At 43.6% G+C, this 57,671-nt stretch carries 53 protein-coding genes and 2 pseudogenes (1 of these 55 running past the window's edge); 6 read left to right on the top strand and 49 right to left on the bottom strand.

Annotated elements, in window-relative coordinates; all coding sequences use genetic code 11:
- Positions 1-520 (top strand): IS66 family transposase (locus EV212_RS10630; RefSeq protein ID WP_132092998.1); only part of this gene is annotated, 520 nt, incomplete at its 5' end.
- 68 nt (positions 521-588) lie between these two features.
- Entirely contained in the window at positions 589-819 is a 231-nt protein-coding gene (locus EV212_RS10635; RefSeq protein WP_132093001.1) for a helix-turn-helix transcriptional regulator, read from the top strand.
- A 53-nt stretch (positions 820-872) separates the two neighbouring features.
- Here EV212_RS10635 and EV212_RS10640 read toward each other — a convergent pair whose 3' ends face one another.
- The 9 genes and pseudogenes from EV212_RS10640 to EV212_RS10675 form a co-directional block, all read right to left on the bottom strand.
- Complete coding sequence (locus tag EV212_RS10640; RefSeq protein WP_132093004.1) at positions 873-1,223, bottom strand: helix-turn-helix domain-containing protein; 351 nt, start codon at positions 1,221-1,223, stop codon at positions 873-875.
- 604 nt (positions 1,224-1,827) lie between these two features.
- Positions 1,828-2,181, bottom strand: a pseudogene (locus EV212_RS13960) (ACT domain-containing protein).
- 126 nt (positions 2,182-2,307) lie between these two features.
- Complete coding sequence (locus EV212_RS10650; RefSeq protein ID WP_132093007.1) at positions 2,308-3,660, bottom strand: MATE family efflux transporter; 1,353 nt, start codon at positions 3,658-3,660, stop codon at positions 2,308-2,310.
- Complete coding sequence (locus EV212_RS10655) at positions 3,653-4,072, bottom strand: GNAT family N-acetyltransferase (protein ID WP_132093010.1); 420 nt, start codon at positions 4,070-4,072, stop codon at positions 3,653-3,655. Before EV212_RS10655 ends, EV212_RS10650 begins: the two co-directional genes overlap by 8 nt.
- A gap of 22 nt (positions 4,073-4,094) precedes the next feature.
- Positions 4,095-5,456: an MATE family efflux transporter gene (locus tag EV212_RS10660; RefSeq protein ID WP_132093013.1), complete on the bottom strand. Its 1,362-nt coding sequence runs from the start codon at positions 5,454-5,456 to the stop codon at positions 4,095-4,097.
- A gap of 57 nt (positions 5,457-5,513) precedes the next feature.
- Positions 5,514-5,831 carry a nitroreductase family protein gene (locus tag EV212_RS13815; RefSeq protein WP_279221994.1) on the bottom strand — a complete coding sequence of 106 codons (318 nt, stop codon included), beginning with the start codon at positions 5,829-5,831 and terminating at the stop codon, positions 5,514-5,516.
- A gap of 31 nt (positions 5,832-5,862) precedes the next feature.
- A complete protein-coding gene (locus EV212_RS13965) occupies positions 5,863-6,054 on the bottom strand; it encodes a nitroreductase family protein (RefSeq protein ID WP_306812263.1) in 192 nt (63 codons plus the stop codon).
- Between the two features lie 555 nt (positions 6,055-6,609).
- On the bottom strand, positions 6,610-7,233 hold the full coding sequence (locus EV212_RS10670) for an alpha/beta fold hydrolase (RefSeq protein ID WP_132093016.1): 624 nt from the start codon (positions 7,231-7,233) through the stop codon (positions 6,610-6,612).
- 68 nt (positions 7,234-7,301) lie between these two features.
- On the bottom strand, positions 7,302-7,631 hold the full coding sequence (locus EV212_RS10675; protein WP_119201700.1) for a winged helix-turn-helix transcriptional regulator: 330 nt from the start codon (positions 7,629-7,631) through the stop codon (positions 7,302-7,304).
- Positions 7,632-7,809: 178 nt separating this feature from the next.
- On the opposite strand from EV212_RS10675, the gene EV212_RS10680 reads away from it, so the two are divergent.
- Complete coding sequence (locus tag EV212_RS10680) at positions 7,810-8,745, top strand: radical SAM protein (protein WP_132093019.1); 936 nt, start codon at positions 7,810-7,812, stop codon at positions 8,743-8,745.
- A gap of 91 nt (positions 8,746-8,836) precedes the next feature.
- Here the strand turns inward: EV212_RS10680 and EV212_RS10685 are convergent, their stop codons facing one another.
- The 3 genes from EV212_RS10685 to EV212_RS10695 form a co-directional block, all read right to left on the bottom strand.
- Positions 8,837-9,682: a helix-turn-helix domain-containing protein gene (locus EV212_RS10685; RefSeq protein WP_165873360.1), complete on the bottom strand. Its 846-nt coding sequence runs from the start codon at positions 9,680-9,682 to the stop codon at positions 8,837-8,839.
- Between the two features lie 197 nt (positions 9,683-9,879).
- Positions 9,880-10,302 (bottom strand): N-acetyltransferase, encoded by a 423-nt coding sequence (locus tag EV212_RS10690; protein ID WP_132093025.1) that lies wholly within the window; start codon positions 10,300-10,302, stop codon positions 9,880-9,882.
- The gene (locus EV212_RS10695) at positions 10,299-10,661 is read right to left on the bottom strand and encodes an MmcQ/YjbR family DNA-binding protein (RefSeq protein WP_132093028.1); all 363 of its coding nucleotides are present in this window, start codon (positions 10,659-10,661) and stop codon (positions 10,299-10,301) included. Before EV212_RS10695 ends, EV212_RS10690 begins: the two co-directional genes overlap by 4 nt.
- A gap of 256 nt (positions 10,662-10,917) precedes the next feature.
- On the opposite strand from EV212_RS10695, the gene EV212_RS10700 reads away from it, so the two are divergent.
- On the top strand, positions 10,918-11,241 hold the full coding sequence (locus tag EV212_RS10700) for a MobC family plasmid mobilization relaxosome protein (protein ID WP_132093031.1): 324 nt from the start codon (positions 10,918-10,920) through the stop codon (positions 11,239-11,241).
- Complete coding sequence (locus tag EV212_RS10705; RefSeq protein ID WP_132093034.1) at positions 11,208-12,566, top strand: relaxase/mobilization nuclease domain-containing protein; 1,359 nt, start codon at positions 11,208-11,210, stop codon at positions 12,564-12,566. Before EV212_RS10700 ends, EV212_RS10705 begins: the two co-directional genes overlap by 34 nt.
- 529 nt (positions 12,567-13,095) lie before the next feature.
- Here the strand turns inward: EV212_RS10705 and EV212_RS10715 are convergent.
- The 11 genes from EV212_RS10715 to EV212_RS10775 all read right to left on the bottom strand — a co-directional run bounded on the left by EV212_RS10715 (position 13,096) and on the right by EV212_RS10775 (position 20,712).
- Complete coding sequence (locus tag EV212_RS10715) at positions 13,096-13,953, bottom strand: DUF4097 family beta strand repeat-containing protein (RefSeq protein ID WP_132093037.1); 858 nt, start codon at positions 13,951-13,953, stop codon at positions 13,096-13,098.
- A 12-nt stretch (positions 13,954-13,965) separates the two neighbouring features.
- Positions 13,966-14,673: an ABC transporter permease gene (locus EV212_RS10720; RefSeq protein ID WP_132093040.1), complete on the bottom strand. Its 708-nt coding sequence runs from the start codon at positions 14,671-14,673 to the stop codon at positions 13,966-13,968.
- Between the two features lie 5 nt (positions 14,674-14,678).
- Positions 14,679-15,590, bottom strand: a complete 912-nt coding sequence (locus tag EV212_RS10725; RefSeq protein ID WP_132093043.1) for an ABC transporter ATP-binding protein — start codon at positions 15,588-15,590, stop codon at positions 14,679-14,681.
- Between the two features lie 86 nt (positions 15,591-15,676).
- Positions 15,677-16,618, bottom strand: coding sequence for a sensor histidine kinase (locus tag EV212_RS10730; protein ID WP_132093046.1), 942 nt, complete (start codon positions 16,616-16,618; stop codon positions 15,677-15,679).
- Positions 16,615-17,307: a response regulator transcription factor gene (locus EV212_RS10735; RefSeq protein ID WP_132093049.1), complete on the bottom strand. Its 693-nt coding sequence runs from the start codon at positions 17,305-17,307 to the stop codon at positions 16,615-16,617. Before EV212_RS10735 ends, EV212_RS10730 begins: the two co-directional genes overlap by 4 nt.
- A complete protein-coding gene (locus tag EV212_RS10740; protein ID WP_132093052.1) occupies positions 17,304-17,498 on the bottom strand; it encodes a DNA-binding protein in 195 nt (64 codons plus the stop codon). Before EV212_RS10740 ends, EV212_RS10735 begins: the two co-directional genes overlap by 4 nt.
- A gap of 194 nt (positions 17,499-17,692) precedes the next feature.
- Entirely contained in the window at positions 17,693-17,938 is a 246-nt protein-coding gene (locus EV212_RS10745) for a winged helix-turn-helix domain-containing protein (protein WP_132093055.1), read from the bottom strand.
- Between the two features lie 521 nt (positions 17,939-18,459).
- Positions 18,460-18,939 (bottom strand): flavodoxin, encoded by a 480-nt coding sequence (locus EV212_RS10755; protein WP_132093058.1) that lies wholly within the window; start codon positions 18,937-18,939, stop codon positions 18,460-18,462.
- A 46-nt stretch (positions 18,940-18,985) separates the two neighbouring features.
- Complete coding sequence (locus tag EV212_RS10760; RefSeq protein ID WP_132093062.1) at positions 18,986-19,363, bottom strand: flavodoxin; 378 nt, start codon at positions 19,361-19,363, stop codon at positions 18,986-18,988.
- 17 nt (positions 19,364-19,380) lie between these two features.
- Complete coding sequence (locus tag EV212_RS13970; protein WP_334295615.1) at positions 19,381-19,758, bottom strand: ACT domain-containing protein; 378 nt, start codon at positions 19,756-19,758, stop codon at positions 19,381-19,383.
- Positions 19,759-20,340: 582 nt separating this feature from the next.
- Positions 20,341-20,712: a MerR family transcriptional regulator gene (locus tag EV212_RS10775; protein ID WP_132093065.1), complete on the bottom strand. Its 372-nt coding sequence runs from the start codon at positions 20,710-20,712 to the stop codon at positions 20,341-20,343.
- Between the two features lie 86 nt (positions 20,713-20,798).
- Between EV212_RS10775 and EV212_RS10780 the strand changes: the two genes are divergently transcribed.
- Positions 20,799-21,179 carry a carboxymuconolactone decarboxylase family protein gene (locus tag EV212_RS10780; protein ID WP_119201484.1) on the top strand — a complete coding sequence of 127 codons (381 nt, stop codon included), beginning with the start codon at positions 20,799-20,801 and terminating at the stop codon, positions 21,177-21,179.
- A gap of 471 nt (positions 21,180-21,650) precedes the next feature.
- On the opposite strand, the gene EV212_RS10790 is transcribed toward EV212_RS10780, so the two are convergent.
- From EV212_RS10790 to EV212_RS10910, 26 genes and pseudogenes are all read right to left on the bottom strand, one after another.
- Positions 21,651-23,912 carry an ABC transporter permease gene (locus EV212_RS10790; protein ID WP_132093071.1) on the bottom strand — a complete coding sequence of 754 codons (2,262 nt, stop codon included), beginning with the start codon at positions 23,910-23,912 and terminating at the stop codon, positions 21,651-21,653.
- A 59-nt stretch (positions 23,913-23,971) separates the two neighbouring features.
- A pseudogene (locus EV212_RS10795) lies at positions 23,972-24,652 on the bottom strand (ABC transporter ATP-binding protein); the annotation flags it as partial.
- Positions 24,653-24,764: 112 nt separating this feature from the next.
- A complete protein-coding gene (locus EV212_RS10800; protein ID WP_132093077.1) occupies positions 24,765-25,802 on the bottom strand; it encodes a sensor histidine kinase in 1,038 nt (345 codons plus the stop codon).
- Between the two features lie 13 nt (positions 25,803-25,815).
- Positions 25,816-26,502, bottom strand: a complete 687-nt coding sequence (locus EV212_RS10805; RefSeq protein ID WP_119201479.1) for a response regulator transcription factor — start codon at positions 26,500-26,502, stop codon at positions 25,816-25,818.
- Between the two features lie 3 nt (positions 26,503-26,505).
- Positions 26,506-26,682 (bottom strand): DNA-binding protein, encoded by a 177-nt coding sequence (locus EV212_RS10810; protein ID WP_119201503.1) that lies wholly within the window; start codon positions 26,680-26,682, stop codon positions 26,506-26,508.
- A 269-nt stretch (positions 26,683-26,951) separates the two neighbouring features.
- On the bottom strand, positions 26,952-30,041 hold the full coding sequence (locus EV212_RS10815) for a YodL domain-containing protein (protein ID WP_132093080.1): 3,090 nt from the start codon (positions 30,039-30,041) through the stop codon (positions 26,952-26,954).
- Between the two features lie 13 nt (positions 30,042-30,054).
- Positions 30,055-30,825: a class B sortase gene (srtB, locus tag EV212_RS10820; RefSeq protein ID WP_132093083.1), complete on the bottom strand. Its 771-nt coding sequence runs from the start codon at positions 30,823-30,825 to the stop codon at positions 30,055-30,057.
- Positions 30,826-30,991: 166 nt separating this feature from the next.
- On the bottom strand, positions 30,992-31,537 hold the full coding sequence (locus EV212_RS10825; protein WP_132093086.1) for a GNAT family N-acetyltransferase: 546 nt from the start codon (positions 31,535-31,537) through the stop codon (positions 30,992-30,994).
- Positions 31,538-31,549: 12 nt separating this feature from the next.
- Positions 31,550-32,026, bottom strand: coding sequence for a TrmO family methyltransferase domain-containing protein (locus EV212_RS10830; RefSeq protein ID WP_132093089.1), 477 nt, complete (start codon positions 32,024-32,026; stop codon positions 31,550-31,552).
- A gap of 124 nt (positions 32,027-32,150) precedes the next feature.
- Positions 32,151-32,897, bottom strand: coding sequence for an N-acetyltransferase (locus tag EV212_RS10835; protein ID WP_132093092.1), 747 nt, complete (start codon positions 32,895-32,897; stop codon positions 32,151-32,153).
- A gap of 126 nt (positions 32,898-33,023) precedes the next feature.
- Complete coding sequence (locus tag EV212_RS10840) at positions 33,024-33,455, bottom strand: hypothetical protein (protein WP_132093095.1); 432 nt, start codon at positions 33,453-33,455, stop codon at positions 33,024-33,026.
- A gap of 15 nt (positions 33,456-33,470) precedes the next feature.
- Positions 33,471-34,103 (bottom strand): GyrI-like domain-containing protein, encoded by a 633-nt coding sequence (locus EV212_RS10845; RefSeq protein ID WP_132093098.1) that lies wholly within the window; start codon positions 34,101-34,103, stop codon positions 33,471-33,473.
- Positions 34,103-34,429 carry a TfoX/Sxy family protein gene (locus EV212_RS10850; protein ID WP_132093101.1) on the bottom strand — a complete coding sequence of 109 codons (327 nt, stop codon included), beginning with the start codon at positions 34,427-34,429 and terminating at the stop codon, positions 34,103-34,105. The genes EV212_RS10845 and EV212_RS10850 overlap by 1 nt, the downstream gene beginning before the upstream one ends.
- A gap of 7 nt (positions 34,430-34,436) precedes the next feature.
- Complete coding sequence (locus EV212_RS10855; RefSeq protein ID WP_132093104.1) at positions 34,437-34,787, bottom strand: TIGR04076 family protein; 351 nt, start codon at positions 34,785-34,787, stop codon at positions 34,437-34,439.
- 3 nt (positions 34,788-34,790) lie between these two features.
- Positions 34,791-35,183: a VOC family protein gene (locus tag EV212_RS10860; RefSeq protein WP_132093107.1), complete on the bottom strand. Its 393-nt coding sequence runs from the start codon at positions 35,181-35,183 to the stop codon at positions 34,791-34,793.
- A gap of 14 nt (positions 35,184-35,197) precedes the next feature.
- Complete coding sequence (locus EV212_RS10865) at positions 35,198-35,824, bottom strand: type 1 glutamine amidotransferase family protein (protein WP_132093110.1); 627 nt, start codon at positions 35,822-35,824, stop codon at positions 35,198-35,200.
- Positions 35,821-36,741: a helix-turn-helix transcriptional regulator gene (locus EV212_RS10870; RefSeq protein ID WP_132093113.1), complete on the bottom strand. Its 921-nt coding sequence runs from the start codon at positions 36,739-36,741 to the stop codon at positions 35,821-35,823. Before EV212_RS10870 ends, EV212_RS10865 begins: the two co-directional genes overlap by 4 nt.
- A 388-nt stretch (positions 36,742-37,129) precedes the next feature.
- Positions 37,130-44,821, bottom strand: a complete 7,692-nt coding sequence (locus EV212_RS14090) for a DEAD/DEAH box helicase family protein (RefSeq protein ID WP_132093116.1) — start codon at positions 44,819-44,821, stop codon at positions 37,130-37,132.
- Positions 44,822-44,838: 17 nt separating this feature from the next.
- Positions 44,839-45,480 (bottom strand): JAB domain-containing protein, encoded by a 642-nt coding sequence (locus tag EV212_RS10880; RefSeq protein WP_132093119.1) that lies wholly within the window; start codon positions 45,478-45,480, stop codon positions 44,839-44,841.
- Positions 45,481-45,600: 120 nt separating this feature from the next.
- Positions 45,601-45,912 carry an HrcA family transcriptional regulator gene (locus EV212_RS10885; protein WP_243115537.1) on the bottom strand — a complete coding sequence of 104 codons (312 nt, stop codon included), beginning with the start codon at positions 45,910-45,912 and terminating at the stop codon, positions 45,601-45,603.
- Positions 45,913-45,978: 66 nt separating this feature from the next.
- Positions 45,979-47,067, bottom strand: coding sequence for a DUF5688 family protein (locus tag EV212_RS10890; RefSeq protein WP_132093125.1), 1,089 nt, complete (start codon positions 47,065-47,067; stop codon positions 45,979-45,981).
- 6 nt (positions 47,068-47,073) lie between these two features.
- Positions 47,074-47,214: a hypothetical protein gene (locus EV212_RS13485; protein WP_002585002.1), complete on the bottom strand. Its 141-nt coding sequence runs from the start codon at positions 47,212-47,214 to the stop codon at positions 47,074-47,076.
- Between the two features lie 79 nt (positions 47,215-47,293).
- A complete protein-coding gene (locus tag EV212_RS10895) occupies positions 47,294-53,650 on the bottom strand; it encodes a SpaA isopeptide-forming pilin-related protein (RefSeq protein WP_132093128.1) in 6,357 nt (2,118 codons plus the stop codon).
- 64 nt (positions 53,651-53,714) lie between these two features.
- Entirely contained in the window at positions 53,715-55,787 is a 2,073-nt protein-coding gene (locus EV212_RS10900; RefSeq protein WP_132093131.1) for a DNA topoisomerase 3, read from the bottom strand.
- A 1-nt stretch (position 55,788) separates the two neighbouring features.
- Positions 55,789-56,349 (bottom strand): MT-A70 family methyltransferase, encoded by a 561-nt coding sequence (locus EV212_RS10905; protein ID WP_132093157.1) that lies wholly within the window; start codon positions 56,347-56,349, stop codon positions 55,789-55,791.
- Between the two features lie 18 nt (positions 56,350-56,367).
- Positions 56,368-57,671, bottom strand: the 3' portion of a protein-coding gene (locus EV212_RS10910; protein ID WP_330570501.1) for a CD1107 family mobile element protein. 76 nt of this gene lie beyond the right edge of the window; 1,304 of the gene's 1,380 nt are visible here — the last part of the coding sequence; its start codon lies beyond the right edge, outside the window; the stop codon is at positions 56,368-56,370.

Genomic DNA, 57,671 nt, shown 5'->3' on the forward strand with positions numbered 1-57,671 from the left:
GCTCATGAAACAGATACAGGCCATATACCGTGAAGAAGGCAAGCTGTCTGATCTTCCCTCACAGGAGCGGCTCGTGCAGCGTCAGCTGGTGGTCAAACCTCTGGTGGATGCTTTCTTCGTGTACCTGAAACAGAATGAGCCCAGGATCCCCAAAAGCGGGAAAATGAAAGAAGCATTTACTTATGCCCTGAATCAGGAACGCTACCTGAAAGTGTTTCTGGAAGATGGCGATGTCCCAATGGATAATAATGCCAGCGAGCGTGCAATCCGTGGATTCTGTATTGGGAAGAAAAACTGGGAGATGATCGATACGGTCAATGGTGCAACCAGCTCAGCAATCATCTACAGCATAGCAGAGACCGCAAAGGCTAATAACCTGAAACCATTTGAGTATTTCGAGTATCTCCTTACAGAGATCCTAAAACATGAAAATGATACAGGTAACGGTTTTCTGAAAGATCTTCTGCCCTGGTCAGAAGCACTGCCTGAGCACATCCGGAAGCCCAAAACTTCAAAATGATAAATAGTATGGCCGCAAAAGCGGTCTAATATTTGTCAAGGCACTTACGTTTTACCGTTTACGATTGGATGGCAATCAGCAACATCCTGAAAGATATTCGTATAGAGCGAAATCTTATTCAAGAAGACCTAGCAGAAGCAACTGGCTCCTGCAGCCGCACCATCGGCAGAATTGAACGAGGGGAACGAAATCCCTCATTGGAGATGGCAATCCGACTAGCCCATTATCTGAATATGGGCGTGGAAGAGATTTTTAAATTGGACGATGACACTTCTTGTCAAGAAAAACCCGAGGAATGAATCCCCGGTTTTTTATATCTACGTTGAAAAATTCAAATCACCAAACCGGAGTTTCACTGTGCTTCTTTCAGTAAATCTTCCGGTGTCATATTAAAAAGTTTTGCCAATGCCATAAGGTTCGTCGTACTTGGATCAGACAGCCCACTCTCCCATTTGGAAACTGCCTGTCTGCTCACACCTAATGTCTCCGCTACAAATTCTTGAGTCATCTTGCATTCCGTTCGATGTCTTTTCAAAACTTCTCCAAGTGATTTTGCGCTTTCTGCCTTTTCCTTTCTTACTGGTTCAGATTTAATATACTTTTTCAATGCTTTTATCAGCAAAAAAACTAAATAGACCAGCATCGCACAGATTGCAAGTAATAAAACTATATTGATGGCTAAATTTATGGTTACTATATTCATTTAAGCACCCTCCTTTCTTGCAATCAGTATAACAATTATGTATTAGTTGCTCTACCAACTATTACGCAACTTTTCGGTTGCTAAGCGTTTTTGATCCGCAATTAGTGATTTTTTAGAACTGAAAAAATGAAATTTTCTGTTAGTTACAAATTTAAACTTACGAATATTTACCTAAAATTCTTTTATAGTTCCGATATACGAGATAAATACCTAGTGTACAGTCGAAGCATATCATGGCAACACCTATATAAGGAGAAACCATAAATCCAATTCCCGAAATTAAAAATGCAATGGCACACCTTTTGTACAATAACGCCATTTTTTTGTTATATTCAACTACATTCTTTACCTTCGATTTTAATGTTGTATCTCCACTCCAAAAATTAATGGGTTCTCTACTATTTTTATTGTAGACAGAAATAATTAGAAATGGAAAAGCACACATTAAACAAGATACAAGTCCAATAATTTTTCCTACCATAATGATTTCCTCAGTAGAATTCAAATTCGTCTCTCAGATAAACACACCGACTTACCGAAATTTTCATGTGCTCAACAAATTGAACTTGCCGCTCTACACGATTCCCCAATAAATGAAAAGCTGTCACTCTATTATTTTGTATCCAGCGTTTTTAAGTGCTTTTATCACTTTTTCGTAATTTTCCTTTTTTGTCAAAAAATAGTCCGTATTGTAAGTAGATACTGCAAAAATTGGAATGCTATGATCTGCTAAAATCGCTGCAATTTTAGACAATATTCCAATCAATGAAAACTCCAAAACACCTTGAATTCAAAGCGCTTTCCAACCATCATCACGCTGAATTACATTTGGCGGGATTTCGCTTGTGATACAAACAAGAGATTTTTCCTCGTCTGTCTTTCCTATAAAGCTATACTCGGAATCTAAATCTACAAATGAATAATCTTCTACCTGACATACTGAAAATTCTTGATGAATTTTTAGATTTCCATAATAGTGCCTCCTCTAAATATAATTTGTCGCTGTCTCCATTATACCATTATATAATAGCCGTTCGCTTTAGGAAAGCTGCAGATTATCCGGCGTAGTGGAGCAGGACGATGTTCATGGCTTTCGGACCGCCATTGTGGGTTTTGCGATTGCCTTGCGGTAAATGAAAAGGGATATGATCGCGGTAATCGCTTCCGTGATCCAAAACGCATTCCAGACGCCAACTGCTCCGAAAAGCCTGCTGAGTAAAAACGCAACCGGAATGATAACCACTACATACCGGCAAAGGGAAATCAGTAATGAAGGAGTGCCTTTTCCAAGTCCCTCCAATGCGCCGGAAGATGTAACGGAAACCGCAGAAACGATAAACCCAGCACCGATGATACGCAGAGCCGTTTCCCCGGCTTGAATCGTCGCTTCTGTGTGGGTAAACAGCCCCATAAGCTGACCGGGGATCAAAAGGCATATCACTGTTCCAAGTACCATAATGATACCGCTCATGCACAAGACAATCTTATAAATCTGACTGACCCTTTTGTTCTCGCCCGCGCCGTAGTTATAGCCGATCAGGGGGCGCATCCCCTGCACAATGCCATTCGCCGGCAGATAGATGAAAGTCTGTAATTTGTAATAGATTCCCAAAACCAAAATATACACTTCGGAATATGCTGCTAAAATAGCATTGAGCGCCGAAATCAAAAGAGACGGAAGCGCAAGATTCAAGGTGGCAGGAATGCCGATTGAATATAGCTTCAATACCATTCCTTTGCCGGGCAGAATGTGCTGCCTGCGAATATGTACGCGGATTGGTCGCCCAAAATAAACGACCAGATAAATCGCCAGCGTCAGAGCTTGCCCGATGCCGGTTGCCAGCGCAGCGCCTTCGATTCCCATTGCCCGGAATGGGCCATAGCCAAAAATCAGAACGGGGTCTAAGACAATGTTTGTGATGCACCCGCACATCAGGCTTATCATGGTTGTTTTCATGTTTCCTACTGCCTGGAATATTTTCTCGAATGTTACACCAACAATAATAATCAATGTAAAAGCGAACGCAACAACAGAATAGCGGATGCCAAGTTCAATCACTGTCTCGGATGAAGTGAACATTCCTAAAAAAGCCGGCATCATTGCGATACAGCAGACTGTCATGACAACGCCATGAATCACGGCAAGCACAAGTCCCTGCGTTGCAGCCTGATCCGCTTTCCTGTTATCTCCAGCGCCCAGATAGAAGGCGATGACTGCGTTGATTCCAACGCCAAATCCAATTCCTACAGCATTGATGAAATTTTGAACCGGATAAACCAGTGATAACGCAGTCATAGCTTCCTCGCTGATCTGCGAGACGAAAAAGCTGTCGATAATGTTGTATAGAGAATTAACCAGCATGGATAAAACCATAGGCAGGGTCATGGATAAAATCAGCGGTAATACCGGTTTTTCTTTCATAAAAGTTTCATTCATTCGTGATTGCCTCCGGTGTTTCTTTTCTTGTCATAAAACAGATCGGATCTTTTCGGAAGCCAAAGGGTTCATAAAACCGTTCAGCCTCTTCCGTGATCAGCATTCCCATCAGGGAACGGTATGTGTCTTCTGCCGTAATCGCCTTTAGGAGAGAGGTGCCCACACCCCTGTGCCGGAAATCTGCATCCACAACAACATCACAAATATAATACTGGGTGGCATAGTCCGTTATCACTCTTGCAAATCCGATTTGTTTTCCGTCGGCGGTATAGGCTCCATAGCAGATAGAGTGTTTCCATGACTCCATAATTGCTTCTTTCTTTCTGTTGCATGCCCATACGGTCTGTGATAGAAGGCGAAGTACGGTTTCTGTTTGCAGGGCCTCCAACCCTTTTTTAATATGTATTTCCATATCGTCTCTCCTTTTCCTTTTCTTACTGTGTTTTTGTACCGCTACAAAGCGTTTCTTTTTTTCTGCCTGCTCGGAAGATCAGAAGTGCCAGAACGAATGTTGCCGTTTCTGTGACAGGGAAGGACAGCCAGAACCCTGTAATCTTCAGGAGTTTTTCCAGGCCCCACATGAATGGAATGAGCAGCAGAAACTGCCGCAGCAGCTGGATCAGCATACTTGGAAAGACCTGTTCTGTTGCCTGAAGATAGGTGGAGATCATGGTAGACCATCCGCAGAACAGGTAGCTGACTGCCATAATCCGCATAGCGGATATTCCAAAGGAGCGCATGGCTTCCGACGCCGTAAATAATCCCAAAAGCTGCGCCGGAAAGAGGATGACGGTCAATGTTCCCAGTATCATCATACCGGAGACCAAAGCGGTTCCGTAGCGGAAAGCGGAGTGCAGCCTATCTCTATTTCCCGCACCGAAGTTAAACCGCATAATAGGCAAACAGCCCTGGATCAAGCCGTTTACCGTCATAACGATCAACTGCTGCACCTTAAAATACGCACCGAAGAAAGCGATTGCCGTATCGGAATAGGCGACCAGAAAAAAGTTTACAAAAGTCACCATAAAAGAACTAAGGGCATTCATAATGAAAGACGGCAGTCCAAGGGCGAAAATACGGCCAATCAGCCACTTTTGCAAATGAAATCCTTTGATCTTTATCCGCACTTTCTGTTTTTTGCCCAGCAGCAAGGCAAATGCCAAAATCATGGATAACAAATAGCCCGCAACAGTAGCCACCGCAGCACCACGGATTCCCATAGCCGGAAAAACACCAATACCAAAAATTAGGAGTGGGTCGAATACAAAATTAACGACCACTCCTGCAATCTGGAAGCACATGGGAGCAACCATGTTCCCGGTAGCCTGTATCATCTTCTGGATTGCGATATGCGCCATGTTGGGAATTTGCATGAACGAACATACGCTCATATAGGCAATACTCAACTGATAAATTTCTTCATTATTGGTGAATGCCCCAAAGTAGGGTTTCATAATCAGTAATGACAGAAGATTGAGCAACGCACCAATTCCAAAGGCCAGTAACAATCCATGTGTGACGGTGGTATTTGCCTCATCCTGCTTTTTCTCCCCAAGATACCCTGCAATCAGTACATTCACGCCGACACCGATCCAGATAGACGCCGCATTCATCAGTGTTGTAATAGGGAATGACAGAGAAACAGCCGTTAGTGCAGTCTCACTCAACCGCGCTATAAACGCACTGTCTATCAGATTATAGGAATATTGCAGGAACATGGAGATTAGCGGCGGTATCGACATTTGCCAAATGAGCCTTCTAACAGGAGCAACCGCCATTTTATTATTGGTCTGCATACTTTCCCTCCTCTCCACAAATTGTCCGATGCAAAAAATGCGCCGGACAGCGGGACATTAAATCCGAACAATATAGTTTTGTTTGCGTGCTGCGGGCTGACCGGCTTTCTGGGCCGGATAACCCAATGCAATCGCCCCGACGCCACGCAAGGTTTCCGGCAGCTTCCACTCCCGCAGGAGAGCCTTGCCGCTTTCACTATCAAAAATCTCACGTTCCCGATGTACCCATACGGTTCCCATGCCAAGGGCATGGGCAGCGAGCATCATATTTTCAAGGACGCAGCTTCCGTCCTCAACAAAGGTGCTTGCGGAGCCATCTGCCAAAACCAGGATCACGACAGGTGCGCCATAATAAGGATCTGTGTTGCTCCCCATCACTTCTGCGTTTAGTTTTGCAATCTCCTGCCTATATTTGGGGGTCTGTAATTGCAATGATGGTTGGAGATTGATGTCCTCCGCCGGTAGGAGCGTAAGTCCCTGCTTCCAGTACAGCGTCCAAAGCCTCGGAAGGGACAGGTTCCGATTTGTAAGCCCGTACACTACGGCGCGTCTTGATAAGAGACAAAAAATTATTTTCCATACAGATATAGTCCCCCATTCTGCTAACACTTCCGAGATACGAGCAACAAAAAAGCCACACAACTATCACAAGATAGCCGTGTGGCAAAAAGATGACCGAATCCGGAAAAGTCCACTAAATTTTTCGCTTATCATTATAGCGAACTTGAAGGAGACTGTCAAGCATCAATCATCACGCAAGGAAAGATAGAAAATATAGAATTACGTTATATTGCTCCATAATTTTGGCTTTTATTGAATTCATCACTTGACATTGTGGCAAAGATTTTCCTGAGCTCAGGAAAATCGTCTTCAACCGAATGTCCACTATTTTCACACACTATCATTACACGTTTAATTACATTTTGAATATTTTCCCATTTTGTATATTCTAATGACGGTGCAAGTTCTCTAGCAGACTAAAACTCAGTTCCGTCTACTCTGATTTGCTTTATATCCTCAAAGCGTTTATATTCTCTTGCTTTCAATTCTTTCACTATGGATACCTCCAATCTTCTTCATATATACTCAAGATTACACATAGTAACTCATGCATAAATTCAAATTTCTTTTTCACACAAAAAATATTAATTTATTAATCTCTTCCAAAGAAAACCCGAAGAGTTTCCACAAGTTTATCTGGTGCTTCTATATTTATTTCATGTCCTGCTCCATTAAACACTTGAAGTTCAGCATCAATCAACATATTTGCAAGTTCTATAGAGGCATTTTTGTTCGCACGGTCTTTTTCACCGTAAATTACTAATGTAGGGCATGAAACCTTATATATCGAATCACTAAAATCCAATTCCATCATTGTATTACATAGCTTGAGAAAATCCGATTTCCCAAACCCCATTTGTTGAAACATAGATTTTGGCATAAACCGAAATATCGTATTTTGGGCTTTTAATAATATCTTAGGCATTTTGTATTGTGTTGCAATCAAGACCAATACCTTTATTTTTCCTGGATGTTCTATAGCATAATTAAGAGCCAATACACCACCCAATGATAAGCCACAAAGGCATAGATCTTCCTCTATTTCATCGCACATAGCCGAAAAAGCAGCATAAAGATTTTGATACGTCGTATCCTGACCTTGAACAAGTTCTGACAAATCAGGGCACATACTATGCTCAGCAGTCTCTAATTGTTCTATTACTTTACTCCAGCTGTCTGGGTTCTGTCCCAGCCCGTGTAAATATATTTGTTTCATGTTGTTACTCCTGCATATTTTGACTCATCTTTCTAATCCAATAATCATGAATTACAATTTCCATCTGATTATGTAGGCAAATTCTCATCACCCCAGGCTTTCATGCAATCAAGAACAGATAAGAAGCTCTCTCCAAGTTCCGTCAAGGTATACTCCACCCGTGGAGGTACTTCACAAAAGTCATGGCGAAGAATGAAACCATCTGTTTCCAGCTCCCGGAGCTGCTTTGTAAGAGAACTTTCAGTAATTTCTCCAATCTGACGGCGAAGTTGCCCAAATCGCCTGATATCACACTTGCCTATATACCAGAGAAGCTCAATCTTATATTTTCCACCCAACAGCTTCTGCACAGTTGAAATCGTTTTGCACCGGCTAACTGCTGATTCTGATTTTCTCATTTACCTCATCCCCTTTTCTTTTTGATCATACTCTATTTTGCATCAAAATAAAAGGTACTTCAATAAAGTACAGTACTTCTATTTTCAGAGTGTTTTGCTATAATGATGCCAACGGGACAGTCATGTACAGGTTTGCCTCGTTACCTGTGCATAATTCATTTAATAAGAGGTGTTTATCATGCATTACACAGGCACAATCTGGCGTCCACCCTATGAAGCAGACTCACTGCTTTTAGAAGTAACTGCAGGCTGCACTCATCACAGGTGTAAATTCTGCACACTGTACAGTGATTTACCATTCAAATTCAGAATGTCGCCCATGGAAGATATCGAAAGTGATCTTCTAGAGGTGCAGGTTTTACGCTATAATCCCACTTCGATGATGACGGCAAAACTTCAAGGCTTGCCACGCCCAAAACCTATCAAACGTGTTTTCTTAACCGGTGCAAATCCATTTGTTCTGACAACAGGGAAACTACTGGAAATTGCGGCACTTATTCGGAAGTATCTGCCTTCTGTCGAAACAATCGGCTGCTTTGCCCGTATTACAGATTCTGTAAATAAGACAGATGAAGATCTGATTTTGCTTCGACAGGCAGGCTATGATGGGTTGACCATCGGGGTTGAAACCGGAGATGACACAGCATTATCTTTTATGCAGAAAGGTTATACTTCGCAGGATATCCTGACTCAATGCAAAAGATTAGAACAGGCAAAAATTGAGTATGGCTTTTTCTATCTGACCAGTATTTCCGGTAAGGGAAAAGGTGAAACAGGTGCAAAAGCATCCGCAGATGTCTTCAATCAGCTGCATCCGTTCCTAATTGGCCCAAATATGCTGACGATTTATCCTGAATCCAAGCTGTATCAGGAAATCCAAAACGGAAACTGGGAAGAAGAAAGTGAGATTGAAAAATACAGGGAACTCCGAACCCTTGTGGAAAATTTAAATATTTCAACATACTTTGCCGCAATGGGAGCCTCCAACGCCTTTCAACTCAGAGGACGCTTGCCAGAGGATAAAGAACAATTACTGGAAACACTTGACAGAATCATATATGAGGTCAGGGAAGAAGATCTTCGTCATTACAGGAAAAACCTCCCGCATTTGTAATAGAACATATTTTCGGACTATATGCACACACCCTGCAGTATCACAAAAATACTGCAGGGTAACTTCAGAATTTATACTGCAAGTCTCATATTTATTGCTCACTTATTTCTATAGCATTCTTTCGCTTTTTATTAAGAACATAAGTCTGATACAGTATCAATATGTAAATACAAATCTTTAATAACAATCCCAGCGTTGTATTCATTGACACATACTGACCTGCATAACGAATCATTTCATAATTTGCTAATATAATCCGAACTATTCCCCATATACATGCAATCGAAATCAATATAGGCAATGACTTATTATTTTTCGCACTGACAAAATACAAAAATGATGCTATAGCACCTAACATATTCGGGATGATTAACATCACAGCAAGTGAAATTAATTGCCAGGTTGCACCTCTTGAAATATTATCGGATCCGGTTATGCACATAGCTATAAAATAGGCTGAAATTACAATTCCCATTCTCTTTGGTGATAATGTTCCTCTTATAGCATGAATTAAACCATAAACAAAAAACGCTATTTGAAGAATAAGTCCCAAAACATTAATTGCAATAACCTGAATATCACTATAATCAATTGCTCCTGATTGCAGTGGAAATCGAATAATAATATCCACTACTGTTACCGTAAAAGAAAATACTATGAATGCATATAAAGCAATCATTATACTATTTGCCAATTTGTTTTCAATAACCGGATTTCTTTCTACTAATTTTGTCATTTCCTTTCCAGATAAAAGGTCATCAAGACTTACTTCTAAGATCTGAGATATTTTCTTTGTGGTAAGCAGATCGGGATATCTGTCTCCACATTCCCATCTGGAAACTGACTGCCTCGTTACATATAATTGTTCTGCAAGAGACTGTTGTGTCATTCCTTTTGCTTCCCTTGCTTTTCTTAGTTGTTCGCCAAATTCGACCATATCAAATCTGCTCCTTTCATTTTTTCTCATCTGCAGATGTGATTTTAGTATCACCTATAGAAGAAACAACATCAAGCACCACCTGTAAATACCTTGTCACCATTATGGTGCATATGGAAAAATCAAGTGTTTATGCATTTTCATCTCAATGATCTTCAAATTATACCTCAGCCACACTAATACTTTTGACTTCCCATCTAACGATGCCATTCCATCATGTATTCTTCCTCTGATGTACTTTCATCTATTTCCTGATTTTTAATTTGAAATCCATAATGCTGGTAAAATGACACTGCTCTCATATTCTTCTTATAAACATTCAAACGCAAATTATCTCGTGACTTCATAACGGTATGAAGCAGTCCCGTCCCGACACCTTTCGATTGTTCCGCTGCTCTTACAAAAATCCCTGCAATATAGGTATCAATCAAACCGATAAATCCTCTGATCTGTCCATTTTCTTCTGACACCAATACTTCAGCTTTTGGAATCATTTCTCTAACCATTTCATAATTATTTTTCCAATAATCTGCCTCTATAAAAGAATGTGACTCCATATTGACCTGAAGCCATATGGACATTACCTGATTCAAATCCTTATTTTCAAATCTTCTTATCATTTCCGCAATCCATCAATCAAATCATAACTCATATCCAGAAAATCCAATATTTTAGATTCTCCTACTGTTCCATCCAGCAAAATCGTAATCCAATGCTGCTTACTCATGTGATAGCCAGGCAGGAAACCATAGGTCTGGATAATCATTCCTGTCATTTCCGGATCACATTTCACATCTATAATTTCCACGGTACCGTCTCCATCCAATCCAAGTTTGGATCTCTCAACATTCATGATCACTGCATACCATTTTCCTTTTTTGTGGCGAAGTACCGCACTGTCCGGTGAACTGCTCCATAAGTATTCTGGAATTGTTCCATACTGCGTCTTCACATATTCAAAGATTTCTTCTCTATCCACTCTTTTTTCACCTCTGGATGTTCTCGTATCTTGACAATAATCATACCACATTTTCATGAGCTGCACTACCTGTTCAGTTTCTCAAATTCTTTTGCAATTCTCTATTTTACCTGAATTTATCTATTAGAGGGTAGAACAGCAAGGACAGGAAGTGTATATACACTTCCGCAAAAATGGCAATTTAGGGAACCCTGCCCTAAATTGAAAACCCCGAAGCACTCCAAAACCGAATTACGTACAGAAGGAGAAAATAGACATGTCAAACAGAAAAAGAAACATCCAAATATTATTTTGTGTTACTCCAGAGGAAAAGAAGCTGATCCGCCAAAAGATGATTCTCTCAAAGACCAGAAACATGGGAGCCTATCTTAGGAAAATGGCTATCGACGGCTATATCATCAACACCGACACAGCCCCAATCAAGCAGGTGTACGAAGAGATGCACAAAATCGGTGTAAACATCAATCAGATTGCAAAAAAGGTAAACACCACTGGTGATTTGTACCCGGAAGAAATGGAAGAATTGAAAAGGATGGTAAGCGAGATATGGCGTATATTAAAATCTTCCCCATTAAAGTAACTGACAAAAAAGCACTGGACTATATTATGAATCCGGACAAAACCGAAGAGAAATTACTGATTTCCAGTTTCGCCTGTTCCCCAGAATCTGCTGATCTGGAATTTGCTTTCACCAGAGAAGAAGGTAAAAAGAATGTGATGGACAAAGGCAGCAATCTGGCATTTCATTTAATTCAATCTTTCAAGCCTGGAGAGGTTGACGCTGAAACTGCACATAAGCTCGGCAAAGAATTTGCTGACGAAGTACTAAAAGGGAAATATGAATATGTCATCAGTACCCACGTTGACCAGGACCATATTCATAACCATATCATTTTTAATGCTACCAGCTTTGTTGACCATCATAAATATGTCTCCAACAAACGCAGCTATCATAAAATCTGCCGGATCAGCAACCGTATTTGTCAGGAAAACGGTCTTGTCACCAGTATGCCAACCGGCGAAAAAGGGAAATCTTATAAAGAAAATATGGAATACCATCGTGGAAACAGCTGGAAAGCAAAGTTAAAAGTCACTGTAGATAAAGCGATCTGGTCTTCCATCAACTATGATGAGTTTCTTCAAAAAATGAAGCTTGCCGGATATGAGATCCGTCAGGGAAAGAACCTGGCTTTCCGGGCACCGGAGCAAAAAAACTTTACAAATATGAAATCTCTGGGTAGCTATTACACAGAAGAAAATGTATTACTCCGCCTTGAGAAAAACCGGCATAAAACAAAATCTCCACGTAACGTCCCCAGAGAAGTACAGCTTTTTATCAATATCTCATCTTATGTAAGTACAGGCAATCGTGCCGGATTTGAACGGTGGGCACAACTCAATAATCTGAAAGAAGCCGCCCGTACCTTTAACTATCTGTCCGAAAACAATTTGCTGAATTACGAAGACTTCCAACAGCATATTTCGGATATAAAAAATTCTCTCGCTATAACAGAACAAAAAATCTCTGACTTAAGCTCCGAGATATCTCGCCAGGAACTCATTCAGAAGCATTGTTCTTCTTACCGTGCCTGCAGAAAAATTGTGGAAGAAGGTAAAACAGCTCCTGACCTCCAGAAATATAAATCCAAACACCATGCAGAATATAAGTTGCACGATACCCTAAAACAGCAATTACAGAATCTGGGGGTAACCAAATTACCGGCTCCTGAACGGATTCAGAATAAAATTGATTCTCTTAAAAAGGAATGCTCCAAAGTTCAGAACGAAAAAAAAGAATTGGAAGAACGTAAATCTACCCTTGACGTCATTACTGCAAATATAGACACTCTTCTTTCGTATAATATGCTCTGTGTAAATAAACCTCATCAACAATACGATTTGTAATTTTCTCTACTATAAATGACTTAGGAAAGTTCTAAGTCATTTTACATACTTATCCCACAAACCGATTTTCGCTCCCAACCACCGTCAGGTTCATATCGGGATTCTTCAACTTTCTCTTGAGTTGGCAGATAATATTATAAAACACATATCCACCGCCCCATCTCTCCTTGCCAGACAGCCTTATAAAATAGTCCAGAAGAAAGCACCCAACCGGGATACTGCGTCAATAGGCATAGAGCATCAAATTCTTTGGGATACAAACTGATTTCTTCTTCGGCTAATGTAATCATACAGCACTGTGGATCAATGACAAGACTTCCACGTTGGATGACGGGCTGCCGTTCTATATTCATTTGTAGAAGCACTTACCTCTACCTCCTTACGCATTGAGTTAAGCAAATTACTCCCGATGATATTTGATAAATCCGAGCAAATCGGTTCGTCAATTCATACCCATATGCTTTATTCTCCTTTAATGCGTTCAGAAGCAGTAGTTCCAGCAACCGCCCATTTACCTTAATTAAATTCATTAGTAAACTACCACAGTGCCGCTGTCACTATTCACGGTCAAACTGTAATCGCCATTACCAATCTTTCCCTGCTTACACGCAGAAGTTTCCGTTGTATAAGAAGCACCGTCCAAGCTTACAGAAACATCATCTGAACCGGATGAGATTTTAAAGGAAAGATTTTGTGGCTGTGTTTTATATGAGATACCTATATCCCCGGAACTCGTAGAAATTCCCGCATTTGTCTGTTCTGCCAAACCGGATATATTCACTTCTCCTGATTTCGTTGCAATCGAAATATTCTCTGACACAGTATTTTTCAATGTTACATAGCCAGATGATGTGTCAATCTGGAAATCCGTAATGTTGCCATTGGACATTTTCACATCCCCGGATGAAGATGAGATTTCAAGTGCCTCCGCTGTCACATTATTCAGCTCAGCATAACCGGAAGAATTATCAATAGTGATCTTTGAAGCAACAAGGCTGTCTATTTCCATATCCCCGGAACCGTTCTTAATCGTAACTGCTCCCTTCAGAGCATCGGGAATATATACAGTTACTTCACCTTCTTTGCCAAGGGAGAACTGACTCACAGCATTTTCTTCACTGTTCGTCTGCACAATATCCAACACGCCATCCTGTACATCAATCATTGGCGCTTTCGCTCCTTTTTCTGTTCCGCCATCCAAGCTGACATGGACATCTTCATCTGAGGAAGTCATGATTTTAAGCTGCCAGGAGTCAATTTGCATGTTGATAGCGGATATGCTTTCAGTATCGTATATTTCTGAAAGACTGACCTTCTCCTTTTGTCCGCATCCGTATAAACAGGATACTGCCAGCAGGCTCATACACAATAATATTTTTATTTTCATAGGAACTTCCCGCTACATCAAATCTTTGGTTTCCGCATTGTATACTGACAGTACTGCAAATACCAAAGATACCAAAGTCAGGATCACCGGGAAAACCAGATTATTCTTCATCGTAAAATCACCTATATTCGCCTGTGTCAAAAAGATTAGCAGGAAAGACGAAATAATCGTTGCTTTTGAAGACTTCATAGCAAGACCAATGAATAGTGCAATAAAACTCATGCTTACGATTACCACTGACTTTAGGATAAGCTGCACATAAAACGACAGACTTGCCATGTTAAAATCAAGCGGGAACGCAGATGTCATAAAATGGGAACCTGCCAGAACGCATCCATAAATCAGCACTTTTGTCAGAACCAATGCAATAAAGTTAAAAATCCATACTGCCAGCATCTGGGAGACCAATATCTTCTGCCGCTTGATCGGATAGGAAAACATCAGGTTCATCGTTTTGTTTTTATATGCCGTGACAATAAAGGATGCCAGCATCACGCTTGTAAAAATCAGAAAGGACATACTGGTAAACAGTTCAATGGAGGATGAAATCATTTCATTCCCCGGCGCCGCATCCGGCACCCCCGTATCCGGATCATTGGCAATTCCGAAATAAGCCAGTGCAAAAATGAAAAGGCAAAGGAGCCCCGCAAGAATCACCGCATTACGGACATATTTTCCGATATTGTTCTTTTTCCATTCGAGTTTGATTAACTTTAACATTGCTACTACACCTCCGCCGTCATTTTCAGGAAATAGTCTTCCAGAGTCTCTGCTTTTTTACCAATGGCAACAATCTCTACATCATTCAGTGCCAGAACCTTTGACAATTCCTGTGTGGATATATGATGGTCATAAATCCGGATCTTTCCATCCTCCACAATTTTAAAATTGTCAAGACCCATCTTATCAGCCAACACATAGGAAGCCTTCTTTGTATTGATAACGCTTAATTCAATGTAGGCAAGGCTCATTTCTGATATTTCTTTCATGGTAACTTCTTTCATAAGCACGCCATGATTGATGACGCCAATTGTATCCGCAATGCTCTCAATCTCCGAAAGAATGTGGCTGGATACAACAATTGTGATACCGTATTCCGTACAAAGCATTTTCAATAAATCCCGGATCTGCTTCATACCCGCCGGATCAAGTCCATTTGTCGGCTCATCCAGAATGAGCAATTCCGGCTTACTAAGTATGGCACGGGCAATCCCTAACCGCTGTTTCATACCTAATGAGTAGCTGCGTATCGGCTTTTTCCCTGCATCTGTCAGATTTAACATCTCCAGAGCATTCTCTATGCTTCCGGGATTGTAGTATCCCATGTACTCACAATGGAGGGCAAGGTTTTCTTTTCCACTTAAATGATCGTAAAAGGTCGGAAACTCAATGATGCTCCCCATCCGCTTCAGTACCCCATAAGAAGTCGGTGTAAGTTTTTGTCCAAACAGTTCAATGCTGCCCTCTGTCGGTTTCCATAGGTTCGTCAGCATCTTCATTACTGTGGTTTTGCCAGCACCGTTGGGACCTAGAAAACCATAAATCTCGCCCCTCTTAACGTGCATGGACACATTGGTTACAAGATTTTTGCCGCCAATGGCTTTTGTAAGCCCATTTGTCTGTAAAATATATGGCATATTGTCTGCCTCCTTTCTGCTACCATTCTAGCGGCTAAGATTTTCAAAACTCTTGACTAATTCTTACGAATTTCTTTCTTGGAAATTTAATAAGCGAATCTCCCCAGTTTCACCGTAAAAGTAGTTTTTACGTTTGGCTCACTGTCAAGGATGATCTCCCCTCCAAGCTGGTGTGCGAGATTTTGTGCGATAGTCAGCCCCAGTCCGTTCCCCTGTATCTCCCGGTTTCTGGAATCCTCCATGGTAAACAACCGCTCAAACACATTCTGTGCAAACGCCTTATCAATCCCTTTTCCCTTATCCACCACATCAATATAGATGTATTTCTTATCTGACCGTAGGAATATTCCCATATACTTTCCATCGGTTCCATACCGTACAACATTGGAAATGAGATTAAACAAAATCCGCTGCAGGGCATCCTTGTTTCCCCGAACAAAGACCGCTTCTTCGGGAATATCAACCTCTACCCGAAATTCCTTCTGGGTCAACAGCTCATAAAAATCCAGCACATTCTCCCGGCAAACCTCACAGACATCAATCTTTGAAATCTCAATATCCGTATCCCCGGCCTCCAGCTTCGCCAGCGTGAAAAACTGGTTAATCAGTTCCATGACTCTCCGGGCTTTCTGCTCCACTTTCAAAAGCATTTCATTTTCCCCTGAACCGTTCAGCCGCATGATCTCCAGATATCCTAATATGACTGTCATAGGCGTTTTTATATCATGGGAAATATTAGACAACATCTTCTTTGAGGCAATCTCGGAACGCCGGAAATCCACCTTGACCTTTCTCTGGTTCTCCAGCAGACGGTTAATCTGCGCCGCTAAATCCATAAGAACCTTATTATCCGTAAAAACCATCACATTCTCATCACTGTCCGTATCCTGAATTTCCTCCAGCTTCTGACCGATTTTCTTTAATTTGCCCTGTGTTCCTGTCCGGAAAGCAAACTGCTGATACAAAACAATACAGATCAGCACTACAATACAAACAGACAGGAAAAAGATAATCGTTGCATCACTCATGATAAATCTCCTAACTTATACCCGATGCCCCATACGGTAATGACATATTTCGGAGTTCTTGGATTATCCTCAATCTTGTTTCTTAACCTGCTGATGTGGACATTGACCGCATTTTCATCTCCCAGATATGCGTCATTCCAGATCAGGGAATACATCTGCTCTTTGGTATATACCTTCTTTGGGTTCTGGAGGAGCAGTTTCAGTATTTCATACTCTTTTGCTGTCAGATCCACTTTCACATTCTTTTTTGTCACGGTATAATCCGTCAGGTTCATAACCAAATCTCCAATCACCAGCACTTCATTCTCCGGTTCTGCTGGTTTCGAGTATTGGGTGCTTCTTCGGATATTTGCCTTAATACGTGCTAACACTTCTGTCACAGAGAATGGTTTCGTAATATAATCGTCTGCCCCAAGTCCCAAACCGAGAGTCTTATCCGCATCCGTATCCTTTGCAGACACAATAATAATCGGAACTGTGCTGCTCTGCCGGATATGCTGCATGACTTCCATACCGCTGATTTTGGGAATCATCAAATCCAGCAAAACAAGGCTGTAAGAACCGTTGTCAAATTTCTCACATGCTTCTTTTCCATCCGCAGCACAGATTACCTCATAGTTTTCCGCCTTCAAGTAGTCTTTCAGCATCTGGCTTATTTCAATATCATCTTCCACTAATAATAATTTCACGGCTGCACCTCCATCGTTGTATTGTCTTTCCTCCGTTTATCTGCGGGTTTCTCTGCATCCTCTGGTAACAGCCATAAAGTTGATACTTTTACCGCACCTTTGATTCTGCCCGATGAACAATAATAATTTACCATTCGGGCCGTGATACCCCATTTTTCACTTGCTTCCTTAAGCGTCATATATCCATCCATGACTGGCCTCCTGATCTTGTACTGCCCTCTATTATATTTCTTATGCTCGAAATATACAAGTCGCATAGTACCATAGATCAGCAAGACTATCAACTCAAAGCGATGACTTGTTATAACAATTATCGCCTGAATTCTATCCAAACTACAAAACGCCCCAGAGCAGCATTTTATAATTGCTACTCCGGGACGTTACCTTATCCCACAAACTTATATCCTCGCCCAATAACCGTCTGAATCATATCCGGGTTCTTCAGCTTCCTCCTAAGCTGGCAAATCACATTATAGACCACATGCTCGCATCCAGTCACACCCTCCTTCCAAACGGCATCGTAAATCTGTTCCGGAGAAAGCACCCAACCGGGATACTGAGTCAATAGACAGAGGACATCGAATTCTTTAGGATACAGATTAATCTCCTCTCCGGCCTCCTTACTTGGCAACTTATATCTCTATACCTGTTACGGCTGGTTTTATTGCCCTGAGTGGTAACAAAAAGAAAGCTGATTGGAGCGCACACCAATAAACTAAATAAGGAAATCTAAAGTTGCCGTTGCAGGAACACCAATTCCCACAACGGCAGTTTTCATTTTTATGACCTGCGCTGAAGGTTTATGCTGGAGTTTTTTATCAGTGGAGTTTCTTGAACGGCTTTTCAAAAGGCTTCTTTCCTCTGTTGAGGGGCGCTTATATTTAAGTTGGAATTCCTTGCAGAATATCTCCGTGAATTGTTCACCCCTGTCCTCCGGCGATTGCATGACCTTTTGTACTTCCCGTATCAGTTCATCTGCGGTTGTTGTATCCGGCGCACTTTCACTATCATATTCGTGCGCCCTGCGTATATTGTGGAAAATGGGGTCACATCAAATGGAGGATAAGGCATCCTGCTGATCGTCCACACTCCGTACCTCCGCCAATTTGATTAGCTACAGCATACCACATGATAAGTTTATCGGTCTTTTCTTTAAATCCCGAACCCTTCTGCCCATATTTTCAGTTCTTCCGCACTTGCATCCGCAGGAAATCTCTTTCCTTCCTTTAATTTTGCTCCCGGACAGGAAACCGCCAGTTCCTTGTTTGTGTTTCCCATACCGCTGCTGCCCGAAGTTGCCAGAGGAATAATCATCTTTCCACTCAAGTCGTACTGCTCCAGAAACGTGTTCACAATAGTCGGGGCAACGTACCACCAGATAGGGAAGGCTGTGAAAATCACGGAATACTGCTCCATGTTCTCTACTTTGTTTGCAACAGCCGGTCGGAATGACTTATCATTCATTTCCACACTGCTGCGGCTCTTTTTATTCATCCAGTTCAGATCAGCATCCGTATATGGAACCTCCGGCTGAATCTCATGTAAATCTGCTCCGATAGCCTCTGCAAGCCGCTTCGCCAGTTTTGCTGTTACGCCGCTGGCACTGAAATACGCTACTAATACCTTGCTCATAATCAATACCTCACCTTTCCTGAAAATCATATTTTATCGCTGTGTTTTACCATAGAATACCATAAATCCGAGGCAAATGCACCCTATCGTTTTTTGAGTATGGGTAATCGTAAAAATGCACCCTCTGACAGCCAAGGGTGCATTGTATCAATTTATGGTACGCAAGCCAAATTGGGAATCCTACAAAAATCATATCATACTCCGACATATTATCTCTTTTATAAGCAATCTCCGGTCGGCAGCTTTCATTCCTCATTTTCACGCTACTTCTGGAACTTTTGTCCATCCAATCCAAGTTTTCTTTTGTGTAACCTGGTGTAGGTATAATAGCAAACAAATCCGCTCCGATGGAATCTGCCAAATTTTCTGCCACTCTCGCAGTTATACCTGTTGCTGAAAAATATGCTACCAGTTTTTTACTCATTTGTACCACTTTCCTTTTCACTCTGCTTCAATAATCCGATATGCTTCTGAAGTTAATGCCTTTACAGCACGTTTGTAATCTTTATCTTTTACCAAAATATAATCCGTATTAAATGTAGAAATTGCAAATAGTCCGACCTCATGTCTGGCCAATGCACCAGATATCTCCGATAAAATACCAATCAGAGAAAAATCCAATACTCCCTGTATGCGAAACGCTCTCCAGCCGTCACTCTGCTGTATCGTATTATCCGGTACATCCCCTGTACGGCATACCAGAGATTTTTCCTCATCGGTTTTCCCTATAAAACAATACTCCGCATCCAGATCGACTTGCGAATAGTCCTCCACCTGGCAGACACTAAATAAACCCGGAAGTACCAGCATTTCCGGCATCTCATCATCCCAGTTAGTTTCTTCCTCTTCTGTAAAAGAATAATTGCCCTCAGCCAGACGCTCAACCTTTTCTTCAAATGGAAGTTCCGGGTCAATTCCTATTTCTTCCCAAGTAGTACCATAAGGCGCTCCTCCAGACGTATACCCGGCAATAAATGCAAAGCGATCATCACAATCCTCATATATAGTTTCATACTTTTCACGGTTTTCTTTTTCTTTCTGTAATCGCTTTTGTTTTAATCGTTCTTCTTCTGCCCGTTTTATATTATCCAATTGTTCCTGCGAATAATTAACACCCAGTTCCTGTAAATCTTTTACTGCTGTCATAGAATCCACATGAAACCTTTCCCTGTAATGTTTTACCATGTGCTTCGGTGTGCCCTGATAGGTAAGCAGCCACTGTTTACCTTTTTGAAGGCGGCGGCGTTTTCGTTCTTCTTTATTCAATTTCCTTTTATTTGCCATCTGATATTCTCCAATCAATATTCTGTTTTTCACTCATTTCATACATATCCAGACGCATTATATCAAACTCCGGACAATATTGCATACATTGCTGTTTTCTTATCAGAAATATAGAAATCAATCGTTGCCTTCTGGCTGTTCATTTATGGCTTGTCTATAAAACTCAATTTTATCATCCAAATTCTGTAAATACTCATTCCATTTTTGCCGTTGTTCTAACACATACTTTCTATGTACTTCCAATATTTTCATCCGCTCCGGCATTGTACTTTTTCCACAGTACCGCAGTTCAGAATATTTCTGAATATCTCTGAGATGCATACCTGTCTCTTTTAGTCGTCGGATAAACTTTATCCATTCAATATCGTTCTCCTCATATTCACGCCTGCCACCACTGTCTCTTGCTATTTTGATTAATCCTTTTTTCTCATAATACCGTAACGTGCTTTCAGGCAGGTTCGTTTTTTCAGAAATCTCGCCAATTAACATTTTTAATATCACCTCAAATTGTTCTTGACTTAAACTATGGTTTAAGTCATATGCTCAAATTATAAAACTTACAGGAGGTAAATGCAATGAGCAACACACGTTTTGAACTGGGGGCTGAGAAGCTTAAAGAAATTGATGGTATCGGAGGTGAAAATGTCATACAATCGTTACAAGATATTGCCCCGGATGTAGGAAAATACATTATAGAATTTGCTTTCGGAGATGTCTATACACGGCCTGAACTTAGTATGCAGGAACGTGAAATGATAACAATTACAAGTTTACTGACTACAGGAGGTTGTGAACCACAGTTAGAAGTACATATCAATGGCTCCCTTAATGTTGGACTTTCTCCCGAAAAAATCATCGAGACATTTATCCAGTGTATTCCTTACACCGGTTTTCCCAAAGTTTTAAATGCCATTTATACCGCAAAGAAAATATTTGCAGAAAGGCATATCTATTAGACAAATTGTATTCTCAACAATACTTGAGGTAATGGCACATTACAGAAGTGCAAAATCCTGAAGCAAACCATATGTCTTACGGCTAGCTTCAGGATTTTTGTGTGATTCATTTTGCTACTGTTTTCCATTTGGATGTAATTATCTATAAGTCCTGGAAAGGCACAAGCGCAGAGTATGGCAACAATAAAGAAGAACACCAAAACACCCATGAACCAGTCATGCTCCACAAGCTGATCTGTATACTGCGATAGTAAAATAAACGCAAACAGTGCAAAGCATACCAGAGTCCAGAATAATGAAAAGCCACTCCACAGCGCCCGAGGATCACGCACCATAATTCCAATAAATGCAAACATCGCTATTAAGAATATTCCAAAAGAAATCCAGCACATCCTTTTATCCCCCACCATGCCTCTCGGAAATATCGCTGCCGGACAAGGTATTTTGCTGTCCGGCAGGATACTTCAAATTTTATAACTCGTTGATTGTTGCAGTAATCGGCATGTTACAGATGCGTTTTGCCGGAGCGAAGGGTGCAAGAAGAGAAGTGAACACAAGCAGCACCAGTATTCCTCCAATAGATGTTAAAGGGATTTGCCATGCCGTTCCCCAATAATTTGTAATCATCTGAGAATAGAGGAAATGATGCAGCGGTAACCCCAGACCACAACCTGCGAGGAGTCCAAGCGTTGTGTATGTGGCGGCTTCCATGATAATCATCTTCTTGATTTGTAAACTATCCATCCCCACTGCACGCATGGCTCCGTATTGCTTTGTTCTTGCAGACACGCTCATAGAAATACTGTTTACCGTATGAATAATAGTAATCAATGTGATCACGGCGAGGAATCCATAAACAAACAGGCAGAACATAAAATAGGTATTTTGTGTGTCTTTGTTTTGTGCCAGTCGATCATAAAAGCGATAATGTCCATCTGCTAATGCGTGAAGCTCATTTACATTCTGCTCTGTTGCTTTTTTGGACAGCTGTACGTCAAGAACAGCATAGGCATCTTTGCCTGTAATCTCCTTGAACCTTTTCTCTGAGCAAATCACAGTTGGCTGATCCGATGTATCAAAGGGACTATCTTTCAAGACTCCAGCCACGTTAAGCTCTGTCTGCTCCAGCTGAATCGTATCGCCAACCTTCAAAGAGTTGCTTTTATCAAAAACCGTCAGTACACCGTTGCCTTCGGAGACAGCCGATATATCACCTGCAATCAAATCTTCTGCTGCCCACTGAAACTGCTGATTCTCATAAGAAATCAAATCAATTTGCCCCAATTCCCCTTCATATTCTGCAGGAAGGCTTTGATACATCCGCCCAAATACCCGCTTTACATACGGCCGGCTTTCCACCTCTTTGGCAAAACTTTGTTTAATTTCGCACAGATTATCAGGACTACTATAAAAGACATCTGGTGCCCATGGCTTTAAGGGATTGAGTGCCATATTCACCCATTGTATAAGAACGGAAAAGCTCAAAATCATAATGATGCTGAGTGCAAAGGAGCCAGTCATGAGAAGTAGATTTTTGGGAGAGGATACGGCATGATGAATCCCCAAGTCCATCTCAATTTTCAAAAAGTTCCTCTTGATTGGCCGAGATGCGTTCCCATTTTCGGAAAGATTTCCGGTAACAGCCGCAACCGGAGAAACACCTGCCGCCCGCCTTGCTGGAGAGATGGAAGATAACAGCACGGTCAAAACACCAACGACAATTCCGCTGATGATACCGACACTACTAATCCCAAATAGCGGAATCTGTACAAACTCAGTGCCCGCACCAAACCGGAGCAGTGCACAAAGCATCCATGTACCCACAATCCCTACTATCACGCCAATCGGAACCGCTGTTTTGCACCAATAGAGCGCTTCCAACTTGACTATGTGCATAACTTGTGCCCGGCTTGCTCCAATACAACGAAGCATTCCAAAAAATTGTGTTCGCTCTGCGGTTCTGCTGTTCAGACTTCCCGCAATCATAAAGACTCCCGCAGCCAAAACCAGAACAAACAAGATTGTAGCTACAAGGTACATTCCCATGATGTAAGAATCACTGCTGAATCCAGTTAATCCCAGCAAAGCCGTGTTTTCGGATAATGTTTCATCGGTAAAGCCATAGGTTTTCCGCAGCTCTGCAATTACCTTACGAATATGGATATTCTCGTCAAAGCGCACAAAACAAACGGGAGCAAGCTTACTTCCTTCTGCTTTTGCAAGACTTTGGAAGGAGTCCCAATTTAGAAAAGCCCCCACAATATCGGCATCTGTGGTAATGGTAACATCTCCTCCAAAACCGGAAATCGTATAGTCAAAATCTCCAGCTGGTGTATGTACGGTAATCGCATCTCCAATCTTCAGAGAAAGCAGTTCTTTTGCACGATTCGAAAGTAAAATTTCATCCTCTTTTGTAGGATATCGGCCCTCCGTCAAATTGTCATAGATCTCCGTTAGAATCGCATTATCACCACCTACGATGACGCAGCTTTTTCCATTGATCGTATAGTCTTCGGATAAATCAAAGTTCAGTCCGTCATAACGGGAGGACGCCATCACATCTGTTTGCTGTGCGATTTGCTCAATCTGCTGCTCAGATGGCTCCTTCAACATGATATGCCAGTTCCCATGTTCTTCGATCACTCGTGTCTTTTCCATGCGGATCGCCATATCTGCCATACTGAAAATCATCGTAACCAACAGCACTGAAATGATGATGCACAGCATCGTCATCCGATTCTGTCTCTTCCGCACCTTTGCAGAAATCGGAATAAGACTAAGATAGCTTCTCTTTCACGGCACCTCCCGAAATCGGTCAGTACACCATCCGATACCTGCAATACCCGATCAGCCGTTTGTGCGATACTGCGGTTGTGGGTAATCATAATAATGGTCTGCTCGTATTTTTGGGATGCCTCTTTCAGCAGGGCAATTACCTCGCTGCTGTTCTGGCTGTCCAGATTGCCTGTCGGCTCGTCAGCTAATATCAGGGCTGGCCGGGTAATGAGCGCACGGCCAATCGCCACTCTCTGCTGCTGGCCACCGGAAAGCTGGTTGGGCAGATGGTTCCGGCGCTCTTTCAGGTTCAACACCGTCAGCAGCTCTTCCAGATACTTCTTATCCGGCTTCTGGTAATCCAACAGCATCGGGAAGATGATATTCTGCTCCACGGTCAGCTCCGGGATCAGGTTGAACGCCTGAAAGATAAAGCCGATGTTCCTGCGCCGGAACACGGTCAGCTTTCGGTCGTTCATAGAAAAAATGTCCTTGCCGTCAATCAGTACCTTACCCGAAGTCGGCGTGTCCAAAGCACCGATCATATTCAGTAGCGTACTTTTACCGGATCCGGATTCCCCGACGATTGCTACATACTCGCCCTTGGGGACAGAAAAGCTGACATCCTTCAACGCCTTTACAGCGGTTTCTCCGCTGCCATAGGTCTTACTAATTCTTTTGACCTCTAATAAGTTCATAGTGCAAACACCTCTTTCTGAATGATTCTGCTATATAGGCAGGCTGTCTTTGTTTGTCCTGCCTATGTTTGAAAGAATAGCACCTGAATATTACTGTAACCCTACAACCAGCCTACAATTTTGTAGGAATCAGAAAATTCATTGTGAAAGTTGTCCCTATGCCTAATTCGCTGTCAACCTCAATGGTGCCGTTATGTGCTTCAACGATTGCTTTTGCCAGAGGTAAACCCAGTCCAATCCCTTGCTTGTCCTTGGAAAAACGGCTACGATAAAACCGCTTGAAAATATGGTGCAAATCCTCCGGGTGAATACCACAGCCGTTATCTTTTACAGCGATTTGAACAGTGCTGGACAAGGCTTTCCATTCAATGCGAACCGTGTCTCCTTTTTCCGTATGGTCGAGAGCATTTTTTACAATATTATCTATGGCTTCGATCAGCCAGTCACGGTCACAAAGAAGTAAAACATTATCTGAGCCAGACAGGATGATTTTTTTCTGTTCCTGTCTGGCTCTATATGCGAAATGCAGTTCGATGTCCCGCATCATATCGGCTACATTCTCTTTTGTTTTTTCAATCACGATAGAACCGGCATCCAGCTTTGTGATTTTCAGCAGATTTTGTACCAGCGTTTCAATACGGTCAAGTTCCTGCTCCGATAATGTGGCAAATTCTTTCACAGTAGATGATGCTTCTGCTTCGTCTTGCAGTAGACCATTATAAATATTCAGCGCCGCCAGCGGTGTTTTCAGTTGGTGGGAAATATCGGAGATTGTATTTTTCAAAAATTCCTTTTCCCGTAATTCATTATCTGCATGAGCATTTAACACCACCGCCAGTGAATTCACAGAATGAAACAGCCGATATAGCTCTCCCTCGTTATCACATTCAATACGGGCATTTACATCGCCAACAAGATAAGCATTGATTTGTGCTACCGCCTGTTCCATGACTCTGTTTTGCCTGCTGAAATAGTTGAAGCAGACCACCCACATAGCACCTGCTGCCAGTAAAGAAAGCAACAGTAGGCACAGGGAAAACTTTTGAAAAAGCAACCACACCAAGCCCTCGGCCAACAGGAGAAACACAGTCCAAATAACAGATATAGCAAGAAAGAAGTTTTTTATATCTTTATTCGCAAATATTTTCATAGGCCACCTCACCTCAATCTATGACATTCCATTTATAGCCCATGCGCCGAACAGTTAGGAGCATTTGCGGCTCACTTGGGTTGTCCTCAATTTTCATCCTAAGACGCCGCATATATACAGTGAGTGTGCTGCTGTCAATATAATTGCCCTCGCAATCCCACAGCTTATCTAATATTTGCTCTTTGGTAAGCACCATATTAGGATTTTTCATAAACAGACACAGAAGTTTATATTCTGCGGCGGTCAAATCCAACAGTTCGCCATTTTTGAACGCTTGTCCTTGCAATAAAAGAACTTTAATTCCATTTGATTGTAGTTCTGTACCCACCGAACCAAAGTCTTTTGTTCGTCTTAGCAGGGCATTGATTCTTGAAACCAGAACCCCCAGCTTAAAAGGCTTTGTGATGTAATCATCACCACCAATATCCAGCCCCATAATGATATTCATTTCCTCGTCAGAAGCAGTCAAAAAGATAATAGGCACCTTGGAAACCTGCCGTACCTTTTTGCAAAACTCAAAACCTGTACCATCAGGCAAAGATACATCCAAAACCAGCAAATCATACTTGCCGTCAGCCCATAACGTATTTGCTTCAACAATTGTTTGGGCAACATCTAACTCATATCCCTGCTTCTGAAATGCAAAGGTTAACCCATTAACCAAACTCAAATCATCTTCAAGAAGTAAGATTTTACTCATGCTTTAGTTCCTTCCTTTCTTTTTTCTGACATCAATCAGCTTCTTTGCGTTCTTTGGCACAAACTGAATAACGGCTATTTTCACAGCACCGGAGATACGCCCGCCAACGCAATAATAATGCACCCTACAAAGTAACGCACCCCATTTCTCGGCAACCTCTTTCAATGTTATATAATTCATAATTGTGCCTAGCATCAATATAAGTATATTGCGACCATTCGCAGTACGCAACTTACAATATTGTAATATTTTAAAAACCTAATCCTTACTGTTTTAAGGAAATATGTGAAATTGTGCAAAAAATAATACTATCTCAATAGAATTCACTTTAAAGGGGGCAGGAATGATTTATCATAAAACATTCCTGCTCGCTCTAACTTTTACACCACTTTACTTTATCTACTATAATACAAAAAAGCAAATCTTTTGAACGAGCTACATTTCAGTGTTTACGCAAGCTCAACCCCTTTCTCTTTGCTATCTTTTCCCTGCTGTCTGGCAATGATCTCCTTATTGATTTTCAATCGCTCATGGATAGACTTTCTCACCGTTTCCACAGTTTTTGACTTTTCGTTCCCCACAGATGCTATTATCTTCCCGGCTTTCACTTCTGATTTTGACATCATAGTCGGTTCTATCGATCTCTCAGGTGCTTTTTCTTCCAAACTGCAGAAACTCTGCAAATACGGCAGCACATGCTCCTGCATATCCGTAAGATCCGCCATATATGCCTGAAAGAATTCTTCTCCCTTACCCTTCTGGTAATTCAGCCAGCTTTCATCATGCAGCTTCATTTCATTCTGATTCTTCAACTGGCTCACAATACCGCCGTTTCCATCTCCGATATTGATTTTTCCCTTTAATTCCTGCATCTGGTCATGATCTGGGTAGTAAATTGTAAAGTACATCTGTACAGTTTTCTCCGGCATTCCAGTCTTTGGATCTGCTTGTGAAGCCAGTTCTTCATCCATTTTGGCGGTTATTTCATTCAGGCTTCCCAGATTCTGATAACCGGAAATGTCCATTTCCTTATCCTCACAAAAATCGATGCGGACAACCGGTACTGCTGTCTCCGGTATCTCAGGCTGATAGGCTTTCAATTTCTCCAGAAGTTCTTCTGCCCGTGGAGATTCTTCGCATTCCTCATCTATAATATCTTTCAAAAACGGAATGTACCTATGGGCATATCCGCATCTTAATTCCAGTGCAACAGTTTCCACCATATCTTCCTCCGGGCTAAAATTATCATGATAATCATAATGATCAAAGTCTTCCGCTAATTGATCCAGTGCTGCAGCAAGTTCATCCGCAGTCATTTTGTCCGGATAATAATGGACAATTAATTCCTTTGGAGGATAATACCGAAAATCTGGGAACGCTTCTACAATCTTTTCCAGTGCTTCATGTACCATTGGAATGGCTGCCAGGAATGCCACCTCATCCAGGCTGTCTCCCCGGATCGCTTTCCGACTGACCAGAGATACCTCCGCCTCATCATAAAAAGTATCATTCGGGTCACGGTAAATAATGCCCATGCCGTTTCCATAGTAGCTTAACGATGGGTCATCAATTATTTCCCGGTATTTTGCAAGGATCTCATCCAGATTGGTACTCTTATAAATGTTGCCAAGGCTATGGTATTCATCACATTCTGCAGCATAGTATTCCAGATACGGCTCTTTCTTCGGTGGCATATTGTTCAGGACATTATCGATCATGTTGTAGTTTGCTTCCTCCAGTTCTTCCACTTTCGCCAATGGCTTGTACTCCCCTCTGGCTTTCATCTGCTCCATTTTTTCATCCAGATACCGATCTGATTTTTCAAGAAATTCTTCCAATGCGCCCGTTTTGTCCGGTCTGATCGGGTTCATATCCACTTTCATATTTCCGACCTTATACCCAGCTTCATTCAATACAGAAAATAAATCATCCTCTCGTACAGTTCCCTCATAAGCAATTACCACATCCACATCAGAATCCTCATTATATAGCCCATCCCTTGTACGGCTTCCGTACACACGCACAGCCTGTATCCTGGCATCCAGATCATTTTCAATAATCTCTGCCTGTGCAATCGCCCATACTGTCTCCTCGATTTCTGACCGGCTCATTCCATTTAATCCGGCTTCCGCTTCCGTATGATCCGAAATAACCGGTACCCGATTTCTCTGGCTTCTTGCTTCCAGAAGGATCTCTGCCTCTACTTCTTCTGCTTTTTCCAGCAGTTCATCATAATCTACCGGTATCCGTTCTAACTGATCCAGACCTTCATCCTCTAAAATATCCTGAACAGCCTCTCTCATAGAAATATCCGGATTGTCCAAGATCCCTCCGTCCATGAGTTTATACTCCTTATCGTAAAAGGAATAATCATATCCTTCCGTTGCCACCTGAATAGCAAAATATTGATCCCCGATTCGGTAAGCCACTTCCTCTTGGTTCAATTCCGGCTCTAATTGCAGAAAATCCGGCAATTCACGGAAACTGATACTGTCTACAAAATAAGCTTTTACATTCCCATTCTCATTGAGGACTACAATATCACTGACCGATAAGGAATGCCCGGTATAATCTGCCGGATGGGCAATATTGAACTTTTCATACAGAGAATCCAGTGTATCGCCATATCGCATTTCATCGGAATAGATTAGCTCGTAGTCCTCTTTTTTCACCTGATACCCATGCCTTTCAATAAAATTTATATCCATAAATTCATATTCTCTGCCGGGACTGCCGTCTATGATCTGGTATATTCCATATCTGTTTTCTGTCCCCAGAAGAAGTTTCGCCTCTTTCAATGACTTTATCTGTGGATACTCCTGCATCCGTTTTTCCAACGTCCTGATCTGTTCCACATCCTCTCTCTCCATCTGGTAATGCTCCGGTCCTCTCTCAATCTCCATCCGTTCCCGCACTGCAATCGGTCTTGGATAAGTGGTAACCAGAAATACTGTCTCCCCAGCATCAAACATCCTTAATGCTTCATCTCTATCAAGATCTGTCATTGAAGGCTGATACAATCCAGCTTCCTCAAAATCTATTTCGTCCTCTTGTTCCTGCATACGCTGCCACGCATCTTTTTCAATTCCATAGAGACCTTCATGTTCCAGTATCATCTCCCTGCTGGCATAGTCCCCATGAGTGCCTTCTGACTGCAGGCAGTACACCTTTTCCCCAACACGATGAAGCTCCAGTGCCATCTCCTGACGAAGAGGAAACATATCATCTGCTGTATAGCCATATCCCTTTAGTTCCGCCATACCAACGGAACGATCCGGGAATTCGTCAATTTCCTCTCTTGCATCCCTCAGAATTTCATCCACCTTCTCTTCATCCGAGGAACGGACAGCATCTGCAAGGTCTCTGATCATTTTCCTGATATCATAATCATCCCCGGTCATAGCCGCATATTCCAGAACCTGTTCTTTCTGTTCCTCTGTAAATAAAATGTTTTCCCTCTGTTCTGCCCGTTCCATCTGTCTTTTGGCATAATCCCGGACTTCTTTTTCAGCCATTGTCACATTCCTGTTCATTGCCATATTCATTTCCCTCCTACTGTCCAATTCTTCTTGCAAGGACAATCAGCCTGCCGTTGGTGCTGGAATATTCACAGGTAGATAAAGAAAGCAGCTCATCTTCTTCCCTGACGGTAACTCCCGTCGGATAAAGCTGATAAGCTGCCATTTTCTGCAAATAATCCATCTGTTGTTTTCGTGTTTCTTTGTGTAAATAATCATAATAACCGCCGCTTTGTGCCACATTCGTCACATACACAGCAGCCACTTCATACTGGTATTTCTGGTTTCCCAGATATAGCGTGATCTCCTTATGCACACGATAATACTCTTCTTTTTTATACCCATTTAATTGCTTGAACATACTGCCATCTTTCATTTGGTGACCATAAATAATCAAATGTTCCTGCCTGGCATCTACATCGTTCCGGCAGTCTAACATCAGTGTTCCACATATGGCATAATTCTTTTGAAAATCGTGGTGCAGATAAAACTCATTATCTTTACCCTGAACGACCGGATAACTGATATCGGTTCCATCAATCTTCAGCCACCCAATGCAGTCTGCATTTTCATCCAGCAATGACTGATAATCAAAGTCATCTATTTCTGCTTCTGTCATTGAATTATCCGCATTTGATCCAGTCCCGTCTTCCTCGGTATCCTTTTCCGGGAATGCTATCTCCTCCACATGACGGTAATTCTGCCTGTTGTCATAAGAATCCTGCCAGTAATCCAAAAGGAATTTCCCACATATCAACGAAACAACCAGAAACACAATCAACAATACTTTCTCTGTTCTCTTCACATAGCATCTCCTTCCAGGCATGAAAAAACCGGCAGGTATTTCACTGCCGGCGAATATCGGTTATAAACCATAATTAAATCTAATTACTTTTGAGCTCCATCATCATTAAATATTGCTTTAACTCTAAAAACTGTAGTTTGTCAAGCTATTGATACCATGTAGTACATTAAGAAAAATCAGATTCAAGGATGCCATAAATATAATAATCGCACCAGGTATTAACCATCTTTCCCTGCCTGATTAATCCTTCCCTCGTATATCCCGCCTTCTCTAATATTCGGCAAGAAGCTACATTTCTCACATCAACTTCCGTCCAGATTCTCTGAAGTTCTGTGTTTTCAAAACAGAATCTTGTCATAGCAGATAAGCTTTCCGTTCCATATCCTTTTCCATGCCATTCTTTTGATAATCGGATTGCAATGGAAGCCATTCTGTCATTCTCGATTAGATAAACCCAGATATCACCAATAACCTTGTTAGAATCCTTTTGGGCAATTCCAAGATGAAAGCTCTTTGTCGGCTTATCTTTTTTCTCAAACAACAGCTCTGGATTTTTTTCCGCTTTACTTGGCCCCTTTCCCCAATAGGCATAAATTGATTTATCTGGCATCCATTCTTTGAGTGCAGGAACATCAGCAGCTATCATCGGTCTAAGAATCAGTCTATCCGTTTCTATGGTCGGCTTACTATTTATATAATCGGCGAGAGCCATATCGATCACCTCCTAGAAATTAAATTCCGATTCCCAATCAAATCTGCCACTTTCTTCATATGACTTAGGCCAATGTTTACTCCAATCAGGAACACTTGGATTTTCAATTCTATCAACACTTGGAACATAAGGCTTGAGATCAATTACCTTTGTTCCGTCATAAGCATCAATATAATATAGTCCAACAACTCCACGCTCTACATCCACATAAGCAATATTTACATTTGAAACCGCTATTGGATTAGGTCTTTCCGGTGAATGTAGAGCAAATACTCCAATCTCATCAGGACCATTCTTATATGGTTTTTCTTCAACCAAAACATTTCTGTTAGATTCATTGTCACAGCCATCAGCCCACCAAAGAACCTGTACATGACTGTAGCCATCTAATCCCCTGAGTCCTTTCGCATACTTTTCGTCAAGATTAATACATACCATTCTCTCATTGTTTTCAATCTTTCCGATGGAAAAGATTTTCATATCGTTCATGTCAGAACCTCCATTTTCTTTTCTCGTCGGGCGCCCTATATATATTGTACAAAGTATAATTTATACTTCAACCTTTTTTTTAAAAAAGAACCCCATACCATTCTCAGTATAGAGTTCCGTTCTATTATTTTGATATTAGTTTTAAAAATCTCTTATCATTCATCTGCTCATTTGTAACATACTCACCATCACAGAACAATGCATATGTTGTAATCGGTGTTGGTGCATTCTGAGCTTCTTCTCTGCTCTTTATATGAACCGCCTTGAATTTGATATCTTTCTCTTTTGCAAGATTCTCTAAAACAGGGACATACTTTGCATTATAAGGACACTGATAGGTGTAGAAAAGAACATACCCTTTTTCATCGATATGCGGATGCCTGGCATTTTCCATAAACTTTGGTGGCTCTGCTTCTTTTTCAAATGGCAGATACCAGAGCTGTACTCCATTGTCTGCTTCATCACAGGGTCCAAATCCTTTATATTTCAAGAACTTAGGATCTGAAAGAAATGGTTTCTTTTTTGCACACGATAAAATGCAAAGTCCTTTCTTTCCTTTCTGTTTACTATCTTCAATACAATAATTTAGCAGTTCGCTTGCGTATCCATGTCCCTTGAAAGAACCCGCAACCCACAAACAATCAATATACATATATCCCTCTGCATCTATTGGATTCCATGCATACTCTGCAGGAATATACTCGATAAAACACTTCCCTCTCTCTTCACTTTTCAAGAAAACCAAACCTTCATCAAATCGTTCCGAAAGCCATGATTTTTTCGATGTAACCTGTACATCCATATTATTTGAGATTGCACAGCAGATGTGCTCTTTTTCCAAATTATCTTTTGTAACTTGGATAAATTCCATTTGACATTCCCTCCCTCACCATTCTTCAAGTGTCTATATTCTATTTAGAATGATTTCAACTTTTGCTTAGTACAGCGGCATCAGGCTTTCTCCCAACACCCGCAGGCATAATCTCACACCACTATATTAGCCCAGTACTTTCATCAGTTCTTTGATGTCTTTTTCAATAAGCGGTGATATACTGTCCTTATATTTCGAAACATCTATCTTATCAACAGCATCAATAATCATGTCAGTCATCTCAGATCTGTACAATGCTACCTCATGCAATGCTTGAAGGCACTGTCTTACAACAGTAGGCTTCGAGTCATAAAGCAAGGCGCTCATTCGATCGAAAAACTCTGCTAATTGGCCATCCTTCGCCCATCTCGCCTGATTGCAAATCAACAAGAATGCCCTGGTTCTTACATAGGAACTCTTATCGTCAAGCATACCTGCAAATTCCGGGATCATATGAAGATACTTGTCTGATTCAGCTGACTCGGCTCTAAGTATTTTTGAATACTCATATGCCGCTTTATCGTCCTTATCTTTTAATTTCAAAATAATCTCATTCATACCTTTATCATTGCCTTACAATTTACATATTGGATGCCTGATTACAGTCTTCCACTTCTCAAGAGCAACCTTTCTTGCATCGGACATATATATCTCATGGTGAAGTCTGCCACCGCTAAAGTCATTGCGGTAGCCATTTTCTTCAAGAAATTTGTCCATGATTGCAACAGTTGCGGGTTCATCATCAAAAGGTCCGTGATGCATAATCTGAACACACAAACCCTCATCAACTGTAAGGAATTCAGCTCCGCTACAGTCCATTTTTTTCTTCGCAGATGCAGTCTCCACTGCCCAGTCAAAATCCTTCTTTGTTACAAAATCCGGAAGTCTGATGACTGATATCCAATTAAATTCAGCTTTTGTACTGTAATCACAGCCATCTATTCCGTCCTGCCACCAGAAACCCTCCAGCGGTGGAACCACATACTGAAAAAACCCCTCAATCTTGTAATCGGACTTATAGCTCATTTTCAAAGTATAGGCTACCGCATATAATACGCCGACCGCCTTCTTGTATTCACCGCCTTCTTCGTTCGGATCACCTTTTCCTCTAACAGCGATGTAATTTGCCTTTGGAACAGTCACTATTTCAGGCTTGTTCTTCGGCATGTAAAATTCTTTAAATTCCTTCTTGAAATCAAAAGCCATTATTTTATCCTTTTTACTCTTTTCTTTATCTCCGGCAAATCTTCATACATAGCCAGAATTAGTTCTCTCAGGTAATTTTTATTATCTATTTCGGTTATTAAGAGCATTGGCTTAGCTCCATCATAAGGCATTTCCTGAGGTGCATCCGGAAGAAGTTCTAAGCTTGATGCTGTTACCTTCACCAGAAACCTGTCATCATAGATTCCACCAAATAATTTGTCATTATAATATAGCAGATATTCACCCATCATCGCTCGATATGAAACCCCTTCTAATCCTGATAGTTGCTCCAAAACAAAATCGAGATATTCTTTCCTTGATGCCATTTTCTCTCTACTCCTGATAATATTTACCCTTGTAAAAATTCTCTGCGCCTGTCTTTTCGACTGTCATCCGAAAGCATACACATCCGTCCGGACAAACATAGTCCTTCACATTTGCTTCAGCTCCTCCAACAAGTGTCAGATCTCCGCCACTTCTGACAGCCTGCATATCACCATAAAGAATCTGCATCATTTTAGAACATATTCCATAGCCCTGCTCGTTCACTGGACAACCGTAGGTACAGGTGTATTTATCACCTATTTCTTCCCCATTCCTGCATAGGTGTTCTGTATGCTCGCCTCGCAGAAAACCTGTTACCTCTATTGAAAATCTATATTCTTCATCATACCATTTCTTCATTACCTAAGCCTCCTTAAATGATCCAATTTCAATAAGATTTCCCTCCGGATCAGCAATATAGCACGTCCTCTGTCCCCAAGGCTCTGTGGTTGGTTCCATAATACTTTCAGCACCGGCTGCAATAACTTCTGCATAAATCTTATCTACCGCAGCAAAGTTTTCTACGCTTAACGCAATTTCATAATGTCCATTCACACCTTTGCAGTACGAAAACTTTCTGTTTGTCATCTTCTCAAAATCAGTCTTTCTATACAGAAGAAACAGCGTTCCATCCTTTTCAAGAAAAACATTCGTTGTATTCTCATCTTCCTTAATTTCAAAGCCTAAAACATCACGATAAAATCTGACCATTACCGCCATGTCATCAACCATGATTCCAAATCCGTCTAGTCTCATTTCGCATCCACTCCTTATTTCTGCAGGCTCTGCATCATAGCAAAAAATTCATTTGCGTTGCCTGTACTGAAATATGCATACCAGTGTTCCAATGTATCTGCCCCAAATACATCCATGTATTCCAAAATCAATCTGTCCATATCAAGTGCGCCTGTGGCAGCAGCTGTTATCAAATTTCCATCTCTGACAGCCGGTTTATCAATATAATTATCTGTTCCCTTATACTCCGGGCAAAACATATTTAAAAATCCTGCTCCGTTGCTCGTGTGCTTCTTATCATCCAAAAGCCCGATATTTGCCAGGGCTACGGTAGCTCCACATATTGCTGCAACCAGTCCTCCTGCTTCTAAGAACCGCTTGGCAATCTCAAGAATCCGGAAATTTTCAGATTCACTCCAACTGTCTGCTCCGGGAAGAATCAGCACATTCTCTTTATTTGCCTGGACATCCTTTATCGTCAGGTCCGGAACAATCGCAAGACCTCCCATGGATTTTACCGGCTCCTTTGAAAGAGATACTGTTTTCACCGAAATCTCCCCGGCATCCTTCCTGAAAAATCTTTTTGAATGAAGTTCTGCAAGGCAGTAGCCAATTTCCCAATCAGCCATTGTATTCATTACATAAACATATACCGTTGTCATTTTTGTCCTTCTTTCCTGTATTTTTCTGCAAGTTCAGAAGCGATACGAAACAGTTCCTCCCTTATAGACTCTGGTTCAAGAACAGTAACCTTGTCCCTGCATGAAAGCATCCAGGACAGCAGACCCTCATCATCAGCATAATCATGTTCAAACAGAAGCTTTCCATCCGGCATCTCTGTAAAAGACTCTATTCCATATTCTTCAATAAGATGCCATTTCATTGACGGATGAAAAACTGCTTCTACTTTTGCCTGCGGCGGAAACACCTTCTCATTTGATAAGTCCGGCATTGGAACTGTACTTCTTTTTTCAAAATTTCCGGCATGCACCAGCTCTGCCATTCGATTCAGTTTGAACATTCGATAGTCATTCCTTAGCAGACAATATCCATAGACGTACCAGCTTGACCATTTGAAAATCAGAAAATACGGTTCAATTTCCCTCTCCGTATTACCGCTCGGAGCATAATACTTAAAATTTAGTGTCTTCCCAAGCTCGATAGCATCCTGAATCAGTTCAATCTTTGGTGAAAGAGAAGCCTTATCCCATGATGACAGATCGATAAGAATTGACTCATTTCCACTGACAAAATCAGATGATCCAGCTTTGAGTTTTTCCATGAGCTGCCCATAATAATGGCTGCCGCTTACGCTATCAAGACTTCGAAGACCTGCCATAATCATCTGCATATCCTTCGATGACAGAATCGTCCGATCCATCTTATAGCCATCCATTATGCTAATACCACCGCCTGCACCCTGTGATGTAAAAATCGGAATACCAGCCTTGCATAAATCTTCAATATCTCTGTTTATTGTTCTTCTTGAAACCTCAAACTTTTCTGCCAGTTCCGGAGCAGTAATTTTCTCTTCCTGTAAAAGGATGGAAAGAATACCGATAAGCCTATCTATTTTCATATCACTTTCACTTCCTGATTCACTATACCATCTGTAACACGACACCTGTGTGTCATGTTCAATTTATATTATACACAAAATAAAAAGGTGTTACATCTGGATTCATCACTTTTCTAAATAATAAAGCCCCAAACCATTGATTTTCAATGATTTGAAGCTGTTTTTAATCGTGCCCTCAACTGGAATTGAATGTTTTCGGTATCCCAGCAAACTAGCAGAAGGAGATGTTCAGCCTCTTTGGAAAATGATGCATTAGTTTTGTAGCAATTCTATGCATATGAAAATAACAATCTTCCCATCATCTCTACAACTTCGATTTGTTTATTTCAAGGGGCATAACCCTATCCCCCCTTTTTACACCTTATAACCTGTCTTGTATATCAAAAGATTACCCGATACACGCTTCTGTAGTTCTCATTGTCGGCTCTTTTCCCTCCTGTTTCTGGCTGTTCTGCTTGATGGCAGTAATTCTGTCATGAAGGGACTGGTGTTCCTCTTTTTCCTCGTCCTGCTCTTCTTCCCCCTCCATCACAGTTTCCTTTTCGTCCATGTTCAGCAATGCATTCAGTTCCGACAGACGCTCCAGTTTCTGGTTTAGTTCTTCCTCTTTCGGAAACGGTTTTTTCACCTCTTCCATCGCATTCTTCAGCTGTCCCTGCACTGTCTCAAGCTTTTGCTCTGCTTCCGCCAGTTTTTGTGGGATTGCCTCCAATGCATTATTGATCCTGATAATATTTCCGTTTTCATCGGAGCCAAGGCTGACACGATATACATTTTCATTTTTCAGGAAAAGGATAAATTCCTTGTTCCAGGAATCAAACTTTAAGCGAATTGAAAATCCCTGATACTGTCCGACATTGATCATGGCATCTGCCTGTTTCATGGACTGACAGACGGCAAGAAGGGCTGCTCCCGCTTCTTTTTTCTCAGAGAATACTGTCCCACCGACTTCCATCACAAATTTCTCCGGATCCGTGATCTTATTTGCCTGATACTTTTCCAGATCCGCCCTTAATCCTTCGATACTTTCCTTCAGCTTTGCGATCTGCTGTGGATAATTCTTTGCAATATCATCTTCCAAACGGTAATGGTTGCTCACAAAATTGGCTTTCAGCAGTTTTAACTTTGAGACTTCTATATCCAGTGACATTTTCTCCTTAATCGCCGGATTCCCCGTTGCCAGGGCTTTTACTTCCGCATAGGACAATGCCGTATCATCCACATCCTCACAGCTTCGTACCGGAGATTTGCTTGTCATGATCTGGGAGATGAATTTCTGCTTGCTTTCGATCAGCTGCCACATAAAGCTGTCAAAGGTTCCTTCCGTCACATACCGATAGATATGCACTTTCTGATTCATGTTGCCCTGGCGAATGATACGGCCCTCCCTTTGTTCCAAATCGGAGGGTTTCCAGCCCACGTCCAGATGGTGCAGGGCAATCAGCCGGTCCTGAACGTTGGTCCCAGCGCCCATCTTAGCAGTGGAACCTAGCAAAAAACGGACCTGCCCGGATTTTACTTTACTGAACAGCTCCGTTTTCTTTACCTCTGTATTGGCAGCATGAATAAATGCGATTTCCGCCTCCGGCACTCCCTTGGCCATGAGTTTCTTTTTCAGATCATCATAGACGTTAAAAGTGCCATCCCCCTTTGGTGTGCTAAGGTCACAAAAAATGATCTGGGCAGACCTTTTTGATACCGTCTCCTTCCAGATGGCAAAGCTTTTCTCCACACAGGCACAAATTTTACTTTCCCCATCATCCGGGAGCATTGGATTCACAAGGCGCTGATCCAACGCCAGCTTTCTTCCGTCATTCGTCACCTTAAGCATGTTATCGACGGAGGAATCCACAATACCATTTCGGATCACTTCTGCCCGCTCTCCAAGACTTGCAACAATGTCTTTCTGATATTCTGTCGGCTTTAACACCACGGTCTCATATTCTGCTTCCGGCACCGGAAGTTCTAGCTGGTCTGCCGTCTTAATATCAGCAATCTCCTTAAACATACTCATAAGTTCCGGGATATTGTAAAATCTGGCAAACCTGGATTTTGCCCGGTATCCGGTACCTTCCGGAGCCAGTTCGATACTGGTCACAACTTCACCAAAGGTGGATGCCCAGGAATCAAAATGTCCCAGTCCCATCCGGTTCAGTTTGCCATACTGCAGGTAACGCTGCATGGTATAAAGTTCCGTCATACTGTTGCTGACCGGTGTGCCTGTAGCGAATGTAATGCCTTTCCCGCCAGTAATCTCATCCAGATACTGGCATTTGTTGAACATATCCGCCGATTTCTGGGCTTCATTCTGGGCAATGCCTGCCACATTCCTCATTTTTGTGTAAAGGAACGCATTTTTGTAATAATGGGCTTCATCCACATACAGACGGTCTACCCCCAGTTCTTCAAATGTGACCACATCATCCTTTTTCTCTTTGTTCTCCAGCTTTTCCAGACGTCTCCTGAGACTTTTCTTTGTCTTTTCCAGCTGTTTTACTGTAAAACGGCTTCCATCAACCTCATACTTTGCCGCCTGAATCCCTGCTTCCAGTTCTTCGATCTGCTCTTCGATGACCTTTTTCTGGCGTTCTTCCGATAAGGGAATCCTCTCAAACTGGGAATGTCCGATGATCACAGCATCGTAGTTGCCCATTGCGATTCTGGCACAGAACTTCTTGCGGTTTGCCGGTTCAAAATCTTTCTTCGTTGCCACAAGGATATTGGCTCCTGGATAAAGCTGCAGGAACTCGGCTCCCCACTGCTCCGTCAGGTGGTTTGGAACAACAAAAAGGGTTTTCTGGGCAATGCCAAGACGTTTGCTCTCCATAGCTGCGGCTATCATCTCATAGGTCTTTCCGCTTCCCACTACATGGGCAAGCAGGACATTATCCCCATAAAGCTGATGGGCAACGGCATTTTTCTGGTGCGGGCGAAGCTCTATTTCCGGATTCATTCCCGGAAAGGTCAGATGGCTGCCATCGTATTCCCTGGGACGGATGGAATTGAAGCGGTCATTATAAATCCTGCACAGCTTTTCCCTCCGTTCCTGGTCCCTGAAGATCCAGTCCTTAAATGCTTCCTTGATCGCATCCTGTTTCTGGGTTGCCAGCATCGTTTCTTTTTTATTCAACACACGGATTTCATTTCCCTCTGCATCAATCTTTGTGTCATAGATCCGTACATCTTTTAAATTCAGGGTTTCTTCCAGAATCTTATAGGCATTGATCCGGCTGGTGCCATAGGTTGCTGTGGTCAGCACATTCCGGTCACTGTCCGCATTTTTACCGCTAATATTCCATGCACCGCTGGCTTCCGAATACCGGATATCAATTACCCTTCCAACCAGATACCCAGGGGTATCAAATAGTTCTTCCATAAAATCCCGGTATATTTCCGGGGCGATCCACGTGGCTCCGATCCGGACTTCAATCTCTGACGCATCCAGGTCTACCGGCTGCACCTGTTCCAAAGCATGTACATTGCTGGTAAATTCCGGGTGGTTTTCCGCAAAGATTCTTGCTGTTTTCAGCTTCTCCCGGACATTACCGGATAAATATTCATCCGCAGTCTCCCACTGTCCATTGACCGGATCCCGAAAGATTACACCGGTCAGTTCTTCTGCAACTTTCTCTTCCGGCTTACCTGTCAGTCCTGCCATATAAGGAAGGTCAACCCTTGCTTTTTCATTCAGGGAAATCGTCAGGGCTTCCGCCGCAGTTTCCACACTGGTCACAGCCACTGCTTTCTTAATCGTCCGCTTGGTGAACATATCCGCTTTCCGTTTCAACGTACCGTCTTCATTAAGATCCTCCAACGAACAGAGCAGACAATAAGAAGAATCATCGGAGAATGCCCGTTTGTTTGCATTGCTTCCGATGACCCCGTATTTTTCCGTATAGGCATCATAGACCTGATTCAGTTTGACCTGAAGCTCCTGTATCGCCTCATCTGTTGCATTTTCCTCCATCTGCAGGGCGATCAAGTCCCGGACTACCTCACGGATCTCAACCATACCTTTCACACGTTCCGCCGTGGCTGCCGGCAGCTTCACCGGATTCATCAGGGAATTTACCCGGTAGTAGATCTGGTCATCCACCACAGTAAAGCTGTAGTTCCGGACAGCCGGATCCGCAGGAATGCTTTCCATGATCTCATCCAGTTCTGTTTCTGCCGTTACTGCCGGAACCATCGTTCCATGGATTTTCGCTGCGGCATCTTCCAGCTGTTCCGCCAGGTCTGCCCCTTCCAGCGGAAGGCAGGCAGTCTCCATGCCATATGGTCCGGATACCTCTGCCATCGTTCCAAGTACCATTTCCGGGTGGGTAATAAAATACTGGTTTATGGTAATCCCATTCCCATCCTCTCCAAAAGCAACCCATTCCGGCTCTTCCATGGAAATGCTCTCCCTCTTCTGGAAAAACAGGATGTCTGCACTGACTTCGGTTCCCGCATTCGCTTTAAAGGCATTGTTCGGAAGACGGATCGCACCGAGAAGCTCTGCCCTCTCTGCAAGATACTTCCTTACCTCCGGCGATGCTTTATCCATGGTTCCCTTGGTTGTGATCAGGGCAGCCACGCCACCCGGTCGTAACTGGTCAATGGTCTTTGCAAGGAAATAGTCGTGGATCATAAAATTATACTTGTCATACTGGCGGTCATTCACTTTATAGGAACCAAAAGGGACATTTCCGATTGCCACATCAAAAAAGTCATTGGGATAATCGGTCTTTTCAAATCCTTTGATCTGAATATTTGCGTTCGGATAAAGCAGTTTTGCGATCCTTCCGCTGATGCTGTCTAGTTCCACTCCGTAAAGCCGGGACTGCTGTAACTTGTCCGGAAGCATTCCAAAAAAGTTTCCTACACCCATGGACGGTTCCAGGATGTTTCCCTTTTCAAATCCCAGATTCTGAAGCACCTGGTACATACTCTCGATGATAACAGGCTGTGTATAATGGGCATTCAACGTGGATTCCCTTGCCTCCGCATATTCTTCCCTGGTAAGCAGATCTTTCAGTTCCTGATACTCGTCACTCCAGGATGCTTTGCTTTCATCAAAGGCATCCGGCAAGCCTCCCCACCCTACATAGTTTGACAGGATTTCCTGCTCCTCTGGTGATGCATAACGGTTCTCGCTTTCACATTTTTTCAGAACCCGGATTGCCATCACATTGGCTCTGAATTTTTCTTTTGCCGTTCCATAGCCCAGCTGGTCATCCGTAATATGAAAATTGACTGCCGGTATCTCAGCAGATAATGCACGTTCCTTTTCCCCATACTCATTCCAGACACGTTCCGATATTTGCCGGAAATAGATGGATTCATTTTCCATGATACTGTAGCTGACTTCCTGGAGTTCTTCCAGATTTGATGCATTTTCAATATCCTCATGGTACTGAAAATAAAGGGCTTCCCGTTCCAGTACCATCTCCAGCCGTTCCAGTTCCGGTTCGGACATCCGCTCCCAGATATCATCTTTTTCCGTATGGATAGTAAACCCTTCCCCGTCATCGTGGTATTCCACCGTATAATGCAGGATATCCTGCTCCCCACGTATCTCACAGGTAAAGTCATACTCCGTTGTCCTGCTCACAGAGGAATACTGGCGGTTTACTAATACCAGGTTCTGCACGTCTTCTGCCCTTAATGGCTGCCCGCTTTCCTCCGGCTTATCTTCCACATTTTCTTCCGCAGGAACTTCCTCATGAACTTCTTCAGTTTCTTCCGGAACCTCCTCCGTTTCCAGAGACTGCTTTACTTCCTCCATATCAGCAAGCCGCTGTGCTTCCTGCCGTTCTTCATACTTTTCCAGTTCTTCCGGTGACAAAAAATCATCCATCCGGATCAGCTGCCTCGTCCTTGAAGCTGCCTGTTTCCACTTGACAAGTGTTCTCAGGCTCGGGTTGGAAATCTGCCCTTTGCTCAAACGGATTCCCTTTGCATCATGCCACTCATCGGAAAGATCGCTTCCCTGGATGCCTGGCGTGCATCCTCCGTCTCCATACTCATGTTTTAAAAAGTCAGCTGCTTCTTTTTCATCGTGATGTTCCATGAAAAATTCATAGATACGGTTCCTTCCGCCAGCTACATTTCCACCTCTTCGTAAAACAGAATCAATCTCATCCTGCGTAATAAAAGCTATTTCCGGCGGTGTTACGGTTTCTTCCTGCCGACTCCAATCGAGCGTCCTTCCAAGGTCATAGACCCTCTGCTTGTATATCGGATTATTCCGGATCTGGTACCTCATATAGTTTTCCGGATGACGTTCCATATCCCGTTCCAGTTCCACAAGCATCTGGTAATACTCCCTTGTCTGCTCCCGGTCATCCAGACCTGCACGGAACCTTTCGGTCGTTTCTGTATGGCTGTATATTCCCCTGATAGCCCCGGTATCCCGGAAATGGAGTGCCAGCTGGCTGGAAAGTTCATCACATTCCACTTTAATGGAGTTCTGCATAATCACGTTGGAGACATAAGTCCCCGCATCATACATATCCTGAATGCGGTTTGCCGCTTCTTCCCAGGTAAGCATACGGTCATAATTGTGTCTTGCGGATTCCCCACGTCGGAATCGCATCCCGTCCACGTCATACCAGATACTGAATTTCTGTCCGGAAAACTCAAACCCTTTCCCGCCGGTACCATATTCCTGGATGAGAAAACTTCTCAGTTCCTCATGGTCAATTCCTTCCACAAGTTTTGCAGTGATATGGAATAACGTATTCTTCCGACCGCTTCCGGTACGAAGCACATCATCCACAATTTCATCCGAAACAAAAAAAGCGGCTGGCTGTGTGAGTGCAGCTGCCGCTTTCCTGATCTCTCCAAACTGTTCTTCCTCTGTAGGGAACAGGCTTAATTGTATATAATCTCCTGAACCACCAGTTCCTCTGCCTGTGCCCGGATCCGGTTCATGTGACGGGTCCATGCCATGCTGTCGGCTGATTTCTCCGGTGCCGGGTCTTTCTCCAGAAGCTGCATGGTCAGGTCTTCCACTTTCTGTCTGGCTTCGCTGTCCACTTCCATCAGATGGCTGCCCAGCCTGTTCTGCAGTGCCAGTATGCTGAATCTGGCTTTCTTGTGGTTCCTCAGATATTCCTTCCGCATCATCCCGTATTTCCCGATGGTTCCCCTGGTCTCCTCCAGTTTGATATCCGGGATCAGATAATCTCCGTTCCTGCTGTAAGTGATCTCTCTCATGCTCTGTTTCCTCCTTGTTTTCTTCTATCTCTTGTTCTGGTGTAATTTCTTTGCTTTCACGAATTAACGTGTTAAATTCATTATAGACCACTTCCGATTCTTTTGCAACCGTTTTCCTGTCATTTTCCAGATCCATAAGGACATACCGTCCAAGCTGCATCAGAATCGGTCGGCAGATCTCATTAACCGCTGTGCCAAGGTGCCCAAGCACACGGAGGTCATTAAAATCCGTGATGTGCCGCAGGCTGTCCGCAGACAGGTACTCTTCCGTATCTATCCCGCAACGTTTTAAAAGGACATACCATACACTGTCGGTCATAAGGTTCCGGAACTCCACTTCCTGGTTCTGTTCATCCAGTTCTTCCAGAAATGTCCCCTGCACATCCAGTTTCAGTTCATCAAACGCATCCGGAAGCCACTTCCGCACACTTTCCTGTGCTGCCTGATGCAGGGTTCCGGCAAGCCCGCCATCTCCTTCGTCCAATCCATACGCTCTCTGCAGATAATCTGCCGCAAAGGCACGGTCATCCTGTGGCAGCACCCACAAAGCCGGATCTTTCCCCAGATTCCTCACCTTATAAGTATCCGAAATATCAAACACATACCGCAGGCGGTTTTTCGGGCTGGATGTATAATCAATCAGGGCAATCCCTTTGGAGCCTTTTTTGATCCATCGGTACATCCGCTTATTCCATACCTCCATGGATGCCACGGCAGTTGCTTCCGGCCTCTGGGCAAAGATCAGAAGCTGTTCATCAAAGGTGTATTTATATAACCGGGATGCAGTATCCAAAAAACGCATCCACTCTTCCGGCTTTGCTGCGATGTCCTTTGCGACTTCTTCCGTCAGCTGTTCCATGGCATATAATTTATTTGCCATACCCATTCATCCTCCTCTCATTCTATCGTCGTTTCCCGTTTTTTCTTCACACCGGATGTTTTCTGACCGGATGTGATCTTTTTCCGGTTTTCCTCTAAGGATTCCTTGATTGATTTTTTATGTGGTTTCTCATATCCATAATTCTCTGCTTCCTTTTCCGCCACTTTCAGATTGATATCATTCAAATCCACAGAGTATTGAATCTGCTCCATAGGAAGGATCTTTTTTTCCCGGAAAGAAAAATAGGACTGGTCATTTCCAAGAATCACATGGTCAATCACAGGGATTCCTGCCAGCATACAAAGTTGCTGCATTCTTCCCGTGAGTGCAATATCATCCTTCGATGGGTTCAGGCTGCCACTTGGATGGTTGTGGAACAGAAGGATAGAAGCGGCATTCGACAAGAACGCCGCTTTTAATACTTCCCTCGGATGCACCAGTGACTGGTTCAGTGTCCCCATACTGATGATGGCCATGTTGATGGGAACATTATCACTCCGCAAATGAACCACTCCTACCACTTCCCGGTCGTAGTCTTTAAAGGTATCTCCCAATACCCGGATCGCATCTTCCGGTGTAGAGATTTCTTCCTCACTCAGGATCGGTGTTTCTTTCACAAGGCGAACCGATACCTGATCAATTCCGTATTTTCTTCTCACTTTCCAATGCTCCTCTCTTTAATGGGATTTGAAGAATGAACTCCTGGTCTTTTTGTAATTCCAGGCATTTCCGGAGATATCCGGATAACCTTTTTCTTTCTTCCTCTTTCATTTTGCTGCTCATTCCCCTTCTCCCTCCACAACCTCTTCCATAACATCTGCAATACGTCCAAGTTCCTTTACAAGGGAAGGAAACTCATAACTGTTCCTGGCTTTTCCAATCTGATCCAATAAAAACTCCGGTACATTGTTGATTGCCTCCGCTATCAATGCTTTTACCCTTAAATCCTCAAGAGCCAGAAGTTCTTTGAGTCCAAATTCTTCACCCAAAACTTCCTTATACCTGATTAACTCGCCTTCAAGGCTATCCGGTTCTAACCGTCTTTCAAATTTTTCTCTTTTATCATCACCATATAAGCACCACTCTGACATATACATCCTCCTTCATATAAGGGAACCTCCACAATGGAAGTCCCCTTATAACTCTGCTTATTATTGTTACATTACCATAGCCGTATCTCTCGTTTTACCCTGTGGCTTTCCCAGGACATCCCCGGCTTTCATCTCTTCCTTCGCCTTTTCCAGCTTTCCATGAAGCCCGGTTTTCTCTGCCGGCTTTTCTGCCGCAGCCGCCTTTTCTTTTTCCAGACGTGCTTCCCGTTTCTCCGCATTTTCCATCACGGCTGTTCTGCCATCACAGAACTGCACTTTATCCGAAAGAATATCTTCCAGTGCTACTTCTGTTGCATTGACTTCTTTTACCATGGCATTCAGGGCTTTCACATCGAAATCCCCATTATCCGGCAACAGAAGTGTTTCATGGATGGAGGAAGGCAGGATATAAAAATCGCCCTTCATAAACTCCCCGATCTGTTTTCGGATATCCTCATGCAGGATCAGGGATGCAGCATTCATTTTCGTTTCGTTCGTCAGGCAAAACATGGGCATGAAAAATTCCTCTGCCCTCCTGTCTCCGTTCAACAGATTCTGGGGTTTTTCTCCCATAATAGAGGACTCCATCAGATCATTCATTGAGTATAAAGCCGGTCCTCGGTTCTTATCTGATGCCATCGCATCCTGATGGAGAGTCTGGACATCAATCTTCCATGCCTCTAAAAGTGCTTTGGTCACGGAAACCGAAGCAATGCCGTCTTTATTTTCCGACAGATTGACCGTGTAATAAGCAGCGAAATCCCCATGCATGGTCACAGCCTTATCTTCCAGCCATTCTTTGTTTTTATCCGGGTCACACATCCTGATCTGCAGTTTATCTTTGACATTCCCATAATCCATCATGCCATTCACATCAACATTCAGATCTGTATCCATCTGTTCAATCCAGAGGTCTGCCACATCCCCTACACAGGCATCCGGATTTTTCCCATTCCGGTATTCCTGGTAAAAGGAATCCAGATATACATTCGGTGTAATATTGCTGTCTTTTGCGGGAATGACCACCGCCGTCAGTGTCAGTCCGTTTTTCTTTACCACTTCCTGCAGATGGATATTGGCATCCGCATATTTTTCCGGAAGATAGTCCTTCACATTGTCTTTTACATATTCAAAAAAATCTTTTCTGTTCATCATACACAATTACCCCCTTCTGATCATGTGCTGGTTCATTCTCTTTTTGTTGACTGCCTGCTCTGCTTTTTTCTGGTATGCCATCATTCTCTTGAATGATCTCTCCTGCATTTCTCTCCCTGCCTGCACTGTGTTCATTGTTTTCTTCATATTCTTTACCTGTCCTTTCCTGATTTTTGCTATGATAAAAGAGAGCCCTAAATTAAGGCTCCCTGCTCATATAAGGTTACTATTTTCTTTTTCTCTTTCTTCTGGCTGCCAGAAGTCCGGCAATGCCGCTTACAGATATTGCCAGCAGTACCACCGGAAGCCAGAGATTCGTCTCATCCCCGGTCTTCGGGTTACCGGCTGATGGTGTTCCTGGTGTGCCTTCCGATGTCTGTGGCACTTCCGGCTTGTCATTTGTCAGGTCAAAAGTCACTTCCACAATCGGTGTACTGTCATCTTTGTAGGCAAATACCACTTCATGCTCGGTCTTATCCAGTGTGTAGCCATCCAATGTCTTGGTTTCCACCAGATAATATTTCTTCTCACCGGCAAATTTACCGTCTTTGTAATCAGCGATCTCATAAAGGCTGCTCTCCGCATGACCGGCAGCATCCGTCTTTAAGGTCTCCAGCACCTTTCCTTTGCTGTCACGGAGTTCAAATTCCACGCCTTTTAACGGCTCTCCGGTTTCCTTATCTGTTTTATTCAGGATCACTTTACCTTTTGCGGTATCATCCTTCATAACAACGGTCTGGATCTCACCGGTATCTTTCACTTCAAAGGAGACATCTGCTGTCAGGATAAATCCTTTCGGTGCCTGTTCTTCCCTGAGTGTGTATTTGCCAATCGGCAGCTTCTCCACATAATGCGGCTCCTCTGTGGAAGTCCAGCTTTCTACTACCTGGTCATTTTCATCTAGGATCGTCAGCTTCGCACCCGGGATCTCCTGGTCTCCGGTGATATCCGTTTTGCTGATCTGCACCTTTGTCACATCGTCCTTCATCTCATGCTTCTGGATCTCTGCAGTATTCTCAATGGTAAATTCGATGCTTTCTGCGGTTACATATCCATCTGCAGGTTTGGTTTCTGTCATTGTGTAGGTCTTGCCGACTACCAGTTCTTTGATTACATGAGCTTCTTCTGTGGATACCCATTCATCCACAACATTTCCGTCCTCATCGGTCACTTTCAGGTGGGCACCGGGAAGTTCATCCCCTGTTGTCAGGTCGGATTTTGTCAGCTCCACGGTTGTTGCCTCATTTTCAAAGGTAAAATCATAGCTTACCTCTGCCTGCTCAGCACCGGCGTATTCAAAGGTGAAATCCTGTTCCTCATTGGTGGCCACAAAACCATCCGGGGCATATAGTTCTTTCACATAATAGTTTCCGTCTACCGGCAGGTCTGCCGTAAAGGTGATCTGACCGTTTTCATCGGAAGTCTTAAGCTCAATGAGCGTATCTGCTTCCAGCAGGACATCGCCGTCGGCATTTTTGATATCCTCCCTTGTAAACAATCCGAAGATACCGCCTGCCAGTACACGCTCCGTATCTTTTTCCTTTTTCAGGACGGTCACTTTGACTTTCTGTCGGTTATTCTGCCATGCTTCATCATACGTTACCACCGGGGTATCCTGGTCACGGTAACTTAAATCCACAAACTTAGGCTCCCCATCCAGCACATAACCATGGGCAGTTTCTGCCTCTTTCACATAGTATTTTCCAACCGGAAGATCCCCAAGCTGTGCAATACCATTGGTATCTGTGGTAATGGTTCCCACCAGTTCATCTGCTTGGAAGTAATCCTCGCTGACACCATCTGCCGCTTTGATATCTTCTGCAGCATAAACGTTGAAAGTAACTTCGGTAAGGCTTCCGGTGATATACTCAAACAGATGCTCCACAGTGCCTTTTGCGTTATCCAGAAGCGTTACTTTATCCAGGAATTCACCCTTTTTGTTGATGATCAGAAGCCCGGTCGGCACTTCATCCTTCATTTCAACCTTCTGGACATCGCCGTTATCCTCAACAGTAAACGTGATATCCGTTGCTTTCAGGTATCCATACGGTGCAAATTCTTCCCGGAGTGTGTAAGTCTCACCTGCCACCAGACGTTTGATCACATGCGGGGCATCCTTAACAGAAGTCCATTCATCCACAACATTCCCGTCCTTATCCAGCACTTTCAGGCTTGCGCCATCCAGTTCTGTTCCAGTGGTAATGTCAGATTTTGTGATCTCCACTGTGGTCGGCTGGTTTTTCTTTACGGCTTTCAAAACAACTGTTTCCACATCCTGTCCCTGATAGGACGCATCAAAGTCCAGGACTTCATTGGAGGAAACAAATCCTGCCGGGGCTTTCAGTTCTTTCACATAGTAGCTTCCAAGCGGAAGATCCAGTGTACAGCCTGCCTGTCCCTTTTCATCTGAAGTCATTTCCTGAAGGAGGGTGTCTGCCTCAACGATTACTTTGCCGTCTGCGGTAATATCTTCTTTGTTGTAGATACCAAATACGGCACCTGCCACAACAGCACCATTTTCCGCATCCTGTTTTTCAACCGTAACCGCTACCTTCTGTCTCTCATCACCGACGGTCACTTCCTGCTCTACCACTGGGGTATCCTGACCTTCATAGACAAAGACAACTTCTGCAGCCTCCGGATTTAACACAAAACCTTCCGGGGCTGTTTTTTCTACCACTCGGTAAGCACCAAGCGGAAGGTTTTCAGCTACTGCCATTCCATCCTCACCGGTTGTGATCGTAGTCACCAGTGTATCCTTTGCATAGACTACAATCCGGTTCCCATCTGCGTCTTTCTGATAATCCGGGGAGTAAATATCCTCCGCCGCATACACTCCAAAGACGGCATCTTTCAGGAACTGCTCTTCGTAAATGAAATCCTTGTTAAATCCAGCAAGCATCTCACCTTTTTTGTAAACAGCCAGCTTTCCTTTGACCGGATGGTTTTCGTAATCTACTTCAATCACCACATCCCCGCTGACAGAATCCATCTGGTATGCAGTATTGGAATCCACTGCGATTTCCACATAATTCTGGTTTAAGGTATAGCCATCCGGGGCTGTCACTTCCTCGATCCGGTAATGTCCGATGCTCAAATTGTTCGGAAGGATCAGATAACCCTGACTGTCTGTGAAATAGGATTTGTGGGTAACAGTGATCGGGTAAGTAGTAACCTGTTCCACATATTTCTTATGATCCAGGTCATAAATCTTAAATTCTGTACCTGCCACCAGTACCGGTCTCTTTGTTTCATCGTCTTTCTTCACGATCTTTAACTTTGCTTTAAATTCATCATCCAAAAGGATCCGCCAGATCTGCGGTTCATCCGGATGGTTTTCACTGATGGTAACAATAAAGTCATCCACTGGCTTATAATTGTGCGGTGTTGTTGTTTCCTTCACAAGGTAAGTACCATACGGAAGCGGGATGCTGCAGGCATATCCTTTGGCATCGGTAAACATCTCTGTTTTTCCATCTGCGGTCAGCACTACCGGCTTGGCAGATGCAAAATCGTAGCTGCCGTCCGGATTGGTCTTTAAGCTGCTCTTTAAATAAGCAGTAAATCCGGCACCTTTTAACAGGTCTGCGTCTGTCTTTCCATTGTTCGCCGCTTTAATTACCTGGAACGGCTGTTTCATGACCTGTTCCGAAGATTCCGTACTGCGCTCCACGGTCTTTACAAGGTCTCCCTCATAACTGCATTCCAGGTCATACTCACCCTCGTCGATCAGATATCCGGTCGGCGGTGTGATCTCTTTCACATAGTATTTTCCAAGGTACAGATCTTCTACAGAAGCATCACCCTTTTTATCAACTGTCATGGTTGCCACCTGGCTTCCTGCTTTATAAAGGATGCCGGTTTTTCCATCCGGATGGATGATGTTTTCCCTTGCATACACTCCGTAAACAGCACCTTCAAAGGCTGCATCCCCCTGTGATTCCCTTCCGGTCTCCTTATCTTTCTTGACCAGATGGATCGTTGCATTAACACGTTCATTCTCAAACGTATGGGTAAATGAGACGGATGCCTGTTTATCGTTGGTGTATTGAAATCTGAAAGAGAATACATCCTCACTGTTTCGGAAGTAGTTTACAGGTGCCTGCAGCTCTTTCACATAATAGCTGTGGTTGATCGGCAGGTCTGCCTGATATACAGCGTTTCCATCGTTTCCGGTTGTTGCTTTTTCAATCAGGGTATCTTTTCTTACCACAACATTCCCAGATACGTCAGCGATATCCTCCGCCGCATACAGCCCATAGATTCCTCCGGACAGCGGGTTCTTTGTGGTATCGTCCTGTTTCAGCACAGATACGCTTGCTTTCTGGCGGTCATTGGCAAAGGTCACATTTCCTACTGCCACTTCCACGTTCTGCCCTGCATAGCTTAAAGTGACGGTTTTGGATTCCCCTTTGCACACATAATCTGCCGGGGCTTTCGTTTCTGTTACAACGTAAGTGCCAAGATGCAGGTTCTTAAGGGTTGCACTGCCATCCTCACCTGTGGTCAGCCCCTCTTTTACCAGGGCACCCTTCTGGAAAATAACTCTTCCATCTGCCGCTTTAATATCCGCTCCGGCATACACGTTATACACAGCGCCTTTCAATCTCTGTTTTGTGTACTGGAACACCACACCGGAATCTGTGACAGAAGCACCGGTCAGCACTTCCCCTTCCTTGTAAACGGTCAGGTCTGCAAACTGTTCCTTGTCAGTCACATCTTTCTTTGTGGTCCCGCCGATGATCAGGTTGATCCCATAGGCTTTGGTATCCAGCACATATCCGTTCGGTACGGAAATCTCTTTCAAGTACACGGTATTCTGTGTCTTTTCAATCGTGATACTGGATGCGCCATTGGCATCGGTTGCAGGCATCTTTGCGATCAGGTTTTTTCCTGCTTCATCACTGTAAATGCCATAGACCGCACCGGCTACCTTCGCATTGCTTCCGGCATCCTTTTTCACGATCTCAATCTTTGCCATCTTGACCCATTCCACACTGAAATCCACATACTTCTCATCTGTGACACCTTCTCCAAATACCAGTGCCAGGTCCTGTGTGGATGATCCTGTGGTGATCTTATAAGCGGAATAATCCTTGGTAATGCTTCCTTTCATGGTGACTGACCAGGAGCCGCTGACATCTTCAGCCTGTGTCAGAGGTGCGGAAAGATAAAACTTTGTGCCGCCGGACACTTCTACGCTTGCCCCTGCCGCACTGGTCTTTCCGGTTGAAACGTTGTGGAATTTCACGCCGGATGGAAGCTTCATCGTAATCGTCTGAAGCACATCTGCCTTAAAAGTGATCTCCTCCGTTCTCTGGGAATTGCCGTCAATATAGGCTTTTACCTTCGCATTGGAAAATGACATTGCCACATCCGGGATCTCCGGCTGGCTCACACAGTAGTTATAGAGTTCCATGGCCAGTGCCTGTCCGGTGGAGTTGGTTCCGGAAAAGGCATCACTGCTTCCATTTGCATAAGCAGCCGCCAGATGGGTAATGATAAAACGCTTTCCAGTAGAAAAATCCGGATGCTTCTCTGCGAAAAATCCTTCATCCCCGCTGGCTTTTGTACCGTAATAGCAGACTTTAGCCAGTGTCTTTCCGTCACTAAGTTTTGTGATCGTATAAGTTCCATCCCCCGGTCCCGGTTTGGATGGCTGTACGCAATAGGCAGTTGCAGTAATATCACCAAACTTTACGGTATAAGGTGCGGTCAGGTAAGAACCCAGACCATAATCTGCATAATAGTAATATGCCCCTCTGGTTACACTGACGGAAGTCGTGGATCTGGCGCTTGCAAACAGTGCCTGTGCCTGAAACTGTACCGTTTCGCCTTCTTCCAGGCTCAGCATATCAATTCCCTGTTCTTCGCCTTGTTCCAGTACATCAGATACGGAAAGCCCAGTCTCCGGATCAACGGTTTCCTGATCTTCGCTTTCTTCCAATGCTGCATCCAGGTCCTCTTCCGGAAGAACTTCAGAGCTTTCTACTGTTTCTGTTTCCGTCTCAGTAACGGTTTCCGTTTCCACAGAAGTTTCCGTTTCTGCGGTTTCATTCTCCTCTACAGATAATGTCTGCGAGTCTGCCTCCCCGTCATCTGCCGCTTCCTCTGTACCGCCGGAACCGGCATCTTCACCGCCTCCTTCTGAAGCAGCCTGCACTTCTGTTTCCGCCTCTTTAACGATCAGATTTCTGCTGATCTGGTACTTTGGATGTGCCTCATTGACCGGCTCCACATAGTAGACGGCTTTATAGCTGTCTGCGTGGTCTAAAGCAAAATCCTTCCCCTCTCCATTCTTAGCTTCCTCAAAAGTGACTTTCACTTTTTTGTCATCTTTGATCTCCAGCCCGGTAAAATCACAGGCGACATCAAATTCACTGCCAACAGTAATTTCATAATCTTTGGCTTTTACCACCTCATCTTCGTCCAGCAGATCTTTGACCTCTTCATAAAGGGGCGGCTTTTCTTCCGCTTTGGGTTCTGCCGCATAGGCTGTCATGGGCGATAACACTGTGGATAACAGCGTCATCCCTGCCAGAAATCCGGATACGAGTCTCCTTAAATGTCCTGTTCTTCTCATAGATCATGTCCTCTCTTTCATTTTTATATGAAACCAGACAGCCTTCTGGCTGCCTGGTTCCTAACTACCACTTGGGAAAATGCAGGTTAAACTGTGCTTTTCCCTCACCATCAGCTACCATTTCTACAGTAGCTTCATAACTTTTCCCGGTTCTTTTCGATACCAGGTCTTTGTAATTGACTTTGCCTTTCTTCAGGAATTTTTTTGCCGTTGCTTTGTCCATCTTCTTCCCCTGGCTTGCAAGGAAATGGTCATCCTTCCACAAAGAAAAGCGGCATTCCTGCCCGGTACAGTAATAATTCTTCTTACCTTCCCGCACATCACTGCCGCAGACCGGACATTTCCCAATCACTTCTCCCCTTGCTGTTCCCGGAAAACGGCTGCTCTCCTCCTCTGAAATCGAATGGTAACGGGAAATCAGTTCTCCCAGCATATCTGTAATTCCACGCAGGAAATGCTCTGCCGTCTCTGTCCCCTGTGCGATATGGTTTAATGCCATCTCCCACTCTGCTGTCATCTTCGGGGACTTAATCTCATCCGGAAGGACTGTGACCAGGACATTCCCCGCATCTGTCGGCACCAGATTCTTCTTTTCCCGTTTTACAAAGCCGGACTGGATGAGTTTTTCAATGATCCCGGCTCTCGTTGCCGGTGTTCCCAGACCTTTCTTTTCCGTATCCTCTGTCAGTTCTTCATTGCCTGCCCTCTCCATCGCCGCAAGAAGAGTGTCTTCTGTATACTGGCGGGGAGGCTGGGTAAAGTTTTCTGAAACAGAAGTGCTGCACGGACCGATATTCTTTCCAAGGTAAAGGTCAAACTCTGCTTCCTGCTCCGGTTCCCTGACACCAAGAAACTGTTTCAGTTTCTTCTCTATCGCCTGGAACCCTTCCTGTTTTGTCTTCCTTGCATTGAAATAAAACGTATGGAAGTTGCAGGTCAGCTGGCACTTATGGGTCTCATAAATATAGGAATCTGCTGTTGCAGTGAGTACTCTGGCACTGATCAGATACAGGATGTTCCTCTCCTTTTCTTTCAGCTTCTGAAGATCTGCTTTCTCCACTTCCGAAGTGGGGATAATTGCATGATGGTCTGAAACCTTTTTGGAGTTCAGTACTTTGGAGACCTCCGGTTCATACTCAATCCCCTCTGCGAAAGGCATCCTGGATAACAGCACCTGAATGAGCTTTCTGGTACTGTCCCCCATCTCATCCGTCAGATACTGGCTGTCTGTCCTGGGATACGTCACCAGCTTCTTTTCATACATCTCCTGCACTGCGTCCAGCGTCTGCTGTGCCGTATAACCAAAGATTCGGTTGGCATCCCTCTGGAGCGACGTCAGGTCATACAGTTTCGGAGGTCTGACCGTCTTTGTCTGGATATCTTCTTTCTCCACCTGACACATGCGTTCCTTACAGTCCGAAGCCACCTTGTCTGCTTCCTCTTTCTTCTGGAAATGACCGGAAACAGCATCAAACTCCCCGAATGTTAAGTGGGCTACATAGTATTTTTCTTTTACAAACTCCTTCACCCTCTGGTTCCTGTCCACGATCATGGCAAGGGTCGGAGTCTGCACCCTGCCCACTTTCAGGTTCTGGTTATAAAGGACGGAAAAAAGACGGCTCGCATTGATCCCAACCAGCCAGTCTGCTTTTGCCCTGCATAAGGCTGACTGATAAAGGTCTTCATAACACGAACCGTCTTTCAACGATGCAAACCCTTCTTTAATTGCACGTTCTTCCATGGAAGAGATCCAGAGCCTTTTGACCGGCTTTTTGCATCCTGCCTGCTCATAGACCAGACGGAAGATCAGTTCCCCTTCCCTTCCGGCATCTGTGGCACAGATCACCTCATCCACTTCTTTGCTGTTCATCAGTTTCTTTAAAATCTGGAACTGCTTCTTTGTCCCGTCAAGGACTTTCCTTTTCCATTCTTCCGGTATAATCGGAAGGTCTTCATATCTCCATTTTTTGTAACGTTCACCATATTCCGATGCATCACAAAATGCTATCAGATGCCCAACGCACCACGACACCAGATACTCCTTTCCCTCCACATATCCGTCCTTTCGTTCTCTGGCTCCGACCACCTTCGCCAGAGCCATCGCAACAGACGGCTTTTCTGCTACTACTAACTTCATCTCACTCTTCCTTTCTGCTCTCCATTTCAATATCGGATTCGACTTCATTCCCCCAGACATCCCATCCGGGCGTCTTCTGCCTCGCAAACAGCTCAATGCGGGGAACATCCCCCATCAGCTGCACGATCCTCTCCCTTGCTTCCTGCGGCTTTTTGCTGTGTTCCTCGATGTGGGATACAATCACCTGATGGACTCCGGCAGACTGCCGTTTCGGTGAACCTCTGGTTGCCAGGATACAGAATTCAGCATTGCTCCTTGTCCAGTACCCCATCCCCCAGAACAGGTTGTCCGCTTTCTTATTCTGCTTGATCCAGACAAAAGCAATGGTCTTATACTGGAATCCCCATGCCTGCAGGACGGAAAGCCCTTCCAGCAGGCACGGGACCGTCACCCACAAAAACAGGGCACAGTCCTTTTCTGCAATCTCCGCCACCGGCAGGGCACGGATCTCATCAATCCCCATTGTGGGGTAATGGCTCTCTGCACTCCGCCCTAATCCTTTTTTAGAATACACACGGTACTGCCACGGCGGATCTGCATAAATAACCGGATATTTTTTCATCTGCATCAAAACACCCCATTATGATTCCTCCTCTTCCAGGACTTCCTCTGGATCCTCTTCATCCGGAAGTGTCTCTTCTTCCGCATCATCCGGTTCCTCAGGTTCTTCCGCTTCTTCGGTCTCATCGTCCTCATATTCATCCTCATCATCGTATTCATGCTTCGGCTTATAGACCTTGAAGTAATATCCGGCACCTAACGCACCGGCAGCTGCCAGCCCGATCAGAAGATAGGAACCAACCGGGGATTTATCCTCTGGCATCTGCACTTCCTCTGTTTCCTGCTCTTCCTCTTCCGGCTCCTGCGTCGGCTCCGGTTCCTCTGTTTCCGGTTCTGCATACACGGTATCCACTTCCGGGAGAGTTACCGTATCGGAAAGCGTAAAGTTCATCAGGTCTTTTTCACTGACTTCCGTCAGGAAATACACATTGTCCTGTGACTTGGAATTATCAATGACCAGATAAAACACCTTGCCGCTTTTGGTGGAAATGGTGTAAAACTCTTTCGTCCCTTCTGTTGCTGTCTGGGTAATGTTTTCTGCATCTTCCCCGGATGCTGCCAGTTCTTCTTCAATCCCCGTCACAGTACGGTCATCCACGGTTCCCCTTGCCTCCGTCGGTTCCGATGCCTGTGCATCCTGCGGAAGCGGAGATGTGGTCGCTTCTTCCGTTGTAGAAGCAGTGCCCGTGGTACTCATATCGTTGTTCGCTGTATTCTGCTGTTGTGCCTGACGCACCGCCCATTCATAATACGGGTTCTGGAGGGTGTACTTATCGGAAGTATTCCCGGCACCATCCGTCACTGTGATCTTGATCTGCTTTGTGGTAAAGTCTTTCTGTGTGAGCTGGATCTTCAGTTTTCCATCCGAAAGGTCCGTATAGGTAGTCCCGTTGACGGTTACCGCAGAGATCCCGGATACCGCATCATTTCCCTGGATGGTCAGCACACCATCCGTGAGGGAAGCAGAAAGGGTTGGTTTTTCCGTATCATAACAGCGGATGGAACGGTTCTGTTCATACACCGTTCCTTCTGCATCTGTCACCCGCACATAAACCGTCTGGTTTCCGTTGATGGTAATGCTTCTGGACTCTGTAACATCCTGCCAGCTCCCATCTTTTCCAGCCTTTGCTTCGATTTTTGCGACTTTGAAGCCTTCCCCCATCTGGCTGGCATCTACAGTAATGGAAACGGATGTATCTCCCTGTTTCCACCCGTCCGGCTTTTCAATGGCGATGGCAGGGTTCGTGTTCTCCGCCGCATAAATGCTCTGGGCAGAAAAAAACGGGGTTGCCATACATAAAAATGTGGTAACTGCAAAAATCC

Origin of the sequence: Frisingicoccus caecimuris (genome assembly GCF_004340975.1) — a bacterium.
Classification (GTDB): domain Bacteria; phylum Bacillota; class Clostridia; order Lachnospirales; family Lachnospiraceae; genus Frisingicoccus; species Frisingicoccus caecimuris.

What these genes read in the sequence shown, in the direction of transcription:
- EV212_RS10635 (WP_132093001.1), top strand. Translation starts at nt 589, where the DNA reads ATGGCAATCAGCAACATCCTGAAAGATATTCGTATAGAGCGAAATCTT.
- EV212_RS10640 (WP_132093004.1), bottom strand. Translation starts at nt 1,223, where the DNA reads ATGAATATAGTAACCATAAATTTAGCCATCAATATAGTTTTATTACTT.
- EV212_RS10650 (WP_132093007.1), bottom strand. Translation starts at nt 3,660, where the DNA reads ATGAATGAAACTTTTATGAAAGAAAAACCGGTATTACCGCTGATTTTA.
- EV212_RS10655 (WP_132093010.1), bottom strand. Translation starts at nt 4,072, where the DNA reads ATGGAAATACATATTAAAAAAGGGTTGGAGGCCCTGCAAACAGAAACC.
- EV212_RS10660 (WP_132093013.1), bottom strand. Translation starts at nt 5,456, where the DNA reads ATGCAGACCAATAATAAAATGGCGGTTGCTCCTGTTAGAAGGCTCATT.
- EV212_RS13815 (WP_279221994.1), bottom strand. Translation starts at nt 5,831, where the DNA reads ATGGGGAGCAACACAGATCCTTATTATGGCGCACCTGTCGTGATCCTG.
- EV212_RS13965 (WP_306812263.1), bottom strand. Translation starts at nt 6,054, where the DNA reads ATGGGGGACTATATCTGTATGGAAAATAATTTTTTGTCTCTTATCAAG.
- EV212_RS10670 (WP_132093016.1), bottom strand. Translation starts at nt 7,233, where the DNA reads ATGAAACAAATATATTTACACGGGCTGGGACAGAACCCAGACAGCTGG.
- EV212_RS10675 (WP_119201700.1), bottom strand. Translation starts at nt 7,631, where the DNA reads ATGAGAAAATCAGAATCAGCAGTTAGCCGGTGCAAAACGATTTCAACT.
- EV212_RS10680 (WP_132093019.1), top strand. Translation starts at nt 7,810, where the DNA reads ATGCATTACACAGGCACAATCTGGCGTCCACCCTATGAAGCAGACTCA.
- EV212_RS10685 (WP_165873360.1), bottom strand. Translation starts at nt 9,682, where the DNA reads ATGGTCGAATTTGGCGAACAACTAAGAAAAGCAAGGGAAGCAAAAGGA.
- EV212_RS10690 (WP_132093025.1), bottom strand. Translation starts at nt 10,302, where the DNA reads ATGATAAGAAGATTTGAAAATAAGGATTTGAATCAGGTAATGTCCATA.
- EV212_RS10700 (WP_132093031.1), top strand. Translation starts at nt 10,918, where the DNA reads ATGTCAAACAGAAAAAGAAACATCCAAATATTATTTTGTGTTACTCCA.
- EV212_RS10705 (WP_132093034.1), top strand. Translation starts at nt 11,208, where the DNA reads ATGGCGTATATTAAAATCTTCCCCATTAAAGTAACTGACAAAAAAGCA.
- EV212_RS10715 (WP_132093037.1), bottom strand. Translation starts at nt 13,953, where the DNA reads ATGAAAATAAAAATATTATTGTGTATGAGCCTGCTGGCAGTATCCTGT.
- EV212_RS10720 (WP_132093040.1), bottom strand. Translation starts at nt 14,673, where the DNA reads ATGTTAAAGTTAATCAAACTCGAATGGAAAAAGAACAATATCGGAAAA.
- EV212_RS10725 (WP_132093043.1), bottom strand. Translation starts at nt 15,590, where the DNA reads ATGCCATATATTTTACAGACAAATGGGCTTACAAAAGCCATTGGCGGC.
- EV212_RS10730 (WP_132093046.1), bottom strand. Translation starts at nt 16,618, where the DNA reads ATGAGTGATGCAACGATTATCTTTTTCCTGTCTGTTTGTATTGTAGTG.
- EV212_RS10740 (WP_132093052.1), bottom strand. Translation starts at nt 17,498, where the DNA reads ATGGATGGATATATGACGCTTAAGGAAGCAAGTGAAAAATGGGGTATC.
- EV212_RS10755 (WP_132093058.1), bottom strand. Translation starts at nt 18,939, where the DNA reads ATGAGCAAGGTATTAGTAGCGTATTTCAGTGCCAGCGGCGTAACAGCA.
- EV212_RS10760 (WP_132093062.1), bottom strand. Translation starts at nt 19,363, where the DNA reads ATGAGTAAAAAACTGGTAGCATATTTTTCAGCAACAGGTATAACTGCG.
- EV212_RS13970 (WP_334295615.1), bottom strand. Translation starts at nt 19,758, where the DNA reads ATGCCGGAAATGCTGGTACTTCCGGGTTTATTTAGTGTCTGCCAGGTG.
- EV212_RS10775 (WP_132093065.1), bottom strand. Translation starts at nt 20,712, where the DNA reads ATGTTAATTGGCGAGATTTCTGAAAAAACGAACCTGCCTGAAAGCACG.
- EV212_RS10780 (WP_119201484.1), top strand. Translation starts at nt 20,799, where the DNA reads ATGAGCAACACACGTTTTGAACTGGGGGCTGAGAAGCTTAAAGAAATT.
- EV212_RS10790 (WP_132093071.1), bottom strand. Translation starts at nt 23,912, where the DNA reads ATGACGATGCTGTGCATCATCATTTCAGTGCTGTTGGTTACGATGATT.
- EV212_RS10800 (WP_132093077.1), bottom strand. Translation starts at nt 25,802, where the DNA reads ATGAAAATATTTGCGAATAAAGATATAAAAAACTTCTTTCTTGCTATA.
- EV212_RS10805 (WP_119201479.1), bottom strand. Translation starts at nt 26,502, where the DNA reads ATGAGTAAAATCTTACTTCTTGAAGATGATTTGAGTTTGGTTAATGGG.
- EV212_RS10810 (WP_119201503.1), bottom strand. Translation starts at nt 26,682, where the DNA reads ATGAATTATATAACATTGAAAGAGGTTGCCGAGAAATGGGGTGCGTTA.
- EV212_RS10815 (WP_132093080.1), bottom strand. Translation starts at nt 30,041, where the DNA reads ATGGCAATGAACAGGAATGTGACAATGGCTGAAAAAGAAGTCCGGGAT.
- EV212_RS10825 (WP_132093086.1), bottom strand. Translation starts at nt 31,537, where the DNA reads ATGGCTCTCGCCGATTATATAAATAGTAAGCCGACCATAGAAACGGAT.
- EV212_RS10830 (WP_132093089.1), bottom strand. Translation starts at nt 32,026, where the DNA reads ATGAACGATATGAAAATCTTTTCCATCGGAAAGATTGAAAACAATGAG.
- EV212_RS10835 (WP_132093092.1), bottom strand. Translation starts at nt 32,897, where the DNA reads ATGGAATTTATCCAAGTTACAAAAGATAATTTGGAAAAAGAGCACATC.
- EV212_RS10840 (WP_132093095.1), bottom strand. Translation starts at nt 33,455, where the DNA reads ATGAATGAGATTATTTTGAAATTAAAAGATAAGGACGATAAAGCGGCA.
- EV212_RS10845 (WP_132093098.1), bottom strand. Translation starts at nt 34,103, where the DNA reads ATGGCTTTTGATTTCAAGAAGGAATTTAAAGAATTTTACATGCCGAAG.
- EV212_RS10850 (WP_132093101.1), bottom strand. Translation starts at nt 34,429, where the DNA reads ATGGCATCAAGGAAAGAATATCTCGATTTTGTTTTGGAGCAACTATCA.
- EV212_RS10855 (WP_132093104.1), bottom strand. Translation starts at nt 34,787, where the DNA reads ATGAAGAAATGGTATGATGAAGAATATAGATTTTCAATAGAGGTAACA.
- EV212_RS10860 (WP_132093107.1), bottom strand. Translation starts at nt 35,183, where the DNA reads ATGAGACTAGACGGATTTGGAATCATGGTTGATGACATGGCGGTAATG.
- EV212_RS10865 (WP_132093110.1), bottom strand. Translation starts at nt 35,824, where the DNA reads ATGACAACGGTATATGTTTATGTAATGAATACAATGGCTGATTGGGAA.
- EV212_RS10870 (WP_132093113.1), bottom strand. Translation starts at nt 36,741, where the DNA reads ATGAAAATAGATAGGCTTATCGGTATTCTTTCCATCCTTTTACAGGAA.
- EV212_RS14090 (WP_132093116.1), bottom strand. Translation starts at nt 44,821, where the DNA reads ATGGCAAATAAATTATATGCCATGGAACAGCTGACGGAAGAAGTCGCA.
- EV212_RS10885 (WP_243115537.1), bottom strand. Translation starts at nt 45,912, where the DNA reads ATGTCAGAGTGGTGCTTATATGGTGATGATAAAAGAGAAAAATTTGAA.
- EV212_RS10890 (WP_132093125.1), bottom strand. Translation starts at nt 47,067, where the DNA reads ATGATGAACAGAAAAGATTTTTTTGAATATGTAAAAGACAATGTGAAG.
- EV212_RS13485 (WP_002585002.1), bottom strand. Translation starts at nt 47,214, where the DNA reads ATGAAGAAAACAATGAACACAGTGCAGGCAGGGAGAGAAATGCAGGAG.
- EV212_RS10895 (WP_132093128.1), bottom strand. Translation starts at nt 53,650, where the DNA reads ATGAGAAGAACAGGACATTTAAGGAGACTCGTATCCGGATTTCTGGCA.
- EV212_RS10900 (WP_132093131.1), bottom strand. Translation starts at nt 55,787, where the DNA reads ATGAAGTTAGTAGTAGCAGAAAAGCCGTCTGTTGCGATGGCTCTGGCG.
- EV212_RS10905 (WP_132093157.1), bottom strand. Translation starts at nt 56,349, where the DNA reads ATGAAAAAATATCCGGTTATTTATGCAGATCCGCCGTGGCAGTACCGT.